Genomic DNA, 49,237 nt, shown 5'->3' on the forward strand with positions numbered 1-49,237 from the left:
CAGAAAACAATATCGTCTATGTGCGCACGCCGGATACGGGCGAAGAGATCAACGTAGTCCTCGATTCCAACGGCATCGTAGAGCCGGAGCTGGGCGATGAAGACGAAGGCCTCCCGCCGCCGAGCGTCAGCGACGGCGATGTCTATGAGCTGGAAGAGGCTGAGATGCTGCCCACCGCAACGGGCGAAGTGAAGCCGGACAACGAGTGGAAGGGCTACACTGGCAGCGGCTTTGCAAAGGGCTTCAAGGCAGAGGGCGACGCCATTGAGTTTAAAGTGGACGTGGAGACGGCTGGTACATACGACCTAGTGCTCCGTGTCAACAATGGCAAGAAGAATGACCCGCAGTATGACAGTTCGCCGCGAACCGGCGGCCTGTATATCCAAGGAGATAAGGCAGCGGATCTCAGCTTTGAGATCACAGATGTCTGGGGCAATACGATTGACGGCGTCAAGCAGGGCGTCTGGGTGGATTATACGTATCGCGTCGAATTAACGGCGGGCGAGAACACCATCCGGATTGTCTCGGAAGGCAGCAACCCGGGTAACTATAACCTGGATTCCATCACCTTCAACTATGTGGACACCTCTGTAAACGCCTTTAGCCAGATCGAGGCCGAAAGCGCTTCTTATCTGGAAGGTGACATCGTTGTAGCGGAAGACAGCAGCGCTTCGGATGGAAACGTCCTCTCGGCGACGGGCAACGGCGCTTGGGCACAGTTTGACGAAGTGCGCGGTTCCGGAAGGGACGGCATCTCGATCCGTGTGAAGAGCACAACCGGCGGCAGCATTGTTGTCTATGAGAACGGCGTGGGCGACAAGATCCTCGCGACGATTACACTTCCGTCCGATGGCGAATGGCACACGATCGATATTGAATCCAGAGACACAGACGCTGTGACGAGCAATATTTTCCTTTCCTTTGTCGGTGAGGAGGATATGAACTGTGATGTAGACTGGTTCAAGTTTACCACAACGCGTGAGACAATCTATGCTTACGATCAGATCGAGGCAGAGACGGCAACCGAGCGCCATAACATTGATACGTCGAGCAAGACGGTCAATGGCGAAAAGATCAATTTCTTGAATCACATTGAAAACGGCGACTGGGTGAAATTTACAGATATGAACTTTGGCAACGGCGGCGTTACTGGGTTTGAGACCCGCGTGGCGGCCGGACTGCAGGGCGGTACTGTAGAGGTACGTCTCGACTCTGAGAATGGTGCCAGAGTAGCCAAAGTAGAAATTGAAAGTACGGGCGATTGGAATACCTTGAAAGTGTTCTCCGCAGACTGCAAGGACATTAAGGGTATCCACGACGTCTATCTCAAGTTTGTCAACACAACCACAACGAATTCGATCTGCGATATGGACTGGTTCCACTTTATCCGCGACGTAGCGACGGTGAGTGCGCAGGTGGAAGGCGGTTCCGCAACAGCGACCGTGGATGCTCCCGATCCGGTAGAAGAGGGCGACCTTGTAACCGTGAATATCTCGGGCATCGAAGTCGGTAAGGAATTTGCTTCAATTTCCGCAACTACGGCGGAGGGCGATCCTGTCGAGCTGACAGAGGTAGAAGCTGGAAAAGTTTATACCTTTACGATGCCCGCCAGCAAGCATGTGGAAGTCGTTGTAACGCTCCAGGACGGCGAGAACAATGTGGAATCCGGCAGCGTGTTTGAGCTTGAAAACGCACGCGGCGATACCAGCAGTTCCAACGGCGACGGAAGCGGAAGCGTGCGTGTGGATACCGAATGGGCTGGCTATACCGGTACCGGTTATACGGCAGGCTGGAAAGCAGTTGGGCATTATGTCGAATTCGATGTAAACGTACAGGAGTCGGGCATTTACGACCTGGTACTCCACGCAGGAAATGGTAAAAAGAATGGGGCCCAATATGACAATTCGCCGAGAACAGGCGCATTGTATGTGGATGATGTAAAAGTAGCAGACTTCGCACTGGAAGTACACGACAGTTGGGGCGATTGGTTTGAGTATGCGATCGAAGATGTGGAATTGACAGAAGGCGCTCATACCATTAAGATTCGTTCCGAAGGTTCGGATAACTCCGGTAACTTCAATTTGGACTCCATGCGGTTTGATCGTGTAGGCGACCTGGAAGAAGAGCCGTCTGAGCACATGCTGACGGTCACCTTCCCGAACACCGTTGAACTGAGCATCGATGGCGAGAGCCAGACGATTGCTAACCTGATCGGCGCATATAAAGACGTCGTGATGGCGGATACCGAGCTCAATCTGACCTTCACGCCGAGAGTGGACGGCAGAGAAATTGCAGGCGTCACCGTGAACAGCGAAGCCATTGCGGAAGACAGCTTTGACGTTGCCGAATATGTCTACAGCGCGGCTATGCCGAATGCGGATACCACGATCGAGCTTGGCTTCACAGTGGTCGATAAGCAGAACCTGCGCACGACCATCGAAATTGCCGAAGGCCGGGCAGACGAAGCAGCGGAAGCCGTACCGTCCGTGAAAGAGAAATACGAAGCGGCTTTGCAGGCGGCGAAGGACGTCGAGGCAAAGAAGACCGCAACACAGGACGAGATCAACGGCGCATGGAGCGACTTGATCGACGCGCTGCACTACCTGAGCTTTGTCGCAGGCGACAAGAGCCAGCTGGAAATCCCGATGGAGATCGCAGAGTCCATCAACCGCGACCTGTTCACGCCGGACAGCCTGAAAGCGCTGGACGAAGCGTATGCGGCGGCGGAAGACCTGCTGGACGATGAAGAAGTCCTGGAAGCGGACATCACCGAAGCGGTGGATGCGCTGTATGACGCCATTTATGGCCTGGTCTACCGCGCAGACATCAGTGATCTGGAAGCACTGGTCACCAAGGGCGACGGCATTGTTGCAAATGCAGATCAGTACATCCAGAACGACGCATGGACGAGCTTTGAGACCTCTCTGGAAGAGGCAAAAACCGTCCTGGCAAATGAAAACGCAACGCAGGATGCGGTGGATACCGCAGCAGAAGATTTGGCGGCGGCCATCTCCGCCCTGCGCATGATCCCGGATAAGGATGCTCTGGAAGCATTGATCGGGGAAGCCGAAGCGATCAACACCAATAAGTACACGGCGAAGAGCGTGGCAACGATGAAGGCCGCCCTGAGCACCGCGAAGGCAGTCCTGAACGACGCAGAAGCGACCGAGGAAGAGGTTGCAGACGCAGTCGAGACGCTGGAGAACAGCATCGACGGATTGGTTGAGAAGAGCACCTCCACGAGTTCGAAGGGCAGCACGTCTGCCAACGTCGGCAACGCATACGGCGCAGCGGGCGTTGTATCTGCAAGCCAGAGCGTGGCAGCAAATGCGTATGTGGTTTCCGACACGACGGTCAACTTCACGTTGAAGAGAGGCAGCGCATACTGCTTCAAGATGACGGTCGTGAACGGCAACGCCATGACGCCGGGCTTCACGGTCGGCAACGGCGATGTGCTGAAGACGCAGTTCGTGGCGAAGGTTGGCAACGACTACTATTACAGAGTCTATGCAACCGGCACGCCGGGCCAGAGCACGGGCGTTTACACCACCCTGCCGGGCCAGAACGCTACAAAGCACTGCACGGTAACTATTGGCTAATCTAAAAATAAAAGGGAAGGCGTCTTCCCTATAAGCAACGAGGGCCCAGCCCGGGAGTTTTCCCGAGGCTGGGCCCTTTTCTATATTCCGTGCTTTTCTTTTTCAGATCGGATGCAGAATGAAGGCCTCCTGTTAGGAAGTTTTTCCCTTGCCTCCGTAGGGAACGCCGTAGGCGCGAAAGGCACTGTGTGCCCGCCGTAGGCGCGAAAGGCACTGTGTGCCCGCCGTAGGCGCGAAAGGCACTGTGTGCCCGCCATAGGCGCGGAAGGCACTGTGTGCCCGCCGTAGGCGCGAAAGACGCTGTGCGTCCGCCATAGGCGCGTCCTGACCGGAGGTCCGCGAAAGGCACTGTGCGCCCGATTGGCTATCAAAGATAAAAGGGAGAAATTCTTCCATCTAAACAGCAAGCCCCCAGCCCTCTGAATTCCCGAGAAGGGTTGCTTTCAAAACGCCAGATAATAAAGCATAGGGAAGCATCTGTTCTGGTATCCGCTGGAATGGGTGCTCTTTGTTCGTTTCAAAATGGCAGGGATTTGCAGTTTCCCAAACGCATCTGTGTATGGATGGATTTTGTAAAAAAGAGAATACTTTTTGTGATTCTTTTTCGTATAATCATAACATGCAAAGGGCTTAAATTTACCATAAATTACCAAAAACGAATGCGGGAATAATGCGGGAGAATCATTGAAATCTAGATATGGATATACTATAATAAGTCAATAGTATTTGCAGAGTCAATGAAAAATCCGCTGTGAATAGCACGGGGATTTTTCGGAAGGATGGGAAACAATATGGAAGTTGGAAAACGTATAAGGGCCTTGCGTACAGCCAGAGGCCTAACACAGGAAGAACTTGGGAAACTTTTGGGCGTGAAAAAGGCTGCCGTTCAGAAATATGAAAATGGTAGTGTTGAAAACTTAAAACGCGCGACAGTTCTCAAATTGTCAGAAATTTTTGACGTATCTCCTTCTTATTTAATGGGCTTTGATGAGATCGATACGGCAAAAGCGGAAAAAATTGACGGCGTCTATTTAAATTTGGCACGGACGGCCCAGAACCTGGACTTAGACCCGGAAGACTTAGAGCTGATTATGCAGACTGTGGTGCAATTAAAACGGCGCAATGAGCAAAAGTAACCTTTAGTTTTGAAAATTTTTTAAGCGGCCACCCAATGGATGTAGATTAATTGGGTGGCCGCTTTTGCATATATTTTTCAATAAATCGATATAATTCTTGTTAAATATATATGGATATGTGTATAATACTTTTTCCTTTTAGAATTAAAAAATGAAAATATTGGTATATAATACTCAAAAAGCGGCGGAATTCAGGAGAATTATAGTGACGCTTTTTGAAAGAGGCCGCTTTGTTTTAGGAATGCGATCCAGAAAGGAGGGGGAAAGAGGTAAGAAAAATTTGGGTAAAGAATTGGAGAATTTATAAATTTGGCGAAGGAGTGATTTTTTGAAAAGGTTGTTCAAAAAAGTAGCGGCAATAACGTTAGCCGCTGCAATGACCGCGTCTATAGGGACGGTTGGAGCAATGGCACAAACGGCAGATCCCGTTTTAACAACGCTTTCTGTTGATGAGACTACCCACGGCACAGGTGCTTTTGAAGGCGCCTATGGTACGGATGGGTACATCCTGCCTGCCTATTACGGAGACAATTCCTCTGGCATGACCGCTTATGATGCACTCCCGGATTATGTGGACGAGATTACATACAGCTATGAAGCACGCCACGGCACATGGCTGAAATCCGGAGCGCCAGCAGAATCCATGCTTGCAGTTGGAGAAGACGAGCCTCGCTTGGGCTATGTGTTCGACGATGAATGCCTGACGGTGCATGTCGATGTCAATGACGACGTCATGCATACCATCAGTTTGTATGCTGCGGAAGCGCAGGGGCGTGAACAGAGCTATCAATTTTTTGATGCAGAAACCGGGCGCGCACTTTCAGACAAAGTGACGATTTCGGATTTTGCGAGTGGCACTTATGTATCCGGTGCGTTCAGCGGGGACATTGATATTGTGATTCAGAATGAAAACATTGTGACATTGGTCACCAATTCTGTCCTCAGCGGTATCTTCTTTGATACGAAAGTCTATGAAGATGAAGTGGTCCGCTGGATCAATGTCAGCGCACCCGACGGCCGCGATACCTTTGAAAAGAGCGAATTCCCAATCCAGATGACCGCAGAAGTTGCTCCCTCTTATGCGGCAAATAAAGAGGTTTCCTGGAAAGTAGAGCCTCTGGAAGTGCTCGGCGATGGAGCTGCCAGCATTACGGACGACGGCCTATTGACTATTGAAGATCCGGGCATGTATGTGATCACCGCAGAAGCCCAAGACGGCACGGGCGTGCAGGGCACCTGCACGGTCAGCATGACCCCCGAAGACGCCGAAGAGTGGACGGTGGACACGGAAACTGGCGGAAACTGGATCGGAACGTATGGTGCGGATGGGTATGTATTGAACGCTTGGGGCGCCAATACTTCGGACGTAGAAAACCTTCCGTATTATGTGGATTCCATCTCGTATGGCACGGAGGACCGCAGCGGCAGTTATCTTGCCAGGACCGGGACCGCGGAAGAATATCCCTATGGTTTGCCGAATCCGGATGACAGCACAGGGACCCGCAAGATTGCCTATCGTTTCGACGATAAGTGCTTGACGGTCAAAATCCGTGTGAACGACAACGATACCCACAAGGTGACGTTCTACGCCTTGTCGGAGAATGAGAATGGGAGAAATAACAGCTATCAGGTCTACAAGGCGGATACCAAAATCCCGCTTTCGAAAAAGGTAGCGATTACGGATCTGACAGAAGGTAAATATGTCACAGTCACCTTCTCGGGGTCCATCGACGTCGTTATAAATAATGAAAATTATTCGCCTTTGAGAACCAATGCGTTGGTAAATGGTATCTTCTTTGACACCGATTGGGGCGAGACGATCCCTGTCCGTCGCCTGAGCATTGCGCCGGCGGATGGCGAAACCGTTCGTCCGGAGACCGGAACAGTTCAAATGAACGCAACAATCTATCCGGTCACTGCAACGGATAAGACCCTTACCTGGTCTGTAGAGCCGGAAGGCACTGATGTGGCAGAGATCGACCAGAACGGCTTGCTTACCATCCACAAGAGCGGTAGCTTCAAGGTTTGCGCTGTGTCCAACAGCGACCCCAGTATCCGTGCAGAGGTCAGCTTTGCCAGCTTGGGCGATGTGGCTATCCCGGATAAGACGGAAATCTCCACATTTGGCGATAACTTCGCGATGATCCAGAACGATATGGTTCGCGTGATCTACAATTTGGAGAGCGGCCGGTATTCTGCCTATGATCAGGAAAGCGGCCTGCCCTATATCCTGAATGCATACACCCAGGTCAACGATGAGACGAGTATCGACGGCTACACCTTCCATATGGAAGAGGTTGCGGAAGAAGATACCATCAAGACCATGCGTTTGATCGGAACCAAAGAAGGCGAGAATGGCATTGTTCTCGACGTTACTTTGGAAGACCATTGCGGGGAAATTATCCTGACAGCCGGTATTGTCAATACAACCGGCGAAGGCGTCAAGCTGATGCAGATGTATCCACTGATTGCAAATTATGCGAACGGTGGCGCTGTGTTTGTTGGCCCGGACCCGGATGAGAACCATGTGGTCCTGACCGGTGAAGGAAACTGGACCGTCCCGACTTTGCAGGACGATGTCAACATTAGCTCGAGAAACAATACCTTGATCACCTACTTGGATAATCCAAATAAGGAGAGCTTTGTCCTCGGCGGATTGACCACGTATGAGTTCCAGAATACCATCAATACGGCGTATCATGCGGGAACAGCCCTGGACAACAACGGCCGCAAGGGCATTGATGCCAGCATCCGTATCTTTGACAACACCGGTAAGCTAGTCGATGATGTAAGCGGTGAGCAGGTCGATGGAGGCTGGCTCTACATGGGCGACCAAGCTATGGTAAACTTCACAGAAGAGAATCCTTACACGGTTATGGAAGCCTATGCGGATAAGCAGGCTGAGGCTATGCATGTTGACTTGATTGATTTTGACCCGTATTATTATGAATGCTTGTGGTATGTCAACTGGTTGACATCGGGCGCAAACAACGCAGACTTTGCCGTACAGGAGGTTAAAGACCTGTATGACCGTGGAATGGCAAACTATGCGATCCCAAACCTGCGTGTGGAACCCGATACCTATGAAAACCCGAACGAGCAGCTTTGGTGGGACGACGAGCATTGGTATGAGTTCGGCCATATGACGGACAATTATCCGACCATCAAAGACTGGAACAAGGCCATGAACGAGGCTGGCGGCGAAGGCGGCCTGTATATGCAGGCGTCCTATCGTTCCGATGACTACTGCGAGCAGTATCCGGGGCACATGCTGTATAACGATCCGGAAGAGGGACCTGACTACACCGATCCGGAGTTCATCGCTCATATGGAAGATGTTTATGCAAATATCAAAGAATCGGGCATCCGTTCCCTGTTCTTCGACTATGCAGGACAGTATCACGGCAAGAGCGGCGGCTATTTCCTGGATCGTACGGGCGGTTTTGAAGACCCGTATGCAACTGCTGTTTCCGCATACCGCAACATCTTCAAGCTTGCGAAAGACAATGTTGGGCCGGATATCCGCGTCACAGAAAACTCTTGGGAACACAGTGGCACCGACCTGGCCATCGGCCTGATTGATATCCAGCGTACCATCGGCGACAACAACTCCTTTACCCCGGAGATCACCCGCATGAGCTCCTACCAGTGGTATCGCCACAGAACTACGAAGCTCTTGTATCCGGATGTAAAAGTGTTTAGCGACACCGATATGGATCTCCGCCATGCAGAGATTACCGGCACAGCCTTCTTCTTTGGAAAGATGACGGTTGGCGAGAGTGTTACCCGTATGGATGACCAGAAGATCAGGGATATCGGCAAGTCCGTCCCGTTCCCGATCAACGGCATCACGGCACGTCCGGTGGGACTGTTCCAGTCGGGCGAAGATCTGCCAGAAGTATACGACTATAAGTTTGATTCCGAGTATGATGACCATATCGTCCTGTTCTGGAACCAGACCGACAAGGCCAAGACCATCAGCGCAGATTTGGATGAAGATACCGCGTTTGGCGGTCTGAACCTGGATCCCGATAAGGAATATGAGGTTTGGGACTTCTGGAACTGGGAGTATATTGGCAAATACAAGGGCAGCGACATCCTCTCGCAGAAGGTCCGTAAGAACGAGATGCGCACCATGGCCCTTCGCGAAGTACGCGAAGATCCATATGTGCTCTCCACGAACCGCCACCTCCTGCAGGGTGATTTCGACGTGAGCAACGTCAACTATGATGCAGCTTCCAAGACTATGACTGGTACGTCTGAGATCGTCGGCAATGATACCTATAAAGCGATTATCCCGCTGAACGATAACAAGCTGCTTGTTAAGGATTTCAGCATTGACAATGACGCAGTGACCACCAGCTATGTGCAGAGCCCGTTCGGCAATTATGTCGAATTGACCCTGGATGCAGCGGAAAACCAAACGGTTAACTGGACCTTGACCTTCGAAGAGGGCGAACTTGAGCCGGATACCGAAGCCCCGACGAATATCGCGGGCCTGCGTGCTTCTGCGGGCGACAATGGTATGGTGACATTGACCTGGACGCCCAGCACGGACAACAGCGGATTTGTGAAGTACAATGTCTATGCTTCCAACGAGGCGGACTTTGACTTGAACGACGATACCCTCTTGTTGACCACGAAGGAGACCTCCTTTACAGATGATGTTGCGCACGATGGCGATTACTATTATGTGGTAGAAGCAATTGATGCATCTGGAAATGCAAGCGAAGCGGAAAAAGTGCGCACCAATTCTGTGGTGGAAGAGATCGATGTGGGAATTTTGACTGCTACAGCAGGCAATGAAAACTCCACTAGCGAAGCTGCCTCCAAGGTCCTCGACGGCGACACAAGTAGCATATGGCATACCGATTGGGACGGCTCGGATAGAAGCGAGCAGTGGCTCAATATCCACTTCTCTACACCGACGGAAGTGAATGCGTATCGGTATCTACCGCGTTCCGGAGCAGGAAACGGCACGATCACCCAGTATGAGTTGCATGCAAGCACAGATAACGGCGCGACCTATGAGAAGATTGCAGAAGGAACGTGGGAAGCAGTCGACGGTTGGAAGGAAGTCACCTTCCCGAACATGACTGTAACCGACCTCAAACTGATGCCGGTTAACGCCCGTGGAAATTACTCTTCTGCGGCAGAAGTACGTGTATACAACCTGGTAGATATCTCTGAGATTGCAATGCGCGACGAATCGGTCGAACTCTCTGTGGGCGATACCTACACGGTTTGCGCAGATGTTTATCCGACTAACTACAACGATGCGGCGCTTATTTGGACGTCTTCGGATCCGGAGGTCGCTTCCGTGGACGAGAATGGCGTTGTGACAGCCTTGACCGAAGGCACAACGACGGTTACCGCACAAGTAAGCGGCACGGAGCTCCAGGCGAGCTGCGAGGTAACCGTTGGAACATCGGTGCCGGAAAATCACACGTTGACCGTCCTTTATACGAAGGATGCCAGCCTCACCGTGAACGGCGAACCGCAGCGTATTGCGGACCTGCTCGGCAAATATGAAGCGGATGTTTTGGGCGGCGAGGAACTCCAGCTTGCCTTTACCCCGGCTACGGATGGAAGAACCTTTGCAGAGGTTCTGGTGAACGGTGAAAAGGTTGACTTTGAGGCGGACAGCTTCACTTATGACCTCACGATGCCCAATGCAGATACAACGGTAGAGATTCAATTTACCACCGTTTACAAGGAAACGCTGGGCCAGATCATCGAGTATGCGAAGAGCGTCGAAGATCAGGTGGAAGAGGCGGTACCCGCTGTACAGGAAGCCTTTGCAAAGGCATTGGAAAATGCAGAGGCGGTCTATGCGGAGAAGACCTCCACGCAAGATGTGATTAATCAAGCTTGGTCCGATTTGCTCGATGTACTGCACCTGTTGGAATTCAAGCCGGGCGACACCTCCAGTTTGGAGAGCTTGGTGGAACAATTGAAGGGCATTGGCTCGGACCCCTATACGGAGGATTCGTATCAGGCGCTGCAGGATGCGCTTGCAGAGGCAGAGGCCGTTCTGGCGGATGAGAATGCCATGGATGATAGCATCAAAGAGGCGTATGATGCGCTCCTCGAAGCAGCAGAAAACTTACAGTTTGTTGCAGACCTGAGCCAGCTGGAGATGCTGATGGCGAAGGCGGATGAAATCTTCGAGAATGCGGCATTCTATACGGACGACGGTTGGGACGCCCTCGAGAAAGCATATGAAGCGGCCCTTGCCGTCACGGAGGATTCCGAACAGAGCGCTGTTGACGAAGCGGCACAGGGCCTTGTAAAGGCAATTGCGGCGATGCGCTTGAAGGCGGATAAATCCCAGCTGCAGGCGGAAGTTGACCGCGCGAACCAGATCGACCTCTCCCTCTATACGAAGGCGAGCGTACGAGCCCTGGAAAAGGCATTGGATGAAGCCTATGCGATTTTGGAGAATGAGGATCTCAGCGAAGACGACCAGGCGGTTGTTGATGCGGGGACAAAGGCGGTTGTCGCAGCGATCGGCGGCCTTGTTGAAATCGACAAGGACAACGACGATCACGACAGCAGCAACAGCTCCAGCAGCAGTCAGGGCAGCACGTCTGCAAACGTTGGCAACGCATACGGCGCGGCAGGTGTTGTGGCAGCAGGCCAGAACGTATCCGCAAGCGCGTATGTGGTTTCCGACACGACGGTAAACTTCACCTTGAAGAGAGGCAGCGCATACTGCTTCAAGATGACGGTCGTGAACGGCAATGCCATGACGCCGAGCTTCACCGTCGGCAACGGCAATGTGCTGAAAACCCAGTTTGTGGCGAAGGTTGGCAATGACTACTACTACAGAGTGTATGCCACCGGCACGCCGGGCCAGAGCACAGGCGTTTACACCACCCTGCCGGGCAATTCCCCAGTGAAACACTGTGCAGTTACGATTGGCTAAATGCTTTCGTAGACGGACGTCATGCGTCCATTGCACTGTAACGATTGAATAATCGGAAATGACAAGATAAAAGGGAAGGATTCTTCCCGATAACGGTAAGGCTCCAAGCCTGGGTGTTCCCAGGGTTGGAGCCTTTTCCATATTCCATGCTTTTCTTTTTCAGATGGGATGCAGAACGATGGCTTCCTGTGTCTTTAGGCGTTTCCCCCCTTGCTTCTGTAGGGCTTTCCCTGTGGAGTGGAAAACAAACTCATCGCAGTTTGCTTTCTTAGAGAACGCCGTAGGCGTGTCCCGACCGGAGGTCCGCGAAAAGACGCTGTGCGTCCGTCCTATCAAGCACAGTGCAGTAACGGTTGGCTGATGAGGCCAAATAACAGGGAAAGGTTTTCCCGGTAAACAGAGAAGTCCCCGTCCTGGTTTTTTCCCGGGACGGGGCTTTTTACACGATCTGGGAAAGTTATAACGGGTTTTTGGGGTACGATTTAAGGGACGCCGGGAGGGTCTGTTTGCCCTGCGCTATTTATCAAAGAAAACTAGCTTATAGAAAGGAGTCCCGATATGCCAGCATATCGGGACTCCTTTCTATAAGCTTTTCATCGGTGGAAGTTATGGTTCCAAGATATGTTTATATTGGATTTCCCGTAACCATCCTTCAAGGTTATGTAACAGATTTTCATAGAGGGTATTGTCGCTGATATCGTCGATGTCGTCCAGCTTTAAAAAGGCTGCATTATCGGACCTGCGCCCATCGATCTCTTGAAGGCGTTCCAGAATCCCATATTCCTCCCCGTGAAGACCCACGAACTGCCAATAAATGGGGAAACGGGAGGTTTTGATCAGGATCTCTTCGATTTCCCAATCGGAGCTGAGCCTTCCATCTGTGAGAAACAGGACCATCACCGGCTTGCGGAGAGCGCCATAGATCATCATGATGTCGCGCATGGCTTCCGGTTCGTTGTTGTATTGGTAGTTGAGCATACTCATCCACCGTTCAAACCCGCCGGCCTCCGCAAAGGTATAATCCCGCACGTTATCCATGGTCACAGCGCCAAATTGGCGGCTCTTGGCCCCAAACGCCCATAGATCCATCGAACAGGGATCGGATAAGGTGGTTGCAAAGGCAAAAAATTTATCTACAACCCGCTGCATACGGCCGTTCCGATAGAGGTCAAACATGGAACCGGAGGCGTCGGCGCATGTGACGACTTGCACGGGCATTTCAGCCACTTCCGGATGGCTAGCCAAACATGCAAACATGTTCTTATATAGGCTGGTTAAATATTCGGTGTCCCCGCGGCATTGCCGGGCCAGGTTGTCCATGCGGGCGCAGACATGGGTGGGAAGTGAGGAGACGATGTTCTGCACCAAGGACGGGCCTGTGGTCGGCCGGTTGGGGGACGGAACTGAGGCCCGCGGAAGCGGGGAAACGGGCGGACGATTGGGAATCGAAGGAGCGGCGGGCGTTGGTTCCGCAACGGTACCTCCAAAGTGCTCCACCAGCGCCTTCAACCCACCGTTAAAGCCGCGTCCAACGGCGTTGAAACGCCAGTCGTCCCCTTTGCGATAGAGCTCACAGATCACAATCGCCCGTTCTGCCCGGAATTGGGAGCCGTCATAGGAATACCGCGCGGTTTCTTCCTGCCCTCGAAACAGACACACATGGCCCTTGGTCAGCTCCTGCATGGTGCGGGTCCCGTCGATGGAGGCGGTAAAAGACAGCTTGGCAATATGGGGCGGCAGTTGATCCAAGCGCAGATGGAAACGGACCGCGCCGGTGGCAGCTCCCCTGTGTAGGAGAATGCCGCCCTCCGGGGATTGCGTTTGGTTGTAAAAGATAAAGTAACGCTCATCCGAGAGCTTCCCGGCGTCATCCAATCCGAAACATCCGACGTCGATCTCTAAGGGAGCTTTGTGGTAGAACTCCAGTTCCAATTCCAGGCCGCCACAGAGCCTGCGGATGGATTCTTTTTGCCCGCGCAAAAAATCCAGCATGTAATTTACACCTCCCAGATCAGGTGTGCTTTTCTGGGAAAATCAGCTTGCGAAGCGTTCCAACCGGCAGAATAATCAAAGACAACAGAATGACAACGCCCCACTCCTGCAAGGTAAGCGGCGCTGTGCGAAGGATCGGCCCTCCGATAAAGGTCATCAGAACCTGTACGCCGGCAATGAGCGCCATAATATAGAGGAACATCTTGTTTTGTGTGATGTTGTCAAAAATATTGATCTTTTCGGTGCGCGCGTTAAAGCCGTTGAGCATTGCGCTGAGCACATAGAAGCAGAAGAACCCGGTCATAAAGTAGATGTCGTGGCCCTCGTAAATCATCTCACCGTCCTGACGGAAGAGGCTTCTAAAGAACGGATGCTGGAGGAAGACCAAGCTGGCGGTTGTCAAGTAGATGCCCATGACCAGCAGGGAAGACCACATGTTTTTGCTGATGATGGATTCGTCCCTGCGCTTTGGTTTTTCGTCCATATAGCGGTCCAGCGCGGGTTCACCGCCCAATGCAAGCGCGGCCAACGTATCCATGACGATGTTGACCCAGAGCATCTGCGTGACAGACAGGGGCGTCCCCATGCCGATGAACGGCCCGATGAAGGCAATCAGCACGGCGCTGATATTGATGGTCAGCTGGAAGACGATAAATTTCCGGATGTTGTTGTAGATGGTTCGGCCGTATAGGACCGTCTTGACGACGGAATTGAAATTGTCGTCGAGAATGGTGATGGCGGCCGCCTCCTTGGAGACCTCCGTGCCGGAACCCATGGCAAAGCCGACGTCCGCTTTTTTGAGCGCCGGGGCGTCGTTGACGCCGTCGCCCGTCATGCCGACCACGAGGTTCAGCTCCTGCGAAACGCGGACCAAACGGCTTTTATCCGTGGGAAGGGCACGCGCGACGACGCGCAGCCGCGGCAACAGCTTTTTCAGCTCGTCATCCGATAGGGCGGCCAAATCCTCGCTGGTGAGCGCCAAATCGTCCTCGGACTCGATGAGCTTGGCGTCCCGCGCGATGGCAGCTGCGGTTTCTTTTTTGTCTCCGGTGACCATGACCACTTGGATTCCAGCGCGTTTGGCGGTCTTGATGGCTTCCACCGCCTCGGGGCGGAGCTCATCGCGGATGCCGACCATTCCCACAAAGGTCATGTCCTGCAACAGGTGTTCGCCAATCCGGTTGTCGGAGGTAGCAAAGGCCAGCACACGCATAGCCTTTTCCGAAAGGGCGGCCATGCGCTGCTCGAGCATATTCCGCACCTCATCCGTGAGAGGATGGACCTGCAGGTCTTCGCCATAATAGGAGGTGCAATAGGCCAGGAGCTTTTCCGGCGCGCCCTTGATGATGGCGCGGTTGAGCCTCCCTTTCATCACGCTGGCGGAGTATTTGTTGGCGCTGTTGAACATCAACGTGTCCTCGCACTCCATCTTATAGCCCTCATAGGTCAATGTCCCTTCGACGCCGACAAACTCATGCAGGGCCCGCTCGGTGGCGTTGCCGCCGGTGACTTGCAGCTTCCCGTTGTTCACCAACGCAATCGCATTGGTATTGCCGCAGATGTTAATCAGCAGCAGTTCGCGCAAAGGATCGGGGATGCTGGCAAAACTCTGATAGTCCTTTCCCTCCGGGGAGATAAAGTCCACCACCTGGAGCGCGCCCTTGGTGATGGTACCCGTCTTATCGGAAAAGAGAATGTTGAGGCTACCGGCTGTCTCCGCACCGTCGATTTTTCGGATCAGGATGTTGTCTTTGAGCAGCTTTTTCATATTTAAGCCGGAAACAAGCGCGATCATCATGGGGAGGCCCTCCGGGACCGCCACCACGATGATGACCACAGCCAATGTGACCGAGGAAACCAGGTCGCGCAGGATCTGCATGATGTTCTCCATGGAGAAGTAGGTTGTGGCGCCGGGCAGCAGGGTGGGATTAAAGAAGATGCAGTTAATCATGAAGGCCACGGCGATCAATGTGCCGCCGATGTAACCAAATTTGGAGATGGTGTCGGCCACTTTCCCGAGTTTGACCTTCAACGGCGATTCGCGTTCGTCGTCCTCCTTGAGCTCTTGCGCCAGGCGGCCAAACTGGGATTTGTCGCCCACGCATTTTACCTGCATGACCGCCTCCCCGCTGGTGACGACCGATCCGCGGTAGACTTTGTTCGGATCTAAGAAGTCGATCTTTTCCGGGTCATAGGTATAGCCCGGCTCCGCCGCAGTCTTTTTGGCCTCTTCGCTTTCGCCGTTGAGGCTGGCCTGGTTGACCTTGATATCGCCGTCGATGAGGATGCCGTCTGCGCACACTTTGTCGCCCGCTTGCAGCAGGACATAGTCGCCCGTGACGATGTCGTCGATCTTCAGATCGGTGACCTGGACAACGCCGTCGCGTTTGCGGAACACCTTGCAGAGGATCTTGGAATACTCGTCCTGTAGCTTTTGAAAGAGCTGGTTGTTGGAGTATTCGCTGTAGGTGGAGACCGTTGTGGCGAGGATGACGGCGATAGCGATGCCGACAGCTTCCAGCCAGTCGCCGACCCCGAGGATGGCGAAGACCACCGTGATGATCAACGCCACGGTGAGAATGCGGATCAAGGCGTCCCCGCGAAAGGTCTCCCACAGCTCATGCCAGAAGGAGGTCTGTTCCGGTGGGGTAAGCATGTTGCTTCCATATTTTTTTCGGCTTTCTTCCGCTTCCTGTTCGGTAAGCGCATTGATTTCATGATTTTTTAGCATAGTATCCTTCTCCTAAACCTGTTAAGATACGGGTTAAAACCTCTTCCGTACCGGCTTGTGCCGGGAGGGAAGAGTATTGAATGGGGAACCCCCAATCGGTTCCCTCGAGTTCACAGCCTTTTAAAGACCAAGCGGCGTCGCAGGCGCGAAGCATGGGTACGTCGAACCAGGAATCCCCAAAGCCCACAGCGGTGCCGCAGCCTTCCAATTCCCGGACGCGTTCGAGGACGGCCCCTTTATCGAGGGCCTGCGGATAGAGGTAGAGCTTTTTCCGTTGGCGGTAGAGCGCCCAGCCGGAGGCGGAAAGCTCCGCCGCCAAAGAGCTGCATGCCCGGTCGTCGAACGACTCATCCTCCACGAAAAAGACCGCGAGGTATTCATATTGCTTGGACAGGCACTGAATCCCCGGCAGTTGCTTCAGCACGATCCCTGCCCCGTCTGTCAAGTGCAGGGGAAGGGCGTGGACCGTGCGTTTCACATGGGCGGCCCATACAGAATCTTCCTTGCCGTCGCGATAAAGATATAAGCCATTTTGCAGGGACAGGTACCGACAGCTTCCGTCGGAGACAAAGACCACCCGATTGGCCTGTTCCAGCCCCCGCAGGGTGTTTACAAAGCAGACCGCCTGTTTTTGCAGCGTCCGCAGCGCAGAAAACCCGCCGGGGGTCATAAACCCGAACGGTTCCCCAAAGCGGTACTCCACAGGGATGACAGCGGCGTCACCCTCCAGGCGGCGCTGGGAAAATAAGAGGGTACGATCCAAATCAGCGGCAAAGATCATTCGGCGCCACCTCGTTTGTCGGCGATCAGGCCGCAGCAAAGATACGGCATTTCCGGATAGATGGTGATAGGGACATGGCGTTCCTTGGCTAACAAGGTGATGTGCGCCACATCCGGGTGGTTCGCCTCCCGCAGGAGCACCCGGTCTGGCACACGGCGCAGGAGCACGCGGGTGGTTTCGCCGATGCTGGGCTTGATCCGGTTGATATCATGGACGCCGAAGGCTTCCCCAATCCGCCGGACCGCCTGCATGCCGCTCCAATCGGGGGAACGGTCCGATGCAAGGAGGCGGGCAAACTGGGTTTCGATCTCCTTCCTACGCGGGGCAAACCACCGGCATACCCCATCCAAATAGCGGGCGGTCTGATCCTTTGCGGCAAATTCCCAGTAGACCCGCACGCCGTGGAAGTCATCCGGCCCGATCAGTGTTTTGTTGTGAACGGTACGGCTGATCAGCCCACAGATGGTGCTGTTGAGGCAGCAGGACGGGTTGATGAAATCCTCCCGTGTGGCGTAGAGGGAACACGAGTGGGCAGGGTCGGCCAGTACGGCAAGGGTGGGGCGCAGGGGAGTCCCGCTGTGCGCATGGAACTGCGCGCAGGATTCCTCCAATTGGTGGGTAATCATCCCTTTTCCCGTCCAACCGTCCACAAAAACGATCTCCTGGCCTGGGTGCCGCTGCAGAATGAGCCGGATGGCGTTTTCGTCAAAGCCCTTTCCACGGATGATGCTCACCCCATAATGGGGAAGATCGCGGCCCAATTCGCGGGCAGCGTACCGGCGCATCAAAACGCCGCAGGGGACGCCCGCACGCACCAGGGAGACCAGCACGGGACTGGGGTGCTCAGAGAGCACCAAACGGGTCAAAACACCGGTGTAGAGCGCTACCTCTGGGAGCTGCGTCTCCATCAGATGTTCAAAGACCTGTTCATAGGCTGGGCTGGGGACCTGTTCGATGGGGAGATCTTCGGAATAGTGGCGTCCCGCTTGGATGTCGCGTTCCCGGAGCGCCGTGTCCCGCTCTTCGACCTGCCCAGTTACATCCTTGAGCAAGAGGATCACATCGTCCGGATCGAAGCTGCCCAAGTGGGGAGGAAGGGAGGATGCGGTCCAGTTCATAGGGCGACCACCGTCACTTTCCCAATCCCTTTGCTTTTGAGGTAGGCGGCCAGTTGCCCGATTCCTGCCGGGCGCAGGGTCCCCTCCTCCACAAAGAGGGTAGCCTCCCGGTAGGCATGGTCCGGGACATTGTATAGATAGCCGACCGGACTGTAACAATCCGGCGGATCGAAACAGACGCCGGATACAATTGCGGAACCAGCCATGGGGAACACCGGGCTTTGCGTGGTAGAGTGGAACGCATGTCCCCCGCAAAATCCAGAGATGAGGGCCGGAGCGTAGATAAATTCCCCAGCGCCCAGATAGAGAGTTGACGTCTCTGATGGGGCCGGTCCCAGTTGAGTGGCAATGGAACGGCAGCGGGCGCGCTGGAGCGCCAGAGCGCTGGCGCTTTGCAAGGTCCGGTCTGAAAGGGCGTTGCCGGGCAGCGAGAGAAGCGCAGGGGCTTCCCCAGCGGCACCGCGGTAATCGGATAGGGACAGGGGAGGCAATTCCCCGGTCCGGACCTGGGCAATGTGGCCGCGTAAAAGGGAGAACACCCGGATCTCGATGCCAAGCTCCTGTTCGATGGCCCTGCGGTTGCTGCCTTCGCTGTTGTCCACCAGAACCATCAGCGTGAAACGGCGAATCCCGTAAACGGCATGGAGCTGGCGGATCAGGCGCAGCGCGGTGTTTCCCGTGGTGAGCTCGTCGTCCACCAGGACGACCTGCTGGCAAGCTGCCATAAACGGGTCATGCGGGTCCAAATACAACCGGTGGGTGCGGGCATGCGAGTGGGCTTCGTCAAAGGTGAGCGGGGAGGCGCCTGCACGGTCCACACGGGTTGTGCTGATGTAGGCCATCTCCCCGTCGAAGCAGTCCGCCACTGCCCGTGCGAGCCCGGTGGCGGTTTCCGCAAAACCCAGAAACAGCGCCCGGTCCTCCATTCCCAGCGAATAGCGCGAGTGCTCTAAGCGGTCCCAAACTTCGGGAAAAGGCGAAGCGGTGCTTCCTTTGAGGATACCGGCCCAGCCCTGTTCATCCTTCTGGTCGAGCCACGCCAGCGCCAGCAGCTTCCCTGCGGCGAGAAGCGCAGCCGGTTCAACCGGCAGATGCTTGCCCAGCACCTTGCTGACAAAGAGAAAGGCGCGCTGCGTATTTTGCCGTACAGCCAATCGAAAGAGGTCCTCCGGCAGCAGGCCAAAGCGGGTCTCGCTGATCTCCAATTCCAGTTCGAGTGCGGGTTCGAGAGAAAAAACCGCTTTGCTCATAGATAATCCCCCTCGTTGTAAACCGCTCGAAGCAGGCCCTTTGCGTCGGTGTTTTCCTGATAGACGCCGTATAGCTCCGCTTGCCGCAGCATTTTGTTTGCCCAAAGCGCATGGGGCTTCAGTTCATTCATCTTATTGTGCCGGATGCTGGGCATAACGCCCACACGTCCTGGATCCCCTCCCAAGATAGCGACTGCATCGTGGTACCGTTCATAGGGGACGGCATAGCTGGCCTGGACGGGGAGCAGCTGCGTGGGATGTACACAGGTTTTCCCGCAGATGCCGTTTTGCTGATCCAGGGCCACTTCCTGCATCAGGCCTTCCACTTCGCTCCAATTCTGCAATGCCCGCGCCCGCGCGATGGTGCTGTAATATTCCCACACGGGCCCGCTGATGGTATAGCGGTCCCCCAATCCAAACACACGGACGATATCCGCAATACAGGAGGCGACGGTGGCAACTTGATAGATCGGGGTATCGACATTTCGGCGGATGCCATAGAGGCCGCACAGATCCGTGGCACCGATTCGGATGTTTAAAATGCGGTCAAAAAAGGGTTCCGCAATGGATGCCAGCTCCCGAAGGAGGCTAATGCGGTCATCGCAGAGCATCAGTTCCACCGATTCCAAGATCGGCATGATATAAAAGGGTTCTTTCGCTTCTTGGTTGATTGTTTCCACAATGGACAGGGCACGTTGGAGGCTTTCGCGGGTCGTTTTGGGAAGGATGACGCCCGTGAGGACAGGGCTGTTTTCTACAAAGAGCCCGGCCAGCCTTTCCAACATATCCACGTCTTTCACACGTACAAAGAGAAGCGGGAGCCTATCCCGGGATAGACTCCCGCCCAGCAATGCCCGCCTGATATCGGAAAGCTGTTTTTCCACATTGAGAACAGCTTCTTCCCGCTCCTGATCGCCCACAGCGTCCTCCAGGCAGATGGCCATAGAGGCAAGCCCCTGGACTTTCCCTGTCTGGAGAATTTGAGCGATCGTTGGATTCCCCCCAGGAATGTAGAGCAACCCTCCCACTGCGCTGCGTAGCATTTCCCGCTCGGTCGTTTTGTCAAACGGTGCAGGTTCACGGAAAAAAAGGCTTTTCCGGTCGCCGTGGGATAAATAGTTAAAATATCTCATGATTTGGAATCCTTGTCGTTTTGTAATCTGCGCGCACCGGCTGGAATCGATGCAAGGGGCGGTTTAGACGCTCAGACCGTATTGACGGCACAGGGCTTCCAACCCGCCGTTGAAGCCGGAGCCAACCGCAGAGAATTTCCATTCGCCGTTGTGGCGGTAGATCTCCGCAAAGACGATGGCTGTTTCCGTAGAATAATCCTCGCCCAGGTCGTACCGGAGCAACTCAACGCCCGTCTGCTTGTCCACCAGCCGGACAAAAGCGTTTGCTACCTGCCCAAAGTTCTGGCCGCGCGCCTGTGCTTCATAGATGGTCACTGTGACAACGATTTTCTCCACATAGCTGGGAACTTTTTCAAACTCAATGGTGACGGCTTCGTCGTCGCCCTCGCCTTCACCGGTGCGGTTATCGCCGGAATGGGTCACGCCGCCGGAGGAAAGGTTGTTGTAAAAGATGAAATCCGAATCATGGGCGCATTTCCCGGTGTTGTCCAACAGGAAAATCGAGGCGTCCAAGTCAAAATCCGCGCCGCTGTCATACTGTTTGATGTCCCACCCTAGGCCAACAAGCGCAATTTTGAGGTTCGGCGCTTCTTTGCTCAAGCTAATTTTTTGCCCTTTTGTGAGGTTGATCGGCATAAAAATTCCTCCTTTTCCATACGGTTTCGATCATTAGCAGTAACGGTTTACCAGATCGGCAATTCCGGGGTCATATCCGGGCTGGCCGATTGCGTTAAACTTCCAGCCATCCCCGCGGCGATAGATTTCGCCTACAACCATGGATGTCTTTCCAGAGTAATCTTCCGTCAAATTGTAGCTGGCGATGGTTTCGCCGGCGCCCTTGTCCACAATGCGGATGTAAGCATTTTCAACCATGCCAAAGTGCTGTTTCCGCTGGACACAGTTGTAGATATTCACAACGAACACGATGCGGTCGATGTTCTGCGGGACACGGGTCAGATCCACCAGAATCTGCTCGGAGTCGTCCATGCCGCCCATTTTGCCGCCTACCAGGTTGTCGCCGCAGTGGTGGACGCAGCCGGACGGATGATCCTTGTGGTTGAAGAAGATAACCTCTTCTTTTGTGGGGATCTTCCCATTGGCGTTCAGCATAATGACGGATGCATCAATGTCCACATCGGCTTTCTGCTTAAATAGCCCCATAAGACCGCCCTTTTGTTGGACCTCTTTCCAGCCTAAGCCGACCAAGATATTGGTAAGCTGGGAGCCGTCCTTCTTTTGCAGATCAATTTTTTGTCCTTTTTGTAGGGAAATCGCCATAGGATTTACACCTGCTTTCTTAAAGTATCATTGAACGAAAATCGATTAAACATTCAAACCAAAATTGCGGCACAGAGCCTCCAGGCCGCCCTGGAAACCGGAGCCGACCGCGGCGAACTTCCATTCCCCATTGTGGCGGTAGATCTCAGCGACTACAATTGCCGTTTCAATGGAATAATCCTCGCCAAGGTCATAGCGCAGCAGCTCTTCGTTCTTTGCGGTGTCGACAATGCGGATATAGGCGTTGGATACCTGGCCAAAATTTTGTCCACGTGCGTCGGCCTCGTGGATGGTGACCGTGAAAGAAATCTTCTGCACATTGGCAGGGACCTTGCTCAAAGTGATCTTTACGGATTCGTCATCGCCTTCGCCTGCGCCGGTACGGTTGTCACCGGAATAGACCACGCTGCCAGCGGCATCCTGCGGGTTGTTATAGAAAATAAAATTGGATTCGGTTTCCACTTTTCCACTGTCGCCCGTCATGAACACGGATACATCCAGATCAAATTCATGGCCGCCGTCATATTTATTGGTGTCCCAGCCAAGCCCGGCCAGGATGGAATCCAGACCAGCGTTGCCCTTGGTCAGATCCACTTTTTGTCCTTTTGAAAGATTGATTGGCATTGTTTACACTCCTTTTCGATAGCACATATATCCTCAAATGTATGATCTCTCCGCATAACGGAGGGGAATCCATTTACACATGCACCCGGGCCTGGAAATCCTGCTTGAGGGCGTCCAGCTTAGCGGCATCCGCGATTCGCTTTGCGCTGGCATCTTCCTGGATGCGCCGGGTTTCTTCAATACCGTTTACAATGGTCTGCCAGGTCTTTTCCAGGGTTTCCACCTTGATGGAGCTGGAAGAGGCCAGCTGTGCCGTCAGCTTGGTCTGCTCCGCCGTATTCCGGGCATTTTTGAGCAGCATCTCGTTGGTGCGGTCGTCCAACGCCTGCATCGCCTGTGCCTGGATCTTCTGGCGCTTGAGCAGAACCGCCTGCGTCAACGCCTGTTTAAAGACGGGCAGGGTGATGATAAAAGCAGAATTGATCTTACGGATCAAATTCAAATTGCTGAACTGCATGGACTGAATCATGGGGATGGACTGCATCGCCACATTCTCCGCTATGCGGAGGTCCTGGACGCGCTGATCCAAAATAGTCCGCGCCTGTTGCATCGCATTGTAGTCCAATTGCAGCATGGCGTCGTCGGGATGGTTGCTAAGGTCATCCTGCATCTGCGTCAGATACGTATCCATTTCCTGCAACCCCTGTTCGCCGGCCAAAATATATTTGACAAGATCCTGATAAAACCCCACGTTGGCGTCGAAGATGGTTTGCAGCTTTTTGTTAGACTCCCCGATTTCCACCTCATATTTTTTGAGCTGGATATAGATCCGATCGACTTCCTCGCCCATCGTGTGGTATTTGGCCAAGATCTGTTCCAACTGCTTTTGAAGGTTATTAAACAGTTTGGAGAAGAAGCCTTTCTTTTCATCCGCGGCGATCTCTTCGATGTCGAACTTGTCCATAATGTTGCCAAGGGCATTGAGCATTTCGCCGGAGTCGTTGATCTGGCTCATATTGATGCTATTCAAAATGGTATCGGAACATTTTGCAATCTCGTTAGCCACTTCGCTGCCAAACGAGACAATCGTCTGCGGGTCGTCCACAACGATCTGGCTGACCAGGTCGTCTACTTCCTTGGACCCAACCAAGGTCTGGGTCATTTCCTTCCTCTGCAAGGCAACGTCATAGGGTTTCGGTTCCTCCACCGCCGGGGAGGAGGGCGGTGCCTGGACGGTCTCCCCACGTCGGGGCGTGTACTGTAAGGCCATTGAACATCCTCCTTATTGTAATCGTTTATCAAGTGGAATTATCCATTGTGGTTGCTTCCGAACAGCCGTCCCAACCAGCCGCCGGAGCTGGCGGCCCGTTTGGTCCGCAGATCGGGGATGGTAAGGTCAAATGCAAATTCTCCGACCACCAGCGTATCGAAGCTGTCCGGGTGCAGATATTTTTCAACATTCCGGTACCCTGTAGGGGTAAAGATGGCGATATCAAACCCAACGAGGTTCAAAAATGCCAAGAGAATACATTCTTCAAGGGTAAACACCTTTTCTGTCACATCGACCACCAGGAATTTCGGGATGCTTTTCGTAAAGTCGAAATTTTGCAGCAGCCGGAGAAGCTCCTTATCCAAGTTCATCAGAACCGACAACATAGAGGCCGCCACATCCGGCCCGCCGTTGACAATTAAGTCGTAGTCGATCAGCGCCTGTATCTTTTCGAGAATATAATCCTGGGTATCGTCCGGGAGGTAATCGTAGCGGTAGAACCGGGAGCTTTTCAAGGCATTTGGGTCTAAACGCCCGTCGTGGATAAACGACCGGGCCTGGGGCGTGCTGAAAGAGGGCCCGTTTACATGAAGGAAGGGGACCGTTGTGACAAGGTAGGTGTCCTCCGTCACCATTTCGCGGATGCGGTCCCAATACAGTTTTTGGTCGCCCTTGTCCACCCCGCTGATCTTGGAAAACAGGTTCGGCACATAGACAATTCCGTCCTCGGTCCGGAAGGAAGGGCGGTATTGCGCCTCCTCGCGCCAGAGCTGTCCTACTTCGTCGTAGGTGGTTTTCAAGGTCACCGGCTGGGAACGGGTAAATTGCCGGTCGCGGAACATCCCGGTATCGCTATACAAAAGCTGGTCGAGCTCCCGCGATGCATTATAGGCAGTGGTACTGGCGCGCACCCGCTCTTCGCGCTGGGGGAAGGGTTCCATGGGGAGATCCTGTTCATATACCGTTGTCTGCCAGTCATGCGGCAAAAAGTGCTTTTCAAAGGGTTCTTGTCCTAACAGCGCCGGAGAAAAATAGAGGACGTCCACGCCGGCGTGTGCCAATGCCCAGAGCAGGGAGATCTCCGCCTCTGTAGCCGGGCCATAATAGACCAGCGCAGGTTCATGTTCCGAGCGGTATTGCTCAAAGAAAAGCTCCACATACCGCTTCAGCCAGCAGGCAAGCCGTACGCCATAATTGAGAAACCGGACGGCGTCTTTTTCCGCATACTGTTCCATCACCAGGGAAAACGCACGCTGCGCCAGCAAAACAGGGACTTTTCCACAGGATGGGACGATTTTCTCCGCCAATGTGCGGATTAACAACGGGCGTGGCAAACGCTTGTCCAAAGAACGAAAGGGAGCCGCCTCGTTGTTCGTAGGGGCAGGGATCTTTCCTTCCATTAAAAGCCCTTTTTTGGGGGAGGCGTCCAGCGTCCGTTTCAGATGATAAAGCTGGTTACGGTATTCCGCCCGGTCGTTGCCCCCAAAGCAGGCGGAAAATAGAGAACAAAACTTTCCTGTTTCCCGCTGTGCGCAGGGCAGGAAAACAGCGTCCCAGAAGGAAGCGCCACCCATCCAACGGTTGACCAGCACCACTTCCTCGACACCCTGCCAAGGAGGAGGAACGAGGGAAGAAGCGTCCGGCTGTCGCGCTGGAACCGTAGGGGTGGGAACGACAGCCTTTGGAACCGATGCAGAGGCGCTTTTGCTGGTAGGCGGGACCGCGGGGGGCGTGCGGACCTCCCCGTAAATAGGATGCCCGTATGTGCCGCCTCTGGCAGCTTTTGTATAGGAATCCTCAGAGCAATAGTTTACATATACGACATCGCATCCGGAACGGTACAACAGCTGGAGAAAGAGCAGCTCATACCGGCCGATCTCTCCCTCGTACAGGACCTTTGGGGGGGTATCTTGCCCAAGCCCCTTGAGAATTCCGCCGAGCGGCCCGCGGAGCCAACACATAAATTTGATATATGCGTTCCTACAGATGTTGTCGTTCGCGCCCTGCCTTTTTAAAATATCTAGAATTTCTGTCATAGCGGCATCGAGCGTCGTTCGCTGGGCGGGACGAAGTTGGCCTAACCACACAGTCAAATGGCGTGCGACAAGGGCGGCCGTCAGGGTAAATTGCTCCCCGACCTCCCGAAAAAAACGCTGGATTTCCGGTTCTACGGGGTTTGCAAGGCCGTTTTGAAGGTAAGCGCCTCCGTCTCGCGCCAATGCACCTATTTTGTTTAAATCATTGAGGATTTTTCCCTGCTGGTCGTAGCCGATCACACGGAAGAACCTAGGGGAAGGGGGCGTCCGGCGGCTTAACGGCAGAAGACAATCCTCCAATTGAGAAGTATTGCCGGTCATAGATCCATGCTCCAATCGCTGAGTTTATGCACGAAGGCCAAGCGGCACATAGAGCCGCCTATAGAAATCCGTTAGCGGCTGTTGCTGGTGTTCATATTCATGGATTTCGTGCTGGGGTTCCCGTAGGAGCGGGCGAAGTTAATCGTATTATAAATTTTAATGGTGGGCGCCAGCCAAACGCTTCCCGTCCCCCGGTATACATTTACCAAGCCTTCTCCGCTGACCGCCGAACCGATCAGCGACTTTGCGGAACGTTCTACCGTAAATTGCAGGGACGCTGTGCGGAGAATGGCAAAATTGCCGTCCACCTTTAAAGTATCATTTTGAAGTTCGATGACGTCGATTTCGCAGGACGGAACAGGGGATTCCAATACCACCAGCCCGGTGCCAGCAAGGGAGATCTGGAAAAGCCCCTCTCCACCGCCCAGAGCCGAAGAAATGCTCCTCTGCATAACGGGTTTGACGGCAACACTGCCCTGCGCGCAGTAAAACATGCCCTTATCCACAATGATCTCTTCATTATCCAACTGAAGAAGCAGAAAATGGTTGAAAGAGGGTTCCAGTACCAGCATTCCGCTGCCGCGGTATTCCGGCTGGGCAACGGCTTCTCCGGTGACAGCGCCGGAAAAAAGACGCCCCAAAGCGTTGCCGGCGGTCACCCCCGAAACCATTTCCAAAGGGCCGCGGAAATAGCTCATTGCGCCGGGTTCGACCGTTACCATATCGTTGGAGACATATACTGCAACCTGCCGGGCGCGAATATTCTGCTTTTCCATGAAATAGAGATCCATTGCCGCGCTGGTATTGGTAGAACCCAACAGATGTTGGTATTCCATCACGTCGATTTTTACACCGCCATATTCTGCGGAGTCGATAATTTTTATGTTTTCTCGGGTTCCTATTGCACTATACATGTCAGAAATCCGCCTTTCCTGTTCGATCGGATTCCCTTTGCCTCTTCCTGTGAACAATCCTTCCCCAGATGGTATCCCTTTGAAAGGGGTTCCAGTTTTTTTCTGCTAGCCGTTGGCAATGTACAAGGAAATCCTCTGCAAAAATTTAACAATTTAAACAAGGAATACGCTAAAAATATACAGATTCTATTATACTATGTCGAAGATAGGAATTCAATAAATTCGTTGTTAATTTTCATATTTAAGAAATTTGTAAAATATTGGAAACGGTTTGACCGAGTTCGACATAGAATATTTTATAAAAAAGTCCCCGTCCATTGTAAGGACGGGGAAACGGAGAAAGCGACCGGTTTTCTTTTTTATCGCCTGGGTTTGTCAAACTGCCTTTTCAATAGCTGTAAGGCCCTTTTCTCGATGCGGGATACATAGCGACACGCCTATTGTAAACGATGCCCTTTAAGAAATCGCCTCCAGCTCATGGAAGCGGAATTTGATGATGATCTCTTTTTCTTCGGTCAGCTCCACCCGTTCGATGAGGCTGACCAACAGTTCCCGACTGGTCAGTGCCGAGTCCAGAAACTGTTTCACCAGCGCCCTTGCTTTTTCTTCGGTGTTCACCGGTTGTTTTGCCTGTTTCTGAAGGCTCTTCAGCCGATCTTCCAGAACCGTGCGGTCCATCTTGACCTTCTGATAGATGCGCTGGAAGTCCTCTTCGGAGAGAAGTCCATTCAGCCGGTCCATGTACATCTGATCCAGATTGGTAGTCAGCGCAGTGATTTTGGATTGCAGCGCTTGCATCTCTGCTTCACAGATGGACTCCTTGCTGGCGGTCTCCACAGCTTCTTCTGCGATTGGGCGCAGCCGGTCAGGGTTCAGATAGGCCTGGCAGACCTCCCGTATTTTGGCAAGCACGGCTTCATTTACGGTTTCTTCCTTGATGGAATGACAGGAGCAGACACCCGCTTTGGTAAACCGCTGGTAGGTTCGGCATACGAAGAATAGGCGATCCTCCCCGGCGGCATTTTTGCGGTTAAGTACCGCCATGGGGTAGCCACACTCGTGGCAGAAAATCAGTCCTTTCAGCAAAAAGTCGTAGGTTCGGCTTCGGGTGTGCTTGCGGCTGTTTACCAGCATCTGCACCTTCTGAAAGGTTTCCGGGTCAATGATGGGCTCATGCGTTCCTTCCACTACGACCCAGTTCTCCGGTGATTGCCTCAGACATTTCTTGGATTTGTAGCTGATTTTCACCATACGTCCTTGCACCATATTGCCGATGTAGGTCTCGTTTTTCAGCATTTCAGAGATCCGCTCACTGCTCCACAGCCCGGCGTAGGGGCCAGGATTTCCAACCTTCCAGCCGCAGTAGGTGGCTGGTGTGGGCACACCTTCTTCATTGAGCGTAGTCGCAATTTTCCGGCAGCTCATGCCGGAAAGCGCTAGGGCAAAGATCCGCCGCACCACTGGAGCTACTTCCTCGTCAATGACGATCTTGTTTTTCTCGGTAGGGTGCATCTTGTATCCGTACATGGGCTTGCCGCCGATGAACTGCCCCTTCCGCTGCTTATCCCGCTTGACGCTCTTGATCTTCTTGGAGATGTCCTTGGCGTACATGTCGTTCATGATGGCACGGAATGGGGTGATGTCGTTGGCGGTAGAGTCCACGCCGGTATCAATGCCGTCCAGCAGGGAAATGTACCGCACCCGGTGCTCCGGGAAGTACCGCTCCATATAGTGGCCGGTCATGATGTAATCACGGCCCAAACGGGAAAGGTCTTTGGTGATGACCATATTGACCTTTTTAGTTTCAATGTCACCAATCATTCGCTGGAAACTGGGACGGTCAAAGCTGGTTCCGCTCCATCCGTCATCTACATAAGTGTCGAAGACGGACAGCCGGTGCTGCTGCACAAACTCCCGCAGCAGGGATTCCTGGTTCTGTACACTCTGGGATGGTCCTTCGTTTTCATCCTCCTTTGATAGTCTGATGTATAAAGCCACATGGTAGTCCATGGGGTTGCTTATCTCTAAGTACATACCATACCTCCTGAGATAAGCGGCCATTCATCGCTTACATTGTACAATGGGGTGCTCTATTGCAGCAAGGATGCGGCCAAGATAAAGCCGAAAAGATTCTTCCAAAATCTCAGATATACTCTTTTCGGTATTGCAGTAAGTACAGTGCACAACAGGCAAGTCTCTTTTTTTCATACGTTTTCCCTCCTTTTGTTCATCGTATGTAGGGAACCGCTTCTTCTTGCCTGTCCTTCTGCAAAAGAAAAGTGACCTGCTTTTTAGGCAAGTCACTCAGCGGTTTTCAATTTATATGTGAAATAGGTTCGAAATACCGTTTTATCCGTTTTTGGAACCATGGTGAATGGATCGGCCGAGGTGAGTTCTGGTTCCATCAACAAACTCATGGCAAAACAGTGTGCGAAGAATTCTTTACTATCAACACCATCCAAGTTTAGATGAAGCAGAGCAGAAACAACCTGAAAATCATCCGGTTGTACTTCCATTGTACCAGTCAACGCCAGATTGATAATGTGTCCGATTTCATGGAGCAGAATGCTTTGCAGGGCAGCTGAAAAATCTTTGTGCGGAACCAGCAGATAAATATCCGCCTGCATCTTTCCGTCCGTGCTCTGATAACAACGACAAAAGGAATCCTCTATTTTATAGGTTGCTGGGAGCAGAAAAATTAGTGTGTGGTGTTCTTTCCAAATGTGCCGGGAGAACAGATAGGTTCGTTCTACTGCTCTCATAACGGTTTCAGCAGCTTCCATGGAAATCGGCATCTTCTCTGTATCGGAGTAATATTTCTCTATCTCCTGTGCTATTACTGTCATCTGCCGCGCGTTTTCTGCCCGATCCCTAGAGAAGCTCCAGTTATGATACAACAGCAGTGCGTAAGCGGTTTCTCCTTGCACAATACTCCAACTAGGGTGCCCATCTAAGAAGGCAGAGAAGATCTGCTGTTTATACCGAAGTTGTAGTTCCTGATAAAGTTGTGCATAATCTGCCTGGCAATAGTCATTTGCTATTTTTCGGAGAAACTGTGTCAGTTCCTTAAAGCTAGTTATTCGTATCATATAAGATTTCCTTTCATGATAAAAAATCGAAAATCAAAGTTGGATGGACCATCCGCCTCCTAAGCGGAATGACTGTCGTTCGAATCCATTCTGATTAGCAAAAATTTTATCAGGAAATCTTGAAACCAAGAGCGCCGGAAAATTCTCGGCGCTCTTGATTATTTGATTGGGAAACTACAAAGCTTCATAAAACTCTTTTTGAAAATTCTGAGCACACTCTTTTCGGCAGGAGTCAATGACATGTCCATATCGTTCGGTAATCATTTCGGCCTGGGCGTGTCCGGAATCACCTTGCACTGCCTTGATATTTCCGCCGGTCAGAATCAATTTATATGTGATGCTGCTGTGACGCAGGCTGTGAAAGGTTACTTTGGGAAGACCTAATGTAAGAAGCTGCTTTTCAAGCATTCTTGGGAGTGCCTCTTCCTGTAACGGTCTGCCGGAAGAATACCGAAGGATCAGATCTGGTACATTCTTTCCACAAGGAGTTTGTTCCTTTTTCCAGTCCCAAAGCAGATCTATCACATAGGGCGGTAGGTAAACAGTACGGATACTGGAGTGGGTTTTCGGACGCTTTAAGACAATTGCTGTTCGCCCCTCATCAAACACAGCGGGGAATTGATAGAGAATGTTGTCCCGGTCCAATGCCTGAATTGCGTCCTTCCGCACTCGTTTCAGCGTTTTATTGATGAAAATCGTACCGTTTTTGAAATCTACATCACTCCAAGTCAGCGCCAGAATCTCCCCCTTGCGCAGAGAGCCTGCAAACGCGAGATGAACAGCAATCCCAAGCAGAGAAAAACCGCTGTTTTGCAATAACTTCTTGATTTCTTCGTTGGACAGCATTTCCATTGGACAGGGAAATGCTTTTGGAAGTGTCGCTTTATGAAATGGATTGCGGTCTGCATATTCCCAAAGCACCGCTTGCTCAAATGCGCTGTGCAGCAATTTATGGACAGAGGACAATATCTGCGGTGTCATATTCTGCTGGTTTCTCATCCTGCTGTACAGTGTAGCAATGGTTTTAGGGCTGAATTCTGTCAGCTTCATGTCTCCGAAAGCCGGGAGAATGTGGTTTTGAATCAGCGCTACATGATTGGTATATGTGGAATAGGACCAATGAGCCCGTCCATAAAGTTCTACATACTCCTCAAGAAGCTCCGCCAGATTATCGGCATGATTTTGTAACCTCTCCTTCTGTTTTGTTTGTACGAGTTCAACTTGCTCTTTTCGATGCAAAGCCGCTTCATAAGAATGATAGGTTTCCCAGCGCTGCTTCTTCTTTCCGCCTTCGTATGATGTGTAAACCACACTAAAGCTTTTGTTTCGTTTCACAATGGATGCCATGATAAATTCCTCCTTTTCAAAATTTATCATAGCAGTTCTGCATATTGAAAAGGGGAGCATCGCTCAAATGTGAGTGTATATTGATTGATGAAATGAGTGATGTGTGGTATAATAAAAACAATGATTGACCCAGTGAGGTGTTACATGAAAAACCAAAAGCCTCCTTTTGAAATTACCAATCACATGATTGACCATGTGGCAGAGATTGCGGAACTGGTGGGGAAACTATCGGCAGTATCTTCTCTTTCTGCTAATCCGACGCTGCGGCGCAGCAATCGGATTAGAACCATCCATGGTTCTCTGGCCATCGAGCAGAACACCCTTTCCTTGGAGCAGGTAACTGCTGTGCTGAATGGAAAGCATGTCCTGGCTCCACCCAAGGATATTGTTGAAGTCAAGAATGCCTACGAAATTTATGAGAGGTTAGATGAACTCGATCCTTATTCGGTGGAAGATCTGCTGACTGCCCATGGCATTATGACTCGGGACTTGGTCGAAGAATCCGGCATGTTCCGAACACGACCTGTAGGCGTAGTAGATAGCGAAGGACATGTCCTGCATTTCGGTACGCTTCCACAATATGTCCCTGACCTAGTCATGGCGCTGCTGGAATGGACAAAGACCAGCGAGGTGCACATGCTGATTCGTAGCTGTGTGTTCCACTATGAATTGGAACTGATCCACCCCTTTACCGATGGAAATGGGCGTGTGGGGCGACTGTGGCACACACTGCTGCTCTCCAAGTGGAATTCGGCGTTTGCCTGGCTCCCGGTGGAATCCATCATCCATGACCGCCAGCAAGAGTATTACGCAGCCATCAACGCCTCCAATGATGCCGGAGAGTCCACAGTATTTATTGAGTTTATGATGTCAGCTATCAAAGCATCACTCATAGAAGCAATCAATACGAGCAATGAAATGAGCGATGGAAAAATAAATAAGGTAGCCCTCCGCTGGAAGAAAATTGAGGAGTATCTTAAAACCCACGACTATATCATGAATGCCGATGTACGAGAGTTATGTGGGGTATCGGCTGCTACGGCAAATAGGACTTTATCCATGCTTACAATAGAGGGAAAACTTGTAAAATATCGTTGTGGTGGGCACTGGGCATACCACTTGGCTGTTTGACTATATGTTCTCCAGATAACTCTTTTGGCTTAAATAAGAATATATATTCTAGAGGATCAAATTTATGAGTTACTATAATTTCGCAGAACTTGGTGATTTAGAACGCACACTTTTTACCCAAAAACATAATCCTTGTGTTTTTATATCACACAAAAAAGAAGACGAGGTTGCCGCAATAGCTATTGGCAACTATTTAATCAATACGGTTGGTATTAACATATATTTGGACACTCAAGACTGTACATTGAAAGAAGCTGTGAGTTCCGAGAACGATCAACGAATCGTTAAATCTATTCAAAAAGGGTTGACATGTAGTTCTCATCTTCTTTGCCTAGTATCTGACAAAACAAAGCTGTCTTGGTGGGTTCCTTATGAAATTGGTTTTGCCGACAAACAAGGAATAGACATTGCCGCACTAAAGCTTAAAGATGTCGACGATATCCCATCGTATCTAAAAATTAAAAAAGCTCTATTTAATACTAAAGATTTTCTACAGTACATAAGTGAATTGGGCCCATATGGAGCTATTATGGCAAAAGAGAACTATATCCGCTTTTCTGCATGCGATAATAGTGTATTAGCAGAATATATTGATTGATTAGGAGGAAATAAAAATGTATGGCTACTATACTCAACGTCACAAGGTTTTCATTAGCTTTTATCACCACGATGATCAAGTTTATAAAAACTATATTGATAGGTACTTAAGTAGTAATATTATCAATAAGTCTGTTATGGAAGGGGAATACTGTACCGACAACAGTGATGAATACATTAAGCGATTAATCCGAGAGGACAAAATTAGTGATTCATCCGTTGTTGTGGTGTTGGTTGGTCCAAACACAAAGAACAGAAAACATGTCGACTGGGAAATATACGCCGGGCTTCGTCCAAGCATTAATGGCAATTCAGGTCTTATCGGTATTTTCTTACCGACTGTACGTAAGGCACCAAATGGTGGCTACTATTATGCGGATATGCCAGCAAGATTGGCTGATAATATTGAATCTGGATATGCGGATTTTTATGATTGGGACTATGCAATTTCTCATTTTGATACCATCATAGAAAAAGCATTTAATAATAGGGCATCTCGCCGGAATCTGATTGATAACTCTCGGCCTCAGATGAAACGGAATTTGGGGGTATAAACATGGAAATATTCGGCGTAGAGTTTGAGAGTTGGAATGTTGTGCTTCTCAGGCTTAACTGGTTTGCAATCATTCTACTTTTAGTGATTATTTTTGTTGTTTCTTGGATATACAGCGTTGTAAATAACCGTATTAGCAGAAAGTCAATCACAATCGATGAGATTAACTTGGGCATCGGTGATAGCAGCGTAAAACTAACGTACAACAAAAAAGACCAAGAAATCGCATACAAATTGTGGGTTGAACTGAGCACAAGAAAAATCGGTCTGATGTTTGATAAAGAGTATGATGTTATCACCGAGGTGTATAACTCTTGGTATGAATTCTTTAAAATCGCAAGAGAACTTCTCAAAGATATCCCTGCAAGCAGACTGCCTTACTCTAATGATTTGATTGTGTTGACGGAAAAAGTCCTGAACAAAGGACTTCGCCCTCACTTAACAACTTGGCAAGCAAAGTATCGTAAATGGTATGAAAAAGAACTGCTCAACAATACCGAAGATACCCCACAGGATCTCCAGAGAAAATACCCGTATTACGAGGAACTTGTCGATGACCTCATTACAACAAATAAGCGTATGATTGAATATAAAAAGCTTATGAAGGAAATAGCGTTTCCAGAGAAATAAACCAGCCCCTAGTAAGGAGAAAACACAATGAATTTTACACACTACGATTTGGGAAATCTTGAAAAAGGTAGAATTGTAGAGATAACATTACAGGGATCTGCTGCAAATGTACAACTGCTTGATAGCACCAATTTTTCAAGCTATAAAAACGGCAAAAATTATCGGTATATTGGAGGTTTAGCTAAGCGTTCTCCCGTCAGATTACAAACAACGCATTCTGGTCATTGGCATGTCGCCATAGATCTTCGTGGGCTCCGTGGAAATGTACGTTCGTCTGTTCGTGTTTTACCACGGGCGCTACCTACAATAACCCAAAAGGCACTGTCTGATGTTCCTTCACTGTTCCTTGGTAGAGAAGAGCCTCCGTTTTCTGGAGATTATACACCAAGAGACTACGATGTGTTCATATCTCATGCATCCGAAGATAAAGATGAAGTCGTACGACCACTCGCTATGGCATTGAAAGAAAAGGGATTGTCTGTTTGGTACGATGAGTTCGAACTAAAAATCGGAGATAGTTTACGAAGAAAAATTGATCTTGGTTTGGCGAAGAGCAATTTCGGCATTGTCGTCATTTCTCGTGATTTCATCAAAAAAGGATGGACCAACTACGAACTTGACGGGTTAATTACAAGATCCATTTCTGGCGAACAGCAACTTCTTCCCATCTGGCACAACATAACGAAGAAAGAAGTTATCGACTACAGCCCATCACTAGCAGACAAAGTGGCAAGAAATACGGCTATAAATACTGTCGAAGAAATTGCTGACGAAATAGCTGAAGTAATTCAAAATAGTTAACAAACTCGAATAATATGATGAGTGGCCGCTTAACTAAATAATCTAAACACTGATGCCCGGGGAGCCTTTTGGCCCTCCGGGCTTCGTTTACATTAGCGGCGTCGCTATACATAAGAGCGTGAAATTTTTAAGCGCGCAGCGACCTCTCGCTGCGTGAGCGGATGGTCATTGTTCAGCCCATAACGCAGTTCAATGATGAGGCGTTCCCGTGGAGTAAGCACTTGTGCGATATAACGTTTGAGTTGTTCCGATTTAACTTTACAATCGAGATTATCGACAATGTTATCTTCTGTGGACATTACATCCATCAGGGTCAGGGCGTTTCCATCTTTATCCGTGTCGATCGGCTCGTTCATGGAAATGTCCTGCGCGCTCTTTTTTGCGGCGCGAAAATACATCAGGACCTCATTTTCAATACACCGCGCCGCATAACTGGAAAGGCGGATACCCTTCGTATGGTCGAACGTGTTGACTGCTTTAATCAGCCCAATGGTCCCAATGGAGATCAAATCGTCCTGGTCGCTTGTGTTGGAATAGTATTTTTTGACGATATGCGCGACCAACCGGAGATTGTGTTCGATCAATTCGTCGCGCGCGTGCCGGTCCCCATTTTTGAGGCGTTCGAGGCAGTTGCGTTCTTCCTCCGCGGTTAGGGGCCTGGGGAAAGAGCCAGCGCCTGTGACATGCAGAATGAAAAAAATCAGGCCGGAAAGCGCGCAGGAGAGCAGAGCTGTCAGCATAGAATCGCCCCAATCCAGATAAAATTTGGACGGCTTTCCTGCCGTCCGGTTCTTCTAACTATCTTATGGGCGGGGTGCTTGTTTGTTGCAAGTCCCTTGCCTTTCTTTGGGGCGCATTCCTATTTTTCAGCGGGCTGGAAACCACCATGGTAAGACTGCACAGTTTTTTAGAATCCAAAAAGAAAAACTCTGGCGGCTGCATTCTCCAGAATTTTTTCCTTTGCAATTAAGTCCGCAGGAATTTTGTTTATACTTTTTATATTGCAAAGAAGAAATTGTACGCTGTATTTGATTCTGCCCCAGTGAGAATGCTAATTTTGGAAGGGCTTTTCGATCCTCGGGTATGATGAAATGTGCAGTCCAAGATACGATCTGCATGGTATATCGTCTATACCATGCAGATGGATACATTTCCGGTTTAAGGGGGAATCACCAATGGGAATCCAATTGGTTGCGCTCGATATGGATGGGACCGTTTTGTTGGACGACCATCTGACCGTCACGCCTGCCGTGCGGCGCTCCATTGAGCAGGCGCTTGCGAAGGGGGTCACCGTTGTACCCGCCACAGGGCGGGTGGCGGCTATGCTGCCAAAGGTCTTTTATGAGTTGGACGGCATCCGCTATGTGATCAATTCCAATGGGGCGTCCGTATGGGATCGGGTGGAAAATCGCGTGATTTATTCGAATCCAATCCCCGCAGAGACCGTCCGGCAGATTCTTCAGATTTTGGAACCTTACGGCCTGTTGACCCAGATCTACTGTGGGGGGAACATCTATGCGGAAAAGCGTTCCCTTGCCAGGGTGGTTGACCTCCCCTTTGCGGCGGAATTTATTGAGAATATTCGCAAGACGCAGATCGAACTGGACAGCTTCCAGGCGCTGTTGGAGGAGCATCCGGAGGGTGTGGAAAAGCTGAATCTGGCCCATGTGGAGTCGGGATTGCGTGAAAAGCTGTGGAAGCAGTTTGAGGCGATGCCGGGCGTCACGGTGGTCTCTTCGGCTGGAAGCAATATCGAACTAAACCGCGACGGGGCGAGCAAAGGGGATGCGCTGCATCATCTTTGCCAACGGTTGCAGATTCCCCCGGAGAATGTAATGGCCGTGGGGGACAGCGGCAACGACGTCGAAATGTTGCGGTATGCCAGGTGCTCCGTCGCCATGGAGAACGGGACGCCGGAGGCAAAGGCAGCGGCCAAATACCGTACGGCTTCCAACGAACAGGACGGTGTGGCACGCGCAATCGAACAGTTTGTTTTATAAGGCTCTTTATCTATATGAAAAGACGCGCCCTTCCTCATCCAAATAGATGGGGAAGGGCGCGTCCTTTTTGAAAGATTCAGGCTGCAAAGGCGCAGCCATTTTTTTTGGAAGGCAGAAACGTTTTTACATCCGGTTCATGGATTCCAAATATTCGTCGTAGGTGCCGAGGCGGTCGATGATGCCGTCGTCCGTGATCTCAATAATCCGGTTGGCGACCGTCTGGATGAACTGATGGTCGTGCGAAGCAAAGAGGACAATCCCCTTAAAGGCGATCAAGCCATTGTTCACAGCGGTGATGGATTCCAGATCGAGGTGGTTGGTGGGCTGGTCCACAACCAGGACGTTGGAACCGAACATCATCATCCGGGACAACATGCAGCGCACTTTTTCGCCGCCGGAGAGCACGTTGACCGGTTTTTGCACGTCGTCGCCGGAGAAGAGCATCTTGCCGAGGAAACTGCGCAGATACGTTTCCGTGGTGTCCTGCGCGTACTGTTCCAGCCATTTGATGATGCTCAGATCACAGCCGTTGAAGTATGCGGAGTTGTCCTGCGGGAAGTACGATTGGGTGGTGGATACGCCCCATTTGAAGCGTCCCTCGTCGGCTTCCAGTTCTTCCATCAAAATCTTGAACAGCGTCGTGGTGACAATATCATTTTTGGCGAGGAAGGCGATCTTATCACCCTTATTGACACGGAAACTGACGTTGTTGAGCACCTTGACGCCGTCAACCGTTTTGGAGAGGTTTTCCACCTCCAAAATTTCCTTGCCCGGTTCGCGGTCCATCGTAAAGCCGACAAACGGGTACCGGCGGCTCGAGGCGGGCATTTCCTCCACGGTGATCTTTTCCAGCAGCTTTTTGCGGGAGGTCGCCTGCTTGGATTTGCTCTTGTTGGCGGAGAAACGCTGGATAAACGATTGGAGTTCCTTGATCTTTTCCTCCGCCTTTTTGTTCTGGTCGCGCATCACGCGCTGCATCAGCTGGCTGGATTCATACCAGAAGTCGTAGTTACCCACATAGAGCTTGATTTTGTTGTAATCGATGTCGACAATATGGGTGCAGACATTGTTCAGGAAATGGCGGTCATGGGACACGACGATCACCGTGCCCTCGTAATCCGCGAGAAAATCCTCCAGCCAGGCGATGGACCGCACGTCGAGGTCGTTTGTCGGTTCGTCCAGAAGGATGATGTCCGGATGGCCAAACAGCGATTGTGCCAACAGCACCTTCACCTTTTCGTTGCCGGGCAGGGAGTCCATCTGGGAATACAGCAACATGTTGTCCAATCCAAGGCCCTGCAAGAGCTTTCCGGCCTCTGTTTCGGCCTCCCAGCCGTTTAGCTCTGCAAATTCCGCCTCCAATTCGGCGGCCAGGTCGCCGTCCGCATCGGAGAAGTCCTCTTTTGCATAGAGCGCGTCCTTCTGCTTCAAAACCTCGTATAGGCGCGGATTGCCCATCAGGATGGTTTCAAATACGGTGTATGCGTCATACGCATGGTGGTCCTGCTTCAAAACGGACATGCGCAGCTTGGGGTCGATGATGACCTCGCCCTTGGTGGGCTCCAGCTCGCCGGAGAGAATCTTTAAAAACGTGGATTTTCCGGCTCCGTTTGCGCCGATGACGCCGTAGCAGTTGCCCGCCGTGAATAGAAGATTGACATGGGAAAATAGGTTCTGGCCGCTAAAACTGAGGCCAAGATCGGAAACGGTAATCATTGGCTTTGCTCCTTCATTGAAAATCGTAAAACATATTGTATTTTTTATTTATCAATATACATTTTGGAAAGACGAGGCGAAAAAACCTCTTGTGCAAATGCCACTCTATTCTATCATAAAAGGGAAAAAGCACCTATGGATGAAAACAATAAAGGAATGGGAAATTCCTTGTCATTTTTAAGGAAAACTGCTATAATCATAAGAATACAAACCCACATCAGCACAGGAGGGGTCCCATGAAGATTCAGGAGTCAGGCGAAAACTATTTGGAAACCATTCTGATATTAAAAAATCGAAACGGTTATGTGCGCTCTGTGGATATTGCCAATGAGCTCTCCTTTACAAAGGCGAGCGTCAGCCGCGCGATGAGCATCCTGCGCAAGGCGGGGCTGATTGTGATGGAAAAGAGCGGGAATATTGTCCTGACAGAGAGCGGTTTTGCGCGGGCCAGCGCCGTTTATGAGCGCCACACCGTGTTATCCGATTTCTTTCGCAAGGTTCTGGGAGTCGATCCGGAGACCGCCGTCCAGGATGCTTGCCGGATTGAGCATGTGATCAGCCAGGAAAGCTTTGACAAAATCAAGGAATATATAAAGGATCACGGATCAAATTCGTGATTTCGTTTCACAAAGAGGTGTTACCGAATGCAATTTATTTCTGCCCAATGTCCCCACTGCGGCAAGGAGCTTCAGCTGCCAGACGATGCACAGCAGGTGGTGTGCATGTATTGCGCAAAGCCGATCGATGTGCAGCAGGTGCTGCACGCACAGGAGGATACAGATTCCTATCGCGCGCTGCTGCATACGGCAAAGGAATTGATGAAGGACGATGTGGTGGCTTACAAAGCCAATATCCAAGCGGTGAACAACCACGGGTATCCGGAGGCGTTCCAGGCGTATGTGGAAAAGCTGGCGCCAGCCTTGCGCGCGTTCTGTGTTGCGGCGGAGGCGAGTACAGCGCAACGCGCGGCAGAAGAATACAGCTTGTTCCTAATGGAGCGCTTTTTGGAGCTGTTCCAGAAGCTGCAAGTAAAAGAGAACGACACAACCTTTTTTGACTACCGGTATACGGTTGTCGCTTTTTTAATCCCGGCGATTTTGGAGCAGGGGCACGAGGCGACGGAGGCCCTAGCCGATCAATTCCTGGAAAAATGGAATAAGCAGTATCCCAAAAAGCCGTTGGGAAAAGCGCGCTATGACGAGATCAGCCATGGATTCCGCCAACGGCTTTGCTTTATCACCACGGCTGTCTGCGAATTCCAGGGAAAAGCGGACGATTGCTACGAGCTCACCACCTTCCGCAAATTCCGGGACGATTGGCTTGCAAAGGCGCCGGGCGGAGAGCGGAAGATTCAGGAATATTACTTATACGCGCCGATGCTGGTGCAAAAGATTGACCGCCGGGCGGACCGCGGGGCGGTCTACCAGCGAATCTGGCAGGAGTATTTGCAGTCATGCCTCAAGGATTTGGAGGCCGGAAAACCGGAGGCATGTGCGCGTACCTACGAGGAAATGGTGCTGCGGTTGGAGCAGGAGTTCCTTCTGGCATAAAGAAAGCGAGGAAAGATAGATGGACGTCAATCGGCTGGAACAGCAAATGCGCTTTCTGGTAGAGGTGGATAAGATGAAAAGCGTCTACCGCCGGACCATCTTGATCGACAAGACGCGGCGGGAGTCGGATGCCGAGCATTCTTGGCATTTTGCTTTGATGGCCATGCTGCTGGCGGAATATGCGGACCCGGAAAAGGTCGACTGCGCGCGCGTCATCCGCATGGCGTTGGTGCACGATTTGATTGAGATTTACGCGGGCGATACCTTTGCTTACGATGTGCAGGGAAACCAGGACAAACGGCAGAGGGAGACCGAAGCGGCGGATAAGCTCTTTGCACTGTTGCCGGAGGACCAGGCAGCGGAGATTCGGGCGCTATGGGAAGAGTTTGACGCAATGGAGACGCCGGACGCCCAATATGCGGCGGCCATTGACCGCTTGCAGCCCTTTTTGAACAACTACCTGACCCAGGGGCACACCTGGGGATTGGGCGGCGTAAAGAGCGCGCAGGTGTATGAGCGGATGGATCCCATCCGTGTGGCGCTCCCGGAGGTTTGGCCGTTTGTAGACAAGATGATTCAGGAGAGCATCGAAAAAGGCTATTTGGAAAAAGAATGATCATGATAAAAGCGGCGCTATCTGAACGTTCGGATAGCGCCGCTTTTTGCATTTATAGTGATCCTTCTGAGGAAGAAAAGAGGCTGTCCAATGTATATTTGCAACATTGGAGCACCAAAGAATTTTAAGAAATGTGATTTTCCTGAGCAACTTTATTCAGGTCGGCAAATAAGGATTCCGTGAAGCGGATAGTTCGCGGAACATTTGCGCTTTTAAATTGCTTATTGATCTGAAACATACGAAATATCTCACATTGTAATAAACATTTATTCCTTAGAATCCTTTTGGTTTGGTGGTGACATGTGTTCCATTGCATAGTCAATACATTGATTGATAAAAGCGCTGCGGCTTAAGTTGAATTCCGCAGATAGGCGGTCAATTTGTTCGATCTTCTCAGAACTCATTCGAATGGTAATCGGCTCTTTTTTATATGGCTTTGGAATGAATTTGGACATTTCACCTCACCTCTTGAAAAATTGTATTCTATATTCTATAGTATGAATAGAATTGAAAAACGATTACAAAAACGAATACAATTTGGAGGAAGAATATGAAAAGCTGTTGTTTTACCGGACATAGAGATTTACCAAGGGAAGCTGTAACTGCCATTCAAGGGCCATTGGCCAGGCAAATAGAAGCTTTCATTGCGGAGGGAATCGTCCATTTCTACGCAGGGGGAGCGCTAGGATTTGACTTTTTGGCGGAACAGGCGGTTTTAAAAGCGCGTGAACAATATCCACAGATTCGATTGATTTTGGCATTGCCATATAAAGGTCACGACCAAGTATGGAAGGAAGAAATCCGATCCAATTATCAACGCCTTATTGAGAAGAATGCCGACGAAATTCTATACATTTCGGATCACTATTTTCGCGGCTGTATGCAAAAGAGAAATCGCTATATGGTCGACCACAGCGATGTTTGCCTTTCCTACCTGGTTTACCCAAAAGGTGGAACAAAATATACGGTAACGTATTGTCAGAAAAAAGGCATTCCGGTTATGAATTTGGCGCAGTTTATTCTTTAAAGTTCCTTCTTTCGCCACGTTTCCCGAAGAAACCTTCTATATTTTGTGCAAAAAATCAATTGCCTTTCGTTGGACTTTTTGATAGAATAGCGATAATTTATCAAGTCAAAGCATCGAAGGTTTAAATCGAAAAAGTAGCTTAGGGGGAACAAGTATGAGCAAAGAGGCAACCATTTGGATTGTCATCGCCATCTATGCCATCTTTATGGTGGTCATTGGCGTGGTGAATTCCAAGAACAGCGGCGGAATGGCGAGTTTCACCGTCGGCGGGCGCAATGCAGGCGCGTGGATTTCCGCGCTGTCCTACGGAACGGCGTATTTTTCCGCCGTTATGTTTATCGGGTATTCCGGAGGCTCCGGCTGGAGCTACGGATTATATGCCACACTGGTGGGAATTGGAAATGCGGTGTTCGGTTCCCTCTTGGCGTGGATGGTGTTGGCGGGGCGCACCCGAGAGGTCACGCGGCGTCTCAAAATCAAATCCATGCCCCAGCTCTTTGAAATGCGGTATCAGAGCAACGGCATGAAGATTTTCTCTTGCATTGTGATCTTCATTTTCCTGCTGCCCTATTCGGCGTCCGTCTATAAGGGCCTAACCAGCGTATGCTCCATTTTGCTGAACATCGACGAACGGGTCTGCATGATTATGATCGCGGTGGCATCCGCGGTGGTGTTGGTGCTGGGCGGCTATATGGCCACCTTGAAGGCCGATTTTGTGCAGGGCATTGTGATGATGTTCGGCGTGGCTGCACTGGTGGTGATGGTTGTCATTTGTCCGCAGGTGGGCGGCCTTACAGAAGGCGTCCGGCGTATGAGCGATTATATGAAGGAAAGCGGCATGTCGCCGATGTCGTCGCAGACGGCCTTGTCCCTTGTGGCGACGATTCTCATGACCAGCTTCGGCACCTGGGGATTGCCGCAGATGGTTCATAAGTATTACGGCATCCGGGATGACCGGGAGGTCAAGCGCGGCACGGTGATTTCCACCTTCTTTGCTTTGCTGGTGGCGGGCGGCGGCTATTTTATTGGGTCCTTTTCCCACCTCTTCTTCGGCGATACCCTGCCGGAGGGTGGCAAGGATTACATCATCCCCAATATGCTGAACATGGCGGGGCTGTCCAATATCCTGATCGGCATTGTGCTGGTCCTCTTAATCTCAGCTTCGGTTTCGACGCTCTCCAGCATTACGCTGACGGCCTGCTCCACGGTCGCCATGGATTTGGTGAAAGGGAAGATCAAGCCAAAGATGAGCGATTCGCATGCTGCAATGTTCACGCGCATACTTTGCCTGATATTTGTCATCGGTTCCTATGTGGTTGCGAATTATCCCACGCCGATTTTGGAAATGATGTCCTATTCCTGGGGAATCATCTCCGGCGCATTCCTGGCGCCGTATGCCATCGCCCTGTATTGGAAGGGCATCAACCGCGCGGGCGCATGGGCAGGCATGTTGGGCGGTTTCCTGACGGCCTTTGTCCCGGTGGCGATCTCCGGCTTTACCACGCCGGACGGCCCGATCTATGCGTGTTTGGCCATGATTCTTTCGCCCATCCTCTGCGTCGTGGTGAGTAAAATCGCTTCCAAGATGGGGTGGAAGAGCGGCGAGCGGAATGACTTTTTCTATACCGGTACGGCGGAAGAATGGCGTGCCGCACATGGATATGTAAAATAAAATTTGCATGAGCGGATCTGACCGCGCTCCATTTTCTTGGGGCGCGGTTTTTTCATGCATAGACCTTGGAAATATTGGATATATTGTGGAATAGAATCCCTGGGGAAAGGACGCCTTGCAATATGGATAAAAATGGTATATAATAGAAATCAACATAGTTAGCATATGCTAACGAAAATAAAGGAGTGATCGAATTGAGCGAAAATAGAAAACTGGTTTTGATCCGCCATGGCGAGAGCGAGTGGAACAAATTGAATTTGTTTACCGGCTGGACAGACGTCGGCCTTTCCGAAACCGGCCGGCAGGAGGCGGAACAGGCGGGAAAGACCCTCAAAGAAGCCGGATACGATTTTGATATTTGTTATACCTCCTATTTAAAGCGTGCCATCCATACACTGAATCTCACCCTGGAGCAGATGGACCGCGAGTGGCTGCCGGTGGTCAAGAATTGGAAACTCAACGAGCGCCATTATGGGGCGCTACAGGGATTGAACAAATCTGAGACGGCGCAGAAATACGGGGAGAACCAGGTGAAAATTTGGCGCCGCTCCTTCGACATCCAACCGCCCGCCTTGGAGGAAAGCGACGAGCGCAACCCGCGCGGCCACGCGCAGTACCGCAAGGTCGACCCGCGCCAGCTCCCCCTGACCGAGAGCCTGAAGGACACCATCGCGCGTGTGATCCCCTATTTTGAGCAGGAGATTCGTCCCCGCATCGAAGCGGGCGAACGCGTGGTGATTGCCGCGCATGGGAATTCCCTGCGCGCACTGGTCAAATATTTTGAGAACCTCTCCGAGGAGGAGATCGTCGGCGTAAACATCCCGACCGCCGTACCGCTCGTCTATGAATTTGCACCGGATTTTACCGTTGTGCACAAAGAGTACCTCGGCGACCCGGCGGTCATCGCCGCCAAAATGAAGAGCGTGGCAAACCAGGGGAAGGCCGGCAAGTAAATCGACAAGAACATTTGCATTTCGATCCCTTTGGCCCTGCCGTGTACGGAAACCCGCACACGGCAGGGCCGCTTTTGCTTTTCAAACCTGCAACCTGCACAGTTTTTGCCCGCCGGATTCCTGGATTCTTTTATTGTCATTCCTGGGGAAAAATAGTATAATATACAAATATTGGCGGGGCCCGTATGGGAGCGGAGCCCGCGGCCATACTGTAAGAATGGAGACATTCCGGCCCGTGCGGACATGGGCTTTTGATAATAAACGACATCGAAGAAAAGAGGATGTTTGATGGGCCAGTTGGATTTTCTGCCGGTGTTGCTCGGCAGCGACGTAAATGTATACGGCATGGCGCGGTCGTTCCACGAGGCGTACGGCGTCAAAAGCGTTGCCGTGGGGAAGGGGCGCTTAAACGCGACCTCCAATAGCGCGATTGTCACCGTGGAGTGCGTGGAACCCAATTTGGAGGACGACGCGGTCTTCTGCAAGACGTTGATCGACTTCGCGGGGCGCTACCCAAACAAGACGCTCTTGTTGGTGCCCTGTGGCGACAATTATATCAAGCTGTTGGTGCGCAACCAGGACAAGCTGCGCCCCTATTACCGCTTTGAATGCATCGATGAGCCGCTTTTGATGCGGTTGAGCATCAAAGAGAGCTTCTACCAGGTCTGTGAGGAGCATGGATTTGCATTCCCCAAAACGACGACCTGTTCTTACGAGAATTATAAGGGTGTGGAACTCCCCTTTGATTTTCCGGTGATTATCAAGCCGAGCAATTCGGTGGCGTATTGGAACTGCCATTTCCAGTATAAGAAAAAGGTCTTTGTGGCGAATAACCGTGCGGAGTTTGACGCTATTCTGGATGCCATCTATGGTTCCTCCTACAAAGATCACCTGATTTTGCAGGAGTACATCCCCGGCGACGACAGCAACATGCGCGTGATGAATTGCTATTGCGGGCGGGATAAAAAGGTGAAGCTGATTGCCCTGGGCCACGCGCTGTTGGAAGAGCATTCTCCCGAGGGGATCGGCAGCTATGCGGCGATCATCAGCTCGCACGACGATGCGCTTTCCGAGCAGATGCGCAATTTCCTGGAGGGCATCGGCTATGTCGGATTTGCCAATTTTGATATGAAGTTCGACCCGCGCGACGGGCGCTATAAGCTCTTTGAGATGAACCTGCGGCAGGGAAGAAGCAGCTTCTATGTGACTGCCGCCGGATATAATATGGCCAAATGGCTGGTGGAGGACGTTTTGGAGCACAAGGACCTCCCGTTGACCATTGCCACCAATGAGGTGCTTTGGAGCATCATTCCAAAGGACGTTATTTTCAAATATGTGCGCGATGAAGCGCTCAAAGAGAAAGCGCGTGCGCTCATCAAGGAGGGAAAATACTGCCAATCCATGCAGTATAAGCCGGACCGCAACTTCAAACATGAACTGGCCTTCTTCCTCAACCAGATGAACTATCGGAAGAAATATAAGAAATGCTTTGGCAATAAGGGGCTGCACGAATGAAGACGTTGGGTGTCATCGGGGGACTGGGGCCAATGGCCACCGCCTATTTCCTGCGCCGCATCGTGGAGATGACGGATGCATGGACCGACCAGGAGCATCTGGATGTGATTGTACTGAACCGTCCCTCGATTCCGGACCGGACGGCATATATTTTGGATCGCACAAAGCCGTCGCCCTTGCCGCCGATTGTCGATGCGGCCAAAACGCTGGAACAGCTGGGGGCCTGCTGCATCGCCATTCCCTGCATCACCTCCCATGCGCTGTTTTCTGAGTTTTCCGCAGCTGTGGGAATTCCCTTTATCCATATTTTGCGTGAGACCGCCACCCACCTGAAGGAGAACGGCGTGGCAGCGGCGGGCATCCTGGCCACCACCGGGACGGTGCGAGCATCTTTGTTTCAGGATGCGCTGGCGGAGCAGGGGATCCGCTGCATTTTGCCGGATGAAGCGAATCAACAACGCGTCATGAGTCTGATCTACGACGATTACAAGGCCGGGCGGCCACTGGAATGGGAAAAGTTCCAGCTTGCGTCCGATTTTGTGCGAAGGCAGGGCGCGGAGTGCATTGTCCTGGGGTGTACGGAGCTTTCGCTTATCAAGCGGGACCGTCCCGTGGGCCCCGGCGTGTTGGATGCCTTGGATGTATTGGCGCGGGCGAGCATCAAGCGATGCGGGAAACCCCTGCGCCCAGCGTACGAACAGTTGATTACGAGAGCATAAGGGCGGCTTGGACGTTTGCCCTTGACAATTGATGCATAGAAAAGGAGGCTTTGCCCATGTGCGGCTTCGTTGGATTTTTTACAAACGGTTACGGCGGGGATCGAAATGCGGTCATCAAGGCGATGGCGGATCGCATTATACACCGCGGGCCGGATCAGGACGACTACTATGTGGATGACGATATGGCGCTTGGATTCCGCCGGTTGAGCATCATCGACCTGGAGGGCGGTTCTCAGCCGATTTTGAACGAGGACGGGACGAAGGTCCTGGTGTTCAACGGCGAGATCTACAATTTCCAGGAATTGCGCAAAGACTTGCTGGCCAAGGGGCATGTGTTTAAGACCTCCACGGATTCGGAGGTGCTGCTGCACGGGTATGAGGAATACGGCGCGGAGCTGCTGCAAAAGCTGCGCGGCATGTATGCCTTTGTGATCTGGGACAGCCGGGCAAAGAAGCTCTTCGGCGCGCGGGACATCTTTGGCATTAAGCCGTTTTACTACTACCAAAAGGATGGGGACTTCCTGTTTGGGTCGGAGGTCAAAAGCTTTTTGGAGCACCCAGCCTTCCATCCGGAGCTCAACGAGGAGCGGCTTCCCGAATACATGTGTTATTCGTATATCCCGGATGAAGAGACCATGTTCCGCAACGTGTATAAGCTGTTGGGCGGGCATTATTTTGAGTATCAGGACGGCAAGCTCAGCATCCACAAATATTACGACATTCAGTATCACATCGACGAATCCAAATCTCTGGAGGACTGGGAGGCGCGCATCACCGAGGAATTCACCAAGAGCGTGGAGGCCCACCAGATCAGCGACGTGGAGGTCGGCTGCTTCCTGTCTAGCGGCGTGGATTCCAGCTATGTCGTGCGCGAGGTTTCCAAGGTTGCGAAGGATGTAAAGACGTTTTCCGTTGGTTACGAGGAGGAAAAGTACAGCGAGCTGCCGTATGCGCAGGATTTCTCCAGGACCATCGGCGTGCAGAACATCAGCAATAAGGTGAGCGCGGACGAGTTTTTTGAGGCGAATCAAGCGATCCAGTATTATATGGATGAACCCTTGCCGAATCCGTCTGAAGTGCCGCTCTTCTTCTTGGCACAGAACGCCCGGAAGTATGTGAAGGTGGTTCTCTCCGGCGAAGGGGCGGACGAGCTCTTTGGCGGGTATCCGATGTACCTTGCGGGGATGCATTTTGAGAAGTATCGGAAAATCCCGCGCGGATTGCGCCGGGCGGCGGCGTCCATTGCGAAAAAGATGCCGAACTTTAAGGGCAAGAACTTCATTGTGCGCGGTGGCATGGAGCCGTACCAGCGGTTTATGCGCAGCAATTTTGTGTTTACGTATGGGGACGTGAACCGCTATCTGAAAAAGGATTACCATCAGAAGGACCCGGTGGACTATGCAAAGCCCTATTTTGACAAGGTCAAGGATTTAGATGAGCCGACGCAATTGCAGTATGTGGACATCCACACATGGATGCTGTTCGACATTTTGCAAAAGGCAGACCGCATGAGTATGGCAAATTCCTTGGAACTGCGTGTGCCGTTCCTGGACAAGAAGATGTTGGAGCTGGCGATGCAGATTCCGTCCCGCTACCGTGTGCATGGCGATGTGACAAAGGTGGCCCTACGCGGTGCAGCGCTCAAACAGCTGCCGGAGCGCACAGCCAATAAAAAGAAGCTGGGATTCCCGGTTCCGCTAAACGATTGGCTGCGCCAGGATAAGTATTACAACATGGTTAAAGAAAAGTTTGAAGGGCCTGTTGCGGCGCAATTCTTCAATCAGCAGGCGATCATGAAATTATTGGATGATCACAAGGCGGGAAAAGCGGCCAATATGCAGCGCATTTGGTCCGTGTATTCGTTTATCCTGTGGTATGAGCAGTTTTTTGTGTTGGCGGTGAAGAAATCCGCGTAATAATCGTCAGAAATGATGGTGAGGTCTAAGGGCTTAGGAATTGTTTGATTTTCCTAGGTCCTTTTTGTTTTGTAAAGATTTATGGGGCAGAGAGAAAAGCAATTGGCTGTTACGAAAGAAAATCTCCCATCCTGGGTTTTGCCAGGGTGGGAGATTTGTGATTTGCAGGGAAAAGGTCTTCTCCTGCTTATTTTGCTTTGTGGATATGCTTAAGCCAATCGTCACAGCACAATGCTTGACTGGACGCACAGCGTCTTCCGCGGGCACACAGTGCCTCTCGCGCCTACGGCGTCCCCTAAGGAAGCAAACTGCGAAGAGTTTGCTTTCCGCTCCATATGGGAAGGCCCTACAGAA

At 51.5% G+C, this 49,237-nt stretch carries 37 protein-coding genes (1 of these 37 only partly in view); 18 read left to right on the top strand and 19 right to left on the bottom strand.

Features of this window, described 5'->3' with window-relative positions; all coding sequences use genetic code 11:
* From I2G69_RS02950 to I2G69_RS02960, 3 genes are all read left to right on the top strand, one after another.
* Positions 1–3,599 carry the 3' portion of a carbohydrate-binding protein gene (locus tag I2G69_RS02950; protein WP_195560163.1) on the top strand. 2,311 nt of this gene lie to the left of the window's left edge, so 3,599 of the gene's 5,910 nt are visible here — the last part of the coding sequence; its start codon lies off the left edge, out of view; the stop codon is at positions 3,597–3,599.
* A 791-nt stretch (positions 3,600–4,390) separates the two neighbouring features.
* Positions 4,391–4,735, top strand: coding sequence for a helix-turn-helix domain-containing protein (locus tag I2G69_RS02955; RefSeq protein WP_087230631.1), 345 nt, complete (start codon positions 4,391–4,393; stop codon positions 4,733–4,735).
* 406 nt (positions 4,736–5,141) lie between these two features.
* Positions 5,142–11,663 (top strand): Ig-like domain-containing protein, encoded by a 6,522-nt coding sequence (locus tag I2G69_RS02960; RefSeq protein WP_195560164.1) that lies wholly within the window; start codon positions 5,142–5,144, stop codon positions 11,661–11,663.
* A 606-nt stretch (positions 11,664–12,269) separates the two neighbouring features.
* On the opposite strand, the gene I2G69_RS02965 is transcribed toward I2G69_RS02960, so the two are convergent.
* From I2G69_RS02965 to I2G69_RS03040, 16 genes are all read right to left on the bottom strand, one after another.
* Positions 12,270–13,655 (bottom strand): VWA domain-containing protein, encoded by a 1,386-nt coding sequence (locus I2G69_RS02965; RefSeq protein WP_195560165.1) that lies wholly within the window; start codon positions 13,653–13,655, stop codon positions 12,270–12,272.
* A gap of 19 nt (positions 13,656–13,674) precedes the next feature.
* The gene (locus I2G69_RS02970; RefSeq protein WP_087230640.1) at positions 13,675–16,386 is read right to left on the bottom strand and encodes a calcium-translocating P-type ATPase, PMCA-type; all 2,712 of its coding nucleotides are present in this window, start codon (positions 16,384–16,386) and stop codon (positions 13,675–13,677) included.
* Positions 16,370–17,167: a hypothetical protein gene (locus I2G69_RS02975; protein ID WP_195560166.1), complete on the bottom strand. Its 798-nt coding sequence runs from the start codon at positions 17,165–17,167 to the stop codon at positions 16,370–16,372. Before I2G69_RS02975 ends, I2G69_RS02970 begins: the two co-directional genes overlap by 17 nt.
* Positions 17,164–18,285, bottom strand: a complete 1,122-nt coding sequence (locus tag I2G69_RS02980) for a cysteine protease StiP family protein (protein WP_087230647.1) — start codon at positions 18,283–18,285, stop codon at positions 17,164–17,166. Before I2G69_RS02980 ends, I2G69_RS02975 begins: the two co-directional genes overlap by 4 nt.
* A complete protein-coding gene (locus tag I2G69_RS02985) occupies positions 18,282–19,535 on the bottom strand; it encodes a phosphoribosyltransferase domain-containing protein (RefSeq protein ID WP_087230649.1) in 1,254 nt (417 codons plus the stop codon). Before I2G69_RS02985 ends, I2G69_RS02980 begins: the two co-directional genes overlap by 4 nt.
* Positions 19,532–20,668: an HpcH/HpaI aldolase/citrate lyase family protein gene (locus I2G69_RS02990; RefSeq protein WP_195450494.1), complete on the bottom strand. Its 1,137-nt coding sequence runs from the start codon at positions 20,666–20,668 to the stop codon at positions 19,532–19,534. Before I2G69_RS02990 ends, I2G69_RS02985 begins: the two co-directional genes overlap by 4 nt.
* A 63-nt stretch (positions 20,669–20,731) precedes the next feature.
* Positions 20,732–21,304, bottom strand: a complete 573-nt coding sequence (locus I2G69_RS02995; RefSeq protein WP_087230655.1) for a TerD family protein — start codon at positions 21,302–21,304, stop codon at positions 20,732–20,734.
* A gap of 33 nt (positions 21,305–21,337) precedes the next feature.
* Positions 21,338–21,946: a TerD family protein gene (locus I2G69_RS03000; protein ID WP_087230658.1), complete on the bottom strand. Its 609-nt coding sequence runs from the start codon at positions 21,944–21,946 to the stop codon at positions 21,338–21,340.
* 45 nt (positions 21,947–21,991) lie between these two features.
* Positions 21,992–22,570: a TerD family protein gene (locus I2G69_RS03005; RefSeq protein ID WP_087230661.1), complete on the bottom strand. Its 579-nt coding sequence runs from the start codon at positions 22,568–22,570 to the stop codon at positions 21,992–21,994.
* 73 nt (positions 22,571–22,643) lie between these two features.
* Positions 22,644–23,780 carry a toxic anion resistance protein gene (locus I2G69_RS03010; RefSeq protein ID WP_191363014.1) on the bottom strand — a complete coding sequence of 379 codons (1,137 nt, stop codon included), beginning with the start codon at positions 23,778–23,780 and terminating at the stop codon, positions 22,644–22,646.
* Positions 23,781–23,818: 38 nt separating this feature from the next.
* Entirely contained in the window at positions 23,819–26,137 is a 2,319-nt protein-coding gene (locus I2G69_RS03015; protein WP_195560167.1) for a YceG family protein, read from the bottom strand.
* A gap of 71 nt (positions 26,138–26,208) precedes the next feature.
* Positions 26,209–27,051 carry an AIM24 family protein gene (locus I2G69_RS03020; RefSeq protein WP_087230669.1) on the bottom strand — a complete coding sequence of 281 codons (843 nt, stop codon included), beginning with the start codon at positions 27,049–27,051 and terminating at the stop codon, positions 26,209–26,211.
* A 456-nt stretch (positions 27,052–27,507) separates the two neighbouring features.
* The gene (locus tag I2G69_RS03025) at positions 27,508–29,085 is read right to left on the bottom strand and encodes a recombinase family protein (protein WP_195560168.1); all 1,578 of its coding nucleotides are present in this window, start codon (positions 29,083–29,085) and stop codon (positions 27,508–27,510) included.
* Between the two features lie 27 nt (positions 29,086–29,112).
* Complete coding sequence (locus I2G69_RS03030) at positions 29,113–29,259, bottom strand: hypothetical protein (protein WP_195560169.1); 147 nt, start codon at positions 29,257–29,259, stop codon at positions 29,113–29,115.
* A gap of 92 nt (positions 29,260–29,351) precedes the next feature.
* Positions 29,352–30,140, bottom strand: coding sequence for a hypothetical protein (locus I2G69_RS03035; protein WP_195560170.1), 789 nt, complete (start codon positions 30,138–30,140; stop codon positions 29,352–29,354).
* A gap of 174 nt (positions 30,141–30,314) precedes the next feature.
* The gene (locus I2G69_RS03040) at positions 30,315–31,487 is read right to left on the bottom strand and encodes a site-specific integrase (RefSeq protein ID WP_021966430.1); all 1,173 of its coding nucleotides are present in this window, start codon (positions 31,485–31,487) and stop codon (positions 30,315–30,317) included.
* 144 nt (positions 31,488–31,631) lie between these two features.
* Here I2G69_RS03040 and I2G69_RS03045 point away from each other — a divergent pair, with 144 nt between their 5' ends.
* From I2G69_RS03045 to I2G69_RS03065, 5 genes are all read left to right on the top strand, one after another.
* Positions 31,632–32,618 (top strand): Fic family protein, encoded by a 987-nt coding sequence (locus I2G69_RS03045; protein WP_195560171.1) that lies wholly within the window; start codon positions 31,632–31,634, stop codon positions 32,616–32,618.
* A gap of 64 nt (positions 32,619–32,682) precedes the next feature.
* A complete protein-coding gene (locus tag I2G69_RS03050; protein ID WP_021966429.1) occupies positions 32,683–33,216 on the top strand; it encodes a toll/interleukin-1 receptor domain-containing protein in 534 nt (177 codons plus the stop codon).
* A 16-nt stretch (positions 33,217–33,232) separates the two neighbouring features.
* A complete protein-coding gene (locus tag I2G69_RS03055) occupies positions 33,233–33,769 on the top strand; it encodes a TIR domain-containing protein (protein ID WP_195560172.1) in 537 nt (178 codons plus the stop codon).
* 2 nt (positions 33,770–33,771) lie between these two features.
* The gene (locus I2G69_RS03060; protein ID WP_021966427.1) at positions 33,772–34,398 is read left to right on the top strand and encodes a hypothetical protein; all 627 of its coding nucleotides are present in this window, start codon (positions 33,772–33,774) and stop codon (positions 34,396–34,398) included.
* A 27-nt stretch (positions 34,399–34,425) separates the two neighbouring features.
* Positions 34,426–35,199: a DUF1883 domain-containing protein gene (locus tag I2G69_RS03065; RefSeq protein WP_021966426.1), complete on the top strand. Its 774-nt coding sequence runs from the start codon at positions 34,426–34,428 to the stop codon at positions 35,197–35,199.
* 104 nt (positions 35,200–35,303) lie between these two features.
* On the opposite strand, the gene sigK is transcribed toward I2G69_RS03065, so the two are convergent.
* On the bottom strand, positions 35,304–35,939 hold the full coding sequence (gene sigK, locus I2G69_RS03070; RefSeq protein ID WP_195560173.1) for an RNA polymerase sporulation sigma factor SigK: 636 nt from the start codon (positions 35,937–35,939) through the stop codon (positions 35,304–35,306).
* A gap of 435 nt (positions 35,940–36,374) precedes the next feature.
* Between sigK and I2G69_RS03075 the strand changes: the two genes are divergently transcribed.
* Positions 36,375–37,199, top strand: a complete 825-nt coding sequence (locus I2G69_RS03075) for a Cof-type HAD-IIB family hydrolase (protein WP_195560174.1) — start codon at positions 36,375–36,377, stop codon at positions 37,197–37,199.
* A gap of 123 nt (positions 37,200–37,322) precedes the next feature.
* Here I2G69_RS03075 and I2G69_RS03080 read toward each other — a convergent pair whose 3' ends face one another.
* Positions 37,323–38,915, bottom strand: coding sequence for an ABC-F family ATP-binding cassette domain-containing protein (locus I2G69_RS03080; RefSeq protein WP_087230677.1), 1,593 nt, complete (start codon positions 38,913–38,915; stop codon positions 37,323–37,325).
* A gap of 236 nt (positions 38,916–39,151) precedes the next feature.
* Between I2G69_RS03080 and I2G69_RS03085 the strand changes: the two genes are divergently transcribed.
* The 3 genes from I2G69_RS03085 to I2G69_RS03095 are packed head-to-tail and all read left to right on the top strand — an operon-like array spanning position 39,152 to position 41,081.
* On the top strand, positions 39,152–39,532 hold the full coding sequence (locus I2G69_RS03085; protein ID WP_087230680.1) for a metal-dependent transcriptional regulator: 381 nt from the start codon (positions 39,152–39,154) through the stop codon (positions 39,530–39,532).
* Between the two features lie 27 nt (positions 39,533–39,559).
* Positions 39,560–40,465 (top strand): CFI-box-CTERM domain-containing protein, encoded by a 906-nt coding sequence (locus tag I2G69_RS03090; protein WP_195560175.1) that lies wholly within the window; start codon positions 39,560–39,562, stop codon positions 40,463–40,465.
* 19 nt (positions 40,466–40,484) lie between these two features.
* Complete coding sequence (locus tag I2G69_RS03095) at positions 40,485–41,081, top strand: HD domain-containing protein (protein WP_087230686.1); 597 nt, start codon at positions 40,485–40,487, stop codon at positions 41,079–41,081.
* Positions 41,082–41,347: 266 nt separating this feature from the next.
* Here the strand turns inward: I2G69_RS03095 and I2G69_RS03100 are convergent, their stop codons facing one another.
* Complete coding sequence (locus I2G69_RS03100) at positions 41,348–41,536, bottom strand: hypothetical protein (RefSeq protein WP_087230688.1); 189 nt, start codon at positions 41,534–41,536, stop codon at positions 41,348–41,350.
* Positions 41,537–41,631: 95 nt separating this feature from the next.
* Here I2G69_RS03100 and I2G69_RS03105 point away from each other — a divergent pair, with 95 nt between their 5' ends.
* The 6 genes from I2G69_RS03105 (at position 41,632) to asnB (ending at position 48,883) form a co-directional block, all read left to right on the top strand.
* Positions 41,632–42,108, top strand: coding sequence for an SLOG family protein (locus I2G69_RS03105; protein ID WP_195560176.1), 477 nt, complete (start codon positions 41,632–41,634; stop codon positions 42,106–42,108).
* Positions 42,109–42,262: 154 nt separating this feature from the next.
* Entirely contained in the window at positions 42,263–43,780 is a 1,518-nt protein-coding gene (locus I2G69_RS03110) for a sodium:solute symporter family protein (protein WP_087230695.1), read from the top strand.
* Between the two features lie 194 nt (positions 43,781–43,974).
* Positions 43,975–44,733 (top strand): 2,3-diphosphoglycerate-dependent phosphoglycerate mutase, encoded by a 759-nt coding sequence (gene gpmA / locus I2G69_RS03115; RefSeq protein ID WP_195560177.1) that lies wholly within the window; start codon positions 43,975–43,977, stop codon positions 44,731–44,733.
* Positions 44,734–45,021: 288 nt separating this feature from the next.
* A complete protein-coding gene (locus tag I2G69_RS03120; RefSeq protein ID WP_195560178.1) occupies positions 45,022–46,248 on the top strand; it encodes a carboxylate--amine ligase in 1,227 nt (408 codons plus the stop codon).
* A complete protein-coding gene (locus tag I2G69_RS03125; protein ID WP_195560179.1) occupies positions 46,245–46,967 on the top strand; it encodes an aspartate/glutamate racemase family protein in 723 nt (240 codons plus the stop codon). Before I2G69_RS03120 ends, I2G69_RS03125 begins: the two co-directional genes overlap by 4 nt.
* A gap of 56 nt (positions 46,968–47,023) precedes the next feature.
* Positions 47,024–48,883 carry an asparagine synthase (glutamine-hydrolyzing) gene (gene asnB, locus I2G69_RS03130; protein ID WP_195560180.1) on the top strand — a complete coding sequence of 620 codons (1,860 nt, stop codon included), beginning with the start codon at positions 47,024–47,026 and terminating at the stop codon, positions 48,881–48,883.
* The last annotated feature ends 354 nt before the right edge of the window (positions 48,884–49,237 follow it).

Source organism: Anaeromassilibacillus sp. D41t1_190614_C2, assembly GCF_015558525.1.
GTDB lineage: Bacteria > Bacillota > Clostridia > Oscillospirales > Acutalibacteraceae > Anaeromassilibacillus > Anaeromassilibacillus stercoravium.

Bases quoted from the DNA above. Each gene is read 5' to 3' on its own strand.
- I2G69_RS03030 (WP_195560169.1), bottom strand. From the start codon at position 29,259: ATGAAAAAAAGAGACTTGCCTGTTGTGCACTGTACTTACTGCAATACC.
- I2G69_RS03120 (WP_195560178.1), top strand. From the start codon at position 45,022: ATGGGCCAGTTGGATTTTCTGCCGGTGTTGCTCGGCAGCGACGTAAAT.
- I2G69_RS03075 (WP_195560174.1), top strand. From the start codon at position 36,375: ATGGGAATCCAATTGGTTGCGCTCGATATGGATGGGACCGTTTTGTTG.
- I2G69_RS02965 (WP_195560165.1), bottom strand. From the start codon at position 13,655: ATGCTGGATTTTTTGCGCGGGCAAAAAGAATCCATCCGCAGGCTCTGT.
- I2G69_RS03105 (WP_195560176.1), top strand. From the start codon at position 41,632: ATGAAAAGCTGTTGTTTTACCGGACATAGAGATTTACCAAGGGAAGCT.
- I2G69_RS03090 (WP_195560175.1), top strand. From the start codon at position 39,560: ATGCAATTTATTTCTGCCCAATGTCCCCACTGCGGCAAGGAGCTTCAG.
- I2G69_RS03060 (WP_021966427.1), top strand. From the start codon at position 33,772: ATGGAAATATTCGGCGTAGAGTTTGAGAGTTGGAATGTTGTGCTTCTC.
- I2G69_RS03065 (WP_021966426.1), top strand. From the start codon at position 34,426: ATGAATTTTACACACTACGATTTGGGAAATCTTGAAAAAGGTAGAATT.
- I2G69_RS02975 (WP_195560166.1), bottom strand. From the start codon at position 17,167: ATGATCTTTGCCGCTGATTTGGATCGTACCCTCTTATTTTCCCAGCGC.
- I2G69_RS03100 (WP_087230688.1), bottom strand. From the start codon at position 41,536: ATGTCCAAATTCATTCCAAAGCCATATAAAAAAGAGCCGATTACCATT.
- I2G69_RS02955 (WP_087230631.1), top strand. From the start codon at position 4,391: ATGGAAGTTGGAAAACGTATAAGGGCCTTGCGTACAGCCAGAGGCCTA.
- sigK (WP_195560173.1), bottom strand. From the start codon at position 35,939: ATGCTGACAGCTCTGCTCTCCTGCGCGCTTTCCGGCCTGATTTTTTTC.
- I2G69_RS03050 (WP_021966429.1), top strand. From the start codon at position 32,683: ATGAGTTACTATAATTTCGCAGAACTTGGTGATTTAGAACGCACACTT.
- I2G69_RS03125 (WP_195560179.1), top strand. From the start codon at position 46,245: ATGAAGACGTTGGGTGTCATCGGGGGACTGGGGCCAATGGCCACCGCC.
- I2G69_RS03085 (WP_087230680.1), top strand. From the start codon at position 39,152: ATGAAGATTCAGGAGTCAGGCGAAAACTATTTGGAAACCATTCTGATA.
- I2G69_RS03010 (WP_191363014.1), bottom strand. From the start codon at position 23,780: ATGGCCTTACAGTACACGCCCCGACGTGGGGAGACCGTCCAGGCACCG.
- I2G69_RS03005 (WP_087230661.1), bottom strand. From the start codon at position 22,570: ATGCCAATCAATCTTTCAAAAGGACAAAAAGTGGATCTGACCAAGGGC.
- I2G69_RS02970 (WP_087230640.1), bottom strand. From the start codon at position 16,386: ATGCTAAAAAATCATGAAATCAATGCGCTTACCGAACAGGAAGCGGAA.
- I2G69_RS03025 (WP_195560168.1), bottom strand. From the start codon at position 29,085: ATGTACTTAGAGATAAGCAACCCCATGGACTACCATGTGGCTTTATAC.
- I2G69_RS03015 (WP_195560167.1), bottom strand. From the start codon at position 26,137: ATGACCGGCAATACTTCTCAATTGGAGGATTGTCTTCTGCCGTTAAGC.
- I2G69_RS03035 (WP_195560170.1), bottom strand. From the start codon at position 30,140: ATGATACGAATAACTAGCTTTAAGGAACTGACACAGTTTCTCCGAAAA.
- I2G69_RS02960 (WP_195560164.1), top strand. From the start codon at position 5,142: ATGGCACAAACGGCAGATCCCGTTTTAACAACGCTTTCTGTTGATGAG.
- I2G69_RS02995 (WP_087230655.1), bottom strand. From the start codon at position 21,304: ATGCCGATCAACCTCACAAAAGGGCAAAAAATTAGCTTGAGCAAAGAA.
- I2G69_RS03095 (WP_087230686.1), top strand. From the start codon at position 40,485: ATGGACGTCAATCGGCTGGAACAGCAAATGCGCTTTCTGGTAGAGGTG.
- I2G69_RS03110 (WP_087230695.1), top strand. From the start codon at position 42,263: ATGAGCAAAGAGGCAACCATTTGGATTGTCATCGCCATCTATGCCATC.
- I2G69_RS03055 (WP_195560172.1), top strand. From the start codon at position 33,233: ATGTATGGCTACTATACTCAACGTCACAAGGTTTTCATTAGCTTTTAT.
- I2G69_RS03000 (WP_087230658.1), bottom strand. From the start codon at position 21,946: ATGGCGATTTCCCTACAAAAAGGACAAAAAATTGATCTGCAAAAGAAG.
- I2G69_RS03080 (WP_087230677.1), bottom strand. From the start codon at position 38,915: ATGATTACCGTTTCCGATCTTGGCCTCAGTTTTAGCGGCCAGAACCTA.
- I2G69_RS03045 (WP_195560171.1), top strand. From the start codon at position 31,632: ATGAAAAACCAAAAGCCTCCTTTTGAAATTACCAATCACATGATTGAC.
- I2G69_RS03020 (WP_087230669.1), bottom strand. From the start codon at position 27,051: ATGTATAGTGCAATAGGAACCCGAGAAAACATAAAAATTATCGACTCC.
- I2G69_RS02985 (WP_087230649.1), bottom strand. From the start codon at position 19,535: ATGAGCAAAGCGGTTTTTTCTCTCGAACCCGCACTCGAACTGGAATTG.
- I2G69_RS02980 (WP_087230647.1), bottom strand. From the start codon at position 18,285: ATGAACTGGACCGCATCCTCCCTTCCTCCCCACTTGGGCAGCTTCGAT.
- asnB (WP_195560180.1), top strand. From the start codon at position 47,024: ATGTGCGGCTTCGTTGGATTTTTTACAAACGGTTACGGCGGGGATCGA.
- I2G69_RS02990 (WP_195450494.1), bottom strand. From the start codon at position 20,668: ATGAGATATTTTAACTATTTATCCCACGGCGACCGGAAAAGCCTTTTT.
- I2G69_RS03040 (WP_021966430.1), bottom strand. From the start codon at position 31,487: ATGGCATCCATTGTGAAACGAAACAAAAGCTTTAGTGTGGTTTACACA.